Source organism: Meridianimarinicoccus roseus (assembly GCF_003172915.1).
In the GTDB taxonomy this organism is placed as follows: domain Bacteria; phylum Pseudomonadota; class Alphaproteobacteria; order Rhodobacterales; family Rhodobacteraceae; genus Meridianimarinicoccus; species Meridianimarinicoccus roseus.
This window is the reverse complement of the sequence record NZ_QGKU01000015.1, coordinates 1-55,590: the sequence shown is the minus strand read 5'-3', so window position 1 is coordinate 55,590 and position 55,590 is coordinate 1. Positions and strand designations below refer to the sequence as shown.

Annotated in this window: 57 protein-coding genes (1 of these 57 only partly in view); 18 read left to right on the top strand and 39 right to left on the bottom strand. The window is 67.5% G+C overall.

Annotated elements, in window-relative coordinates; genetic code table 11:
* The 3 genes from DKT77_RS03990 to DKT77_RS03980 form a co-directional block, all read right to left on the bottom strand.
* Positions 1-312, bottom strand: partial view of an excinuclease ABC subunit A gene (locus tag DKT77_RS03990; RefSeq protein ID WP_238547672.1) — the 5' portion only. 27 nt of this gene lie to the left of the window's left edge; 312 of the gene's 339 nt are visible here — the first part of the coding sequence; it begins with the start codon at positions 310-312; its stop codon lies off the left edge, out of view.
* A 116-nt stretch (positions 313-428) separates the two neighbouring features.
* Complete coding sequence (locus DKT77_RS03985; RefSeq protein ID WP_109810441.1) at positions 429-1,106, bottom strand: DUF1523 family protein; 678 nt, start codon at positions 1,104-1,106, stop codon at positions 429-431.
* 4 nt (positions 1,107-1,110) lie between these two features.
* Positions 1,111-1,374, bottom strand: a complete 264-nt coding sequence (locus tag DKT77_RS03980) for a hypothetical protein (RefSeq protein WP_109810440.1) — start codon at positions 1,372-1,374, stop codon at positions 1,111-1,113.
* Positions 1,375-1,479: 105 nt separating this feature from the next.
* Here DKT77_RS03980 and DKT77_RS03975 point away from each other — a divergent pair, with 105 nt between their 5' ends.
* Positions 1,480-2,475: a P1 family peptidase gene (locus DKT77_RS03975; RefSeq protein WP_420798289.1), complete on the top strand. Its 996-nt coding sequence runs from the start codon at positions 1,480-1,482 to the stop codon at positions 2,473-2,475.
* A gap of 5 nt (positions 2,476-2,480) precedes the next feature.
* On the opposite strand, the gene DKT77_RS03970 is transcribed toward DKT77_RS03975, so the two are convergent.
* Complete coding sequence (locus DKT77_RS03970) at positions 2,481-3,278, bottom strand: alpha/beta hydrolase (protein ID WP_109810439.1); 798 nt, start codon at positions 3,276-3,278, stop codon at positions 2,481-2,483.
* Between the two features lie 160 nt (positions 3,279-3,438).
* Here DKT77_RS03970 and DKT77_RS03965 point away from each other — a divergent pair, with 160 nt between their 5' ends.
* Positions 3,439-5,604: an esterase-like activity of phytase family protein gene (locus DKT77_RS03965; protein WP_109810438.1), complete on the top strand. Its 2,166-nt coding sequence runs from the start codon at positions 3,439-3,441 to the stop codon at positions 5,602-5,604.
* 69 nt (positions 5,605-5,673) lie between these two features.
* On the opposite strand, the gene DKT77_RS03960 is transcribed toward DKT77_RS03965, so the two are convergent.
* The 6 genes from DKT77_RS03960 to DKT77_RS03935 all read right to left on the bottom strand — a co-directional run bounded on the left by DKT77_RS03960 (position 5,674) and on the right by DKT77_RS03935 (position 12,628).
* A complete protein-coding gene (locus DKT77_RS03960; protein ID WP_109810437.1) occupies positions 5,674-7,062 on the bottom strand; it encodes a GntP family permease in 1,389 nt (462 codons plus the stop codon).
* A 137-nt stretch (positions 7,063-7,199) separates the two neighbouring features.
* On the bottom strand, positions 7,200-7,670 hold the full coding sequence (locus DKT77_RS03955; RefSeq protein WP_109810436.1) for an Hsp20 family protein: 471 nt from the start codon (positions 7,668-7,670) through the stop codon (positions 7,200-7,202).
* Between the two features lie 117 nt (positions 7,671-7,787).
* Entirely contained in the window at positions 7,788-8,543 is a 756-nt protein-coding gene (locus tag DKT77_RS03950; protein ID WP_238547671.1) for a trypsin-like serine peptidase, read from the bottom strand.
* A 94-nt stretch (positions 8,544-8,637) separates the two neighbouring features.
* Positions 8,638-9,930 carry a glycolate oxidase subunit GlcF gene (glcF, locus tag DKT77_RS03945; protein ID WP_109810434.1) on the bottom strand — a complete coding sequence of 431 codons (1,293 nt, stop codon included), beginning with the start codon at positions 9,928-9,930 and terminating at the stop codon, positions 8,638-8,640.
* Positions 9,931-9,939: 9 nt separating this feature from the next.
* Positions 9,940-11,067 (bottom strand): FAD-binding protein, encoded by a 1,128-nt coding sequence (locus tag DKT77_RS03940; RefSeq protein ID WP_109810532.1) that lies wholly within the window; start codon positions 11,065-11,067, stop codon positions 9,940-9,942.
* Positions 11,068-11,188: 121 nt separating this feature from the next.
* Positions 11,189-12,628, bottom strand: a complete 1,440-nt coding sequence (locus DKT77_RS03935) for an FAD-linked oxidase C-terminal domain-containing protein (protein ID WP_109810433.1) — start codon at positions 12,626-12,628, stop codon at positions 11,189-11,191.
* An 82-nt stretch (positions 12,629-12,710) separates the two neighbouring features.
* Between DKT77_RS03935 and DKT77_RS03930 the strand changes: the two genes are divergently transcribed.
* Both DKT77_RS03930 and DKT77_RS03925 read left to right on the top strand, forming a co-directional pair.
* Positions 12,711-13,409 (top strand): DUF599 domain-containing protein, encoded by a 699-nt coding sequence (locus DKT77_RS03930; protein ID WP_109810432.1) that lies wholly within the window; start codon positions 12,711-12,713, stop codon positions 13,407-13,409.
* Positions 13,410-13,461: 52 nt separating this feature from the next.
* Positions 13,462-13,839: a hypothetical protein gene (locus DKT77_RS03925; RefSeq protein WP_109810431.1), complete on the top strand. Its 378-nt coding sequence runs from the start codon at positions 13,462-13,464 to the stop codon at positions 13,837-13,839.
* Between the two features lie 82 nt (positions 13,840-13,921).
* Here DKT77_RS03925 and DKT77_RS03920 read toward each other — a convergent pair whose 3' ends face one another.
* Genes DKT77_RS03920 through DKT77_RS03905 form a run of 4 tightly spaced genes read right to left on the bottom strand, consistent with a single transcriptional unit; the run spans position 13,922 to position 20,752 of the window.
* Positions 13,922-16,009 carry a hypothetical protein gene (locus DKT77_RS03920; RefSeq protein ID WP_109810430.1) on the bottom strand — a complete coding sequence of 696 codons (2,088 nt, stop codon included), beginning with the start codon at positions 16,007-16,009 and terminating at the stop codon, positions 13,922-13,924.
* Positions 16,009-18,855: a DUF4159 domain-containing protein gene (locus DKT77_RS03915; RefSeq protein WP_109810429.1), complete on the bottom strand. Its 2,847-nt coding sequence runs from the start codon at positions 18,853-18,855 to the stop codon at positions 16,009-16,011. Before DKT77_RS03915 ends, DKT77_RS03920 begins: the two co-directional genes overlap by 1 nt.
* A complete protein-coding gene (locus DKT77_RS03910) occupies positions 18,855-19,748 on the bottom strand; it encodes a DUF58 domain-containing protein (protein WP_238547670.1) in 894 nt (297 codons plus the stop codon). Before DKT77_RS03910 ends, DKT77_RS03915 begins: the two co-directional genes overlap by 1 nt.
* Positions 19,745-20,752: an AAA family ATPase gene (locus tag DKT77_RS03905; RefSeq protein ID WP_109810428.1), complete on the bottom strand. Its 1,008-nt coding sequence runs from the start codon at positions 20,750-20,752 to the stop codon at positions 19,745-19,747. The genes DKT77_RS03910 and DKT77_RS03905 overlap by 4 nt, the downstream gene beginning before the upstream one ends.
* A 57-nt stretch (positions 20,753-20,809) precedes the next feature.
* Here DKT77_RS03905 and DKT77_RS03900 point away from each other — a divergent pair, with 57 nt between their 5' ends.
* The 3 genes from DKT77_RS03900 to DKT77_RS03890 all read left to right on the top strand — a co-directional run bounded on the left by DKT77_RS03900 (position 20,810) and on the right by DKT77_RS03890 (position 22,497).
* Positions 20,810-21,424, top strand: a complete 615-nt coding sequence (locus tag DKT77_RS03900; protein ID WP_238547669.1) for a DUF1285 domain-containing protein — start codon at positions 20,810-20,812, stop codon at positions 21,422-21,424.
* A gap of 44 nt (positions 21,425-21,468) precedes the next feature.
* Positions 21,469-22,173, top strand: a complete 705-nt coding sequence (trhA, locus tag DKT77_RS03895; RefSeq protein ID WP_109810427.1) for a PAQR family membrane homeostasis protein TrhA — start codon at positions 21,469-21,471, stop codon at positions 22,171-22,173.
* 90 nt (positions 22,174-22,263) lie between these two features.
* On the top strand, positions 22,264-22,497 hold the full coding sequence (locus DKT77_RS03890) for a DUF2798 domain-containing protein (protein WP_109810426.1): 234 nt from the start codon (positions 22,264-22,266) through the stop codon (positions 22,495-22,497).
* Positions 22,498-22,531: 34 nt separating this feature from the next.
* Here DKT77_RS03890 and DKT77_RS03885 read toward each other — a convergent pair whose 3' ends face one another.
* The 4 genes from DKT77_RS03885 to polA form a co-directional block, all read right to left on the bottom strand.
* The gene (locus DKT77_RS03885) at positions 22,532-22,951 is read right to left on the bottom strand and encodes a universal stress protein (RefSeq protein ID WP_109810425.1); all 420 of its coding nucleotides are present in this window, start codon (positions 22,949-22,951) and stop codon (positions 22,532-22,534) included.
* A gap of 97 nt (positions 22,952-23,048) precedes the next feature.
* Positions 23,049-23,909, bottom strand: coding sequence for a cation diffusion facilitator family transporter (locus DKT77_RS03880; RefSeq protein ID WP_338016058.1), 861 nt, complete (start codon positions 23,907-23,909; stop codon positions 23,049-23,051).
* Positions 23,910-24,214: 305 nt separating this feature from the next.
* The gene (locus DKT77_RS03875; protein WP_109810424.1) at positions 24,215-24,937 is read right to left on the bottom strand and encodes a hypothetical protein; all 723 of its coding nucleotides are present in this window, start codon (positions 24,935-24,937) and stop codon (positions 24,215-24,217) included.
* Between the two features lie 80 nt (positions 24,938-25,017).
* Positions 25,018-27,804 (bottom strand): DNA polymerase I, encoded by a 2,787-nt coding sequence (gene polA / locus DKT77_RS03870; RefSeq protein ID WP_109810423.1) that lies wholly within the window; start codon positions 27,802-27,804, stop codon positions 25,018-25,020.
* Positions 27,805-27,931: 127 nt separating this feature from the next.
* Here polA and DKT77_RS20640 point away from each other — a divergent pair, with 127 nt between their 5' ends.
* Positions 27,932-28,189: a hypothetical protein gene (locus DKT77_RS20640; protein ID WP_146204948.1), complete on the top strand. Its 258-nt coding sequence runs from the start codon at positions 27,932-27,934 to the stop codon at positions 28,187-28,189.
* A 117-nt stretch (positions 28,190-28,306) separates the two neighbouring features.
* Here the strand turns inward: DKT77_RS20640 and DKT77_RS20635 are convergent, their stop codons facing one another.
* Both DKT77_RS20635 and DKT77_RS03860 read right to left on the bottom strand, forming a co-directional pair.
* Positions 28,307-28,699 carry a hypothetical protein gene (locus tag DKT77_RS20635; protein WP_146204947.1) on the bottom strand — a complete coding sequence of 131 codons (393 nt, stop codon included), beginning with the start codon at positions 28,697-28,699 and terminating at the stop codon, positions 28,307-28,309.
* 40 nt (positions 28,700-28,739) lie between these two features.
* On the bottom strand, positions 28,740-28,931 hold the full coding sequence (locus tag DKT77_RS03860; protein WP_109810421.1) for a zinc-finger domain-containing protein: 192 nt from the start codon (positions 28,929-28,931) through the stop codon (positions 28,740-28,742).
* Positions 28,932-29,069: 138 nt separating this feature from the next.
* Between DKT77_RS03860 and DKT77_RS03855 the strand changes: the two genes are divergently transcribed.
* Positions 29,070-29,999, top strand: a complete 930-nt coding sequence (locus DKT77_RS03855) for an ABC transporter ATP-binding protein (protein ID WP_109810420.1) — start codon at positions 29,070-29,072, stop codon at positions 29,997-29,999.
* A gap of 21 nt (positions 30,000-30,020) precedes the next feature.
* Here DKT77_RS03855 and DKT77_RS03850 read toward each other — a convergent pair whose 3' ends face one another.
* The 5 genes from DKT77_RS03850 to DKT77_RS03830 all read right to left on the bottom strand — a co-directional run bounded on the left by DKT77_RS03850 (position 30,021) and on the right by DKT77_RS03830 (position 34,344).
* On the bottom strand, positions 30,021-30,443 hold the full coding sequence (locus DKT77_RS03850; protein ID WP_109810419.1) for a hypothetical protein: 423 nt from the start codon (positions 30,441-30,443) through the stop codon (positions 30,021-30,023).
* Positions 30,444-30,612: 169 nt separating this feature from the next.
* Positions 30,613-31,599 carry an NAD(P)H-quinone oxidoreductase gene (locus DKT77_RS03845; protein ID WP_109810418.1) on the bottom strand — a complete coding sequence of 329 codons (987 nt, stop codon included), beginning with the start codon at positions 31,597-31,599 and terminating at the stop codon, positions 30,613-30,615.
* Positions 31,600-31,638: 39 nt separating this feature from the next.
* Positions 31,639-32,238: a peptidoglycan-binding domain-containing protein gene (locus DKT77_RS03840; RefSeq protein WP_109810417.1), complete on the bottom strand. Its 600-nt coding sequence runs from the start codon at positions 32,236-32,238 to the stop codon at positions 31,639-31,641.
* Positions 32,235-33,554 (bottom strand): hypothetical protein, encoded by a 1,320-nt coding sequence (locus DKT77_RS03835; protein ID WP_146204946.1) that lies wholly within the window; start codon positions 33,552-33,554, stop codon positions 32,235-32,237. The genes DKT77_RS03840 and DKT77_RS03835 overlap by 4 nt, the downstream gene beginning before the upstream one ends.
* Before the next feature lie 85 nt (positions 33,555-33,639).
* A complete protein-coding gene (locus DKT77_RS03830; RefSeq protein WP_109810415.1) occupies positions 33,640-34,344 on the bottom strand; it encodes a COQ9 family protein in 705 nt (234 codons plus the stop codon).
* A 111-nt stretch (positions 34,345-34,455) separates the two neighbouring features.
* Between DKT77_RS03830 and rpsU the strand changes: the two genes are divergently transcribed.
* Positions 34,456-34,662, top strand: a complete 207-nt coding sequence (gene rpsU, locus DKT77_RS03825) for a 30S ribosomal protein S21 (protein WP_005614280.1) — start codon at positions 34,456-34,458, stop codon at positions 34,660-34,662.
* A gap of 225 nt (positions 34,663-34,887) precedes the next feature.
* Positions 34,888-35,589: a glutathione S-transferase family protein gene (locus DKT77_RS03820; protein ID WP_109810414.1), complete on the top strand. Its 702-nt coding sequence runs from the start codon at positions 34,888-34,890 to the stop codon at positions 35,587-35,589.
* Positions 35,590-36,567: 978 nt separating this feature from the next.
* Here the strand turns inward: DKT77_RS03820 and rplT are convergent.
* On the bottom strand, positions 36,568-36,933 hold the full coding sequence (gene rplT, locus DKT77_RS03810; RefSeq protein WP_109810412.1) for a 50S ribosomal protein L20: 366 nt from the start codon (positions 36,931-36,933) through the stop codon (positions 36,568-36,570).
* 12 nt (positions 36,934-36,945) lie between these two features.
* A complete protein-coding gene (gene rpmI / locus DKT77_RS03805) occupies positions 36,946-37,146 on the bottom strand; it encodes a 50S ribosomal protein L35 (protein WP_109810411.1) in 201 nt (66 codons plus the stop codon).
* A 237-nt stretch (positions 37,147-37,383) separates the two neighbouring features.
* On the opposite strand from rpmI, the gene DKT77_RS03800 reads away from it, so the two are divergent.
* Entirely contained in the window at positions 37,384-37,977 is a 594-nt protein-coding gene (locus DKT77_RS03800) for a HupE/UreJ family protein (RefSeq protein WP_109810410.1), read from the top strand.
* A 94-nt stretch (positions 37,978-38,071) separates the two neighbouring features.
* A complete protein-coding gene (locus DKT77_RS03795) occupies positions 38,072-38,611 on the top strand; it encodes a hypothetical protein (protein WP_109810409.1) in 540 nt (179 codons plus the stop codon).
* 37 nt (positions 38,612-38,648) lie between these two features.
* Here the strand turns inward: DKT77_RS03795 and pyk are convergent, their stop codons facing one another.
* Positions 38,649-40,094, bottom strand: coding sequence for a pyruvate kinase (gene pyk / locus DKT77_RS03790; protein ID WP_109810408.1), 1,446 nt, complete (start codon positions 40,092-40,094; stop codon positions 38,649-38,651).
* 198 nt (positions 40,095-40,292) lie between these two features.
* Positions 40,293-41,450, bottom strand: coding sequence for an MFS transporter (locus tag DKT77_RS03785; RefSeq protein WP_109810407.1), 1,158 nt, complete (start codon positions 41,448-41,450; stop codon positions 40,293-40,295).
* A gap of 99 nt (positions 41,451-41,549) precedes the next feature.
* On the opposite strand from DKT77_RS03785, the gene DKT77_RS03780 reads away from it, so the two are divergent.
* A complete protein-coding gene (locus DKT77_RS03780) occupies positions 41,550-41,846 on the top strand; it encodes a DUF1244 domain-containing protein (protein ID WP_109810406.1) in 297 nt (98 codons plus the stop codon).
* 94 nt (positions 41,847-41,940) lie between these two features.
* Here DKT77_RS03780 and DKT77_RS03775 read toward each other — a convergent pair whose 3' ends face one another.
* The 7 genes from DKT77_RS03775 to DKT77_RS03745 all read right to left on the bottom strand — a co-directional run bounded on the left by DKT77_RS03775 (position 41,941) and on the right by DKT77_RS03745 (position 48,359).
* The gene (locus tag DKT77_RS03775) at positions 41,941-42,444 is read right to left on the bottom strand and encodes a GNAT family N-acetyltransferase (RefSeq protein WP_109810405.1); all 504 of its coding nucleotides are present in this window, start codon (positions 42,442-42,444) and stop codon (positions 41,941-41,943) included.
* Between the two features lie 93 nt (positions 42,445-42,537).
* On the bottom strand, positions 42,538-44,343 hold the full coding sequence (gene cobJ, locus DKT77_RS03770; protein WP_109810404.1) for a precorrin-3B C(17)-methyltransferase: 1,806 nt from the start codon (positions 44,341-44,343) through the stop codon (positions 42,538-42,540).
* On the bottom strand, positions 44,334-45,044 hold the full coding sequence (cobI, locus tag DKT77_RS03765) for a precorrin-2 C(20)-methyltransferase (RefSeq protein WP_238547668.1): 711 nt from the start codon (positions 45,042-45,044) through the stop codon (positions 44,334-44,336). The genes cobJ and cobI overlap by 10 nt, the downstream gene beginning before the upstream one ends.
* Positions 45,041-46,243, bottom strand: coding sequence for a precorrin-6y C5,15-methyltransferase (decarboxylating) subunit CbiE (gene cbiE / locus DKT77_RS03760; RefSeq protein WP_109810402.1), 1,203 nt, complete (start codon positions 46,241-46,243; stop codon positions 45,041-45,043). The genes cobI and cbiE overlap by 4 nt, the downstream gene beginning before the upstream one ends.
* On the bottom strand, positions 46,240-46,878 hold the full coding sequence (locus tag DKT77_RS03755) for a precorrin-8X methylmutase (RefSeq protein WP_109810401.1): 639 nt from the start codon (positions 46,876-46,878) through the stop codon (positions 46,240-46,242). Before DKT77_RS03755 ends, cbiE begins: the two co-directional genes overlap by 4 nt.
* A gap of 109 nt (positions 46,879-46,987) precedes the next feature.
* Positions 46,988-48,109, bottom strand: coding sequence for a sirohydrochlorin chelatase (locus DKT77_RS03750; protein ID WP_109810528.1), 1,122 nt, complete (start codon positions 48,107-48,109; stop codon positions 46,988-46,990).
* A gap of 10 nt (positions 48,110-48,119) precedes the next feature.
* Complete coding sequence (locus tag DKT77_RS03745; RefSeq protein WP_109810400.1) at positions 48,120-48,359, bottom strand: DUF6732 family protein; 240 nt, start codon at positions 48,357-48,359, stop codon at positions 48,120-48,122.
* A 278-nt stretch (positions 48,360-48,637) separates the two neighbouring features.
* Between DKT77_RS03745 and DKT77_RS03740 the strand changes: the two genes are divergently transcribed.
* Positions 48,638-49,639 carry a glutathione S-transferase family protein gene (locus tag DKT77_RS03740; RefSeq protein WP_109810399.1) on the top strand — a complete coding sequence of 334 codons (1,002 nt, stop codon included), beginning with the start codon at positions 48,638-48,640 and terminating at the stop codon, positions 49,637-49,639.
* Here the strand turns inward: DKT77_RS03740 and DKT77_RS03735 are convergent.
* Entirely contained in the window at positions 49,621-49,983 is a 363-nt protein-coding gene (locus DKT77_RS03735; protein WP_109810398.1) for a response regulator, read from the bottom strand. The two genes, DKT77_RS03740 and DKT77_RS03735, sit on opposite strands and share 19 nt — an antisense overlap.
* 143 nt (positions 49,984-50,126) lie before the next feature.
* Between DKT77_RS03735 and DKT77_RS03730 the strand changes: the two genes are divergently transcribed.
* Genes DKT77_RS03730 through cbiB form a run of 3 tightly spaced genes read left to right on the top strand, consistent with a single transcriptional unit; the run spans position 50,127 to position 52,386 of the window.
* Positions 50,127-50,495, top strand: a complete 369-nt coding sequence (locus tag DKT77_RS03730) for a DUF1636 family protein (RefSeq protein WP_109810397.1) — start codon at positions 50,127-50,129, stop codon at positions 50,493-50,495.
* 2 nt (positions 50,496-50,497) lie between these two features.
* Complete coding sequence (locus DKT77_RS03725; protein ID WP_109810396.1) at positions 50,498-51,457, top strand: threonine-phosphate decarboxylase; 960 nt, start codon at positions 50,498-50,500, stop codon at positions 51,455-51,457.
* A complete protein-coding gene (gene cbiB, locus DKT77_RS03720; RefSeq protein ID WP_109810395.1) occupies positions 51,457-52,386 on the top strand; it encodes an adenosylcobinamide-phosphate synthase CbiB in 930 nt (309 codons plus the stop codon). Before DKT77_RS03725 ends, cbiB begins: the two co-directional genes overlap by 1 nt.
* Positions 52,387-52,402: 16 nt before the next feature.
* Here the strand turns inward: cbiB and glmS are convergent, their stop codons facing one another.
* Entirely contained in the window at positions 52,403-54,223 is a 1,821-nt protein-coding gene (glmS, locus tag DKT77_RS03715; RefSeq protein WP_109810047.1) for a glutamine--fructose-6-phosphate transaminase (isomerizing), read from the bottom strand.
* A 4-nt stretch (positions 54,224-54,227) separates the two neighbouring features.
* Entirely contained in the window at positions 54,228-55,541 is a 1,314-nt protein-coding gene (gene glmU, locus DKT77_RS03710; protein ID WP_109810048.1) for a bifunctional UDP-N-acetylglucosamine diphosphorylase/glucosamine-1-phosphate N-acetyltransferase GlmU, read from the bottom strand.
* Between the last annotated feature and the right edge of the window lie 49 nt (positions 55,542-55,590).

The window sequence follows — 55,590 nt, the reverse complement described above, 5'->3', positions numbered from 1 at the left end:
AAGAAGTTCAAGGATTTCGCGCGTCTCTCGGTCGATCCGGAACACCGTGTCGCCGATCCGGTAATAGCTTTCGCCGTTCCCGAGCCGCGGCAGGCCAAGGCGCGCCGGATCGTCAAGGCGGATGCCGTCCGGCGGTAGACGGTCACCGACGCGCAGCGCCTTGCGCACCTGCCCCGGCGGGGCGCAAGGCACCGCCTTCTTGGCCAGTCCGGGCGGGCAGCCCTCGGGCCCCGCGCCCATCGCGGGCAGCCCGGCGGCAAGGGCAAGCGCGGCGGCGGATGCCAGCACTGCGTGTCGGACAAGCGTAGTCAATGGCATGACGGGCCTTTCGGTCAGATTTCAGGCCGACATCCTGCCCGGTCCGGGCCAGATCCGCCACCAGAGCGGAAACTCGCGGCGGGTTTCCGCCAGTCGGCTGTTCGAAGGTGTCAGCCGAAGGTTTCGATCCACCATTCACGGAATTTCTGGCGTCGCCCGCGGAAGCGGTTGCGCGCGCCGTCCACCGCGCCGTCCATCGCCTCGTCCGCGTCCTCGAACCCCTCGGCCACGCGGGCAACGACGGGGTCCACCCGATTGCGCCAGAACCGCTTCAGCATGACCCGCACCAGCACGATCAAAACGACAAGGCCGCCCAGCACGATCATCTTGAACCACGGGATCACCCGGTGATCAGGCCCGTCCACGGCGGTCAGCTTCAGCACGTTGGGGTAGATCGAGAAAAGCTGGCTGCGCCAGCCGTAGAATTCCACCGACACCCATTGCGGGTTGCCCGTGGCCGAGATCAGGTCCGCCGCACGCGCCTGCACGTCGCTGGAATTGAACTTGAAATAGGGCGGCCAGCCCCAGCCGGTATCCTCGTTGCGCAGCACCAGAGGCTTGCCGCCTTCATACACCGCCGAGATGAACTTCACGTCACGGCTTCCGGTGGTCGCGTCGGCCGGTTCGGCCGATCCCCAGAACAGCCCGTTGCTGTTGGCCAGTTCGACCCGGCGCACTTCGCTTTCCACGATGCGCAGCGTCTGGTGGCGCGGCAGCGTGTAATGCAGGAAACCGCCCACGATCAGAACCACGAGGGCCCAGAAAATCCATTTCAAATAGGCCATCATGCCCTCACATCGTATTCGTCATGTAGATATGGACGGCAAGACCCGCCAGCGGAACACCGAATACCGCCGCCGCAAGCCGCCCGCGGATGCGCATAGCATAGGCCCGAACGCCGGCCTTCACAAACGCCTGCCGTTCGCGCGCGCTTGCGCCGGGCTGATACTCCTCGGACAGCCGTTCGCCATGCCGTGCGCACAGGAACGCCAGCAGGCTGGCATAGATCACAGCCAGCGGGATCAGCATGAGAATCATCAGCCGCAGAAACGCCATGCGCAGGTCCTTTCACCAATCAGATGTAGGGCGTGGACCGCGGCGGCGAAAGGCCCTTCGCGTGCGGGCTTGACCGTCGCGGCGCGCGCCCGCAGGCTGCGCGCCATGCAGATCACCACCGGGCCCCGAAACCTGATCACCGACGTGCCCGGCCTCGCGGTCGGCAACGCGGACGAGGCGGGGCTGAAGTCGGGTGTGACCGTGTTGACGGCGCAGGCACCCTTCACCGCGGCCGTGCACGTGATGGGCGGAGCGCCTGGCAGCGTGGAGACGGACCTCTTGGCCCCCGACAAGCTGGTCACGCAGGCCGATGCGCTGGTCCTGTCGGGCGGGTCGGCTTTCGGGCTTGCGGCGGCAGACGGCGTGCGGGCGGGGCTGCGCGCGCGCGGACGCGGCTTCGCGGTGGGTGACCAGAGGGTACCCATCGTACCCGGCGCGATCCTGTTCGACCTTCTGAACGGGGGCGCCAAGAACTGGGATGAAAATCCCTATCGCGCGCTCGGCGCAGCAGCGCTGGACGCGGCCGGACCGGATTTCGCGCTTGGCAGCGCGGGGGCAGGCGCGGGTGCGATGACCGGCACGCTCAAGGGTGGGCTCGGGTCGGCATCGCTGCGCGCCGGGCCGATCACGGTTGGGGCGCTGGTGGCCGTCAACGCGCTGGGGTCGGCGACGGTGGCCACGGGACCGCATTTCTGGGCCGCCCCGTTCGAGATGGACGGCGAATTTGGTGCGCGCGGGCCCTGCCCGGCCCCTCCGCCGCCCGCACTGCCGCGCCTTGCCGCAGGCCCGGGGCAGGCCACCACCATCGCCATCGTCGCTACCGATGCCACGCTCGACCAGGCGCAGGCGACCCGGCTTGCGGTCGCAGCGCATGACGGGCTGGCCCGTGCTCTGGTACCGGCGCACAGCCTGCTGGACGGCGATCTCGTGTTCGCAGCGGCGACCGGCGCGCAACCGCTGCCCGACCCGCTGGAGACCCCATTCCAGCTTGGCCACGCGGCAGCGATCTGCCTTGCGCGGGCCATCGCGCGCGCGGTCTTCCATGCCTGCCCCGCACCGGGCGACCCGAAACCTTGCTGGCAGGAACTGCACGGCGGCTAGGTCACTCAGCCCCCCAGCAGGTCGCCCAGTAGCGCGCTGCCGGGCATGCGCAGCGCATCGATCACATCGAAGTGGTGGCGCCCTTCGGCGATGCGCACCGGACAACCCCAGGCCGTGCCCAGCCAGCGCGCCTGGTCGAGGAAGGCAGGCCGTTCATCGCCGCCGACCCAGACCGTCGCCACGATCCCGGCGCGCGGGCGGCCCAGCACCGGGCTTTCCGCCGCCGCAGCCGAAGGATCGAGCCCAAGTTTCGCGTTCATCGAAGTGCGCAGCAGCGGGCGCAGGTCCGACAGGGGCGAGATCGGCACGACCCGGCGCAGCCGCTCCGCCACCGCCTGATCGAGCGGCGCATCCGCCATTGCCATGCGCGCCACCAGGTGCCCGCCCGCCGAATGGCCCGCCAGCACGACCGGCCCTGCGACCTGCGCCGCCGCCGCTGCCACCGCTCGGCCGATCTGCGCCGTGATCGCGGGAATACTTGCCTCGGGCGCCAACGTATAGGACGGCAGCGCGCAGGCCCAGCCAGCGGCGGTACACCCGGCTGCGAAATGCGACCAGTCCTCGCGCCCGAAACGCAGCCAGTAGCCGCCATGCACGAAGACTGCGAGCCCGGCTGGCCTCCCGGCCGGATAGAACAGGTCGAACCGCTCGCGCGCGGCTTTGCCATAGGGCAGGTTCAGCCGCGCGCGTCCCACCGCCGACTCCACCCCGCGCCAGTCCGCCGCCGCCTCGGCCCAGGCGTCGGGATAGGCGGCGGCGTCCGCGATATGGCCGCTGTTGTCGTAGGCGTCGTCCAGTTCCATTGCGTCGGTTCCCCTGTTCGTGCCGCGCGATGCTGCGCCGACAGGCCGCGCGCTGCAACCCGCCCGAACAACCCCGAATTCATCAAAGCGTCACGAAATCGTTGCACGCTTGTCTTGTGCCGCGCGCAGCTATCAGGCGCTTGTTCAACAGGAGCCTCGAATGAACCGCCTTGCCTGTTTCACCTCCGTGCTCGCGCTCACCGCCGGTGCAGCCGCCGCGCAGGAGATGCACTTCAACCGCATCGCATCCTTCCCCGTCGTGCAGAACATGGCCGAGGGCGAGGACACGTCGCGCACGACCTCGCCCGAGATCATCTCGGCCACCGCCGACGGCATGACGCTGGTCTATTCCGACAGCCCGCTGGGCGTGATCGGAATGATCGACATCACCGATCCCGCCGACCCGCAGCCAATGGGCAACGTGGACGTGTCCGGTGAACCGACCGCCGTGTCCGTTCTGGGCAACACGACCGCCTTCGTTGGCGTCAACACGTCGGAAAGCTATACCGCGCCGTCCGGGCGCCTTGCCGCCATCGACATCGCGTCGCGCAGCGAAGTGGCCTCCTGCGACCTGGGCGGCCAGCCCGACAGCACTGCGATCGCGCCCGACGGCAGCTTCATCACCGTCGCGATCGAAAACGAGCGTGACGAGGATCTCGGCGATGGCGGCCTGCCACAGATGCCGGCCGGTTTCGTCGCAATCATCCCGCTGACCGATGGCGCGATGGACTGCGACGGCATCATCCGCGCCGATGTGACCGGCCTTGCCGACACCGCGCCGGAAGACCCGGAACCCGAATTCGTGGACGTGAACGCCGAAGGCGAGATCGCGGTCACGCTGCAGGAAAACAACCACATCGTCGTTCTGTCTTCGGATGGCACCGTGCTGTCGCATTTTTCGGCAGGATCGGTCGATCTTGACGGGATCGACACGCAGGAGGAAGGCGCGCTGATCTTCGACGAAAGCGCAGAGGGCGTGCTGCGCGAACCCGACGGGCTGCAGTGGATCGATGACACGCATTTCGCCATCGCCAACGAAGGCGACTGGAAAGGCGGGTCGCGCGGCTGGACCATCTTCTCGCAGGACGGCAGCGTCGTCTACGAAAGCGGCACCGACTTCGAACATGCCGTGATCCAGATCGGCCACTATCCGGAAGAACGCTCCGGCAACAAGGGCGTGGAGCCCGAAGGCATGGAAGCGGCCACATTCGGCGGGACGCCCTTCGTGTTCCTGCTGGCCGAACGTGCGTCCGTGATCGGCGTCTACGACGTGACCGACCCGGCCGCGCCGCGCCTGCACCAGCTTCTGCCGTCGGGGATCTCGCCGGAAGGCGCCATCGCGATCCCGCAGCGCAACCTGCTGGCCACCGCGAATGAATTCGACGGCATCGAGGACGGTGCAGCGCGTGCGCATGTCATGATCTTCGAATACCAGGATGCACCCGCCGCCTATCCGCACCTGACAAGCGAAGGCATGGACACGCTGACCGGCTGGGGCGCGAATTCCGGCATGGTTGCAGGCGCGGACGGCATGATCTACGCCGTCAACGACAGCTTCTACGGGATGCAGCCGACGATCTTCGTGATCGATCCGGCACACACCCCGGCGCGCATCGTCAACGCGATCCCGGTCACCCGCGAAGGGGCCCCGGCGCAAAAGTTGGACATGGAGGGCATCGCGCTGGACGGCGAAGGCGGGTTTTGGGTCGCCTCGGAAGGGCGCACCGACCGCGTGGTTCCGCACGCGCTTTACCATATCGGCCCGGATGGCAGCATCGAGGACGAGATCGGCCTGCCCGCCGAACTGATGGCCGTCGAACGCCGCTTCGGCTTCGAAGGCGTCACGCTGGTCGATGGCACGCTGTGGATGGCCGTGCAGCGCGAATGGGGGGACGATCCCAAGAACCACGTAAAGCTCGTCTCCTACAACATCGAGAGCGGCGAATGGGGCGCGGTTCATTACCCCAAGGCGGAACCGGCGACCGGCTGGGTCGGCCTGTCCGAGATCACCTATCACGACGGGTTCTTCTACATCGTGGAACGCGACAACCAGCACGGCACCGCGGCTGTCACCAAGAAGGTCTATCGCGTCGCCGCCGACCAGATGCAGCCTGCAGACCTTGGCGGCACCCTGCCCGTGGTCGAAAAGGAAGAAGTCCGTGACCTGCTGGGCGATCTGACCTCGACCGGGGGGTACGTGCTCGACAAGGTCGAAGGCCTTGCCATCATGCCCGATGGTACCGCATGGATCTCCACCGACAATGACGGCGTGGACGACCATTCCGGCGAAACGATGTTCTTCAGCATCGGCAGCGTCGACGGCTGACCCGCGCATCGCGCACCAGCCAGTGAATGGCCCCCGCCGGGTACCACCGGCGGGGGCTTTTTCATGAAATCATACCGCGCCGAACAGGCTGCCCAGCACGATCACCGAGATCAGCGCCACGACCGGGATCAGCACCGCGACGACGAACAGGTCGGGATAGCTCTTGCGGTGCGTCAGCCCGGTGATCGCCAGCAGCGTGATGACCGCGCCGTTATGCGGCAGGCAGTCGAACCCGCCCGATGCGATGGCGGCGACCCGGTGCAGCAGTTCAGGGTTCAGATCGGCCTGCTCGGCCAGCGTGACATAGGTGCTGCCCAGAGATTCCAGCGCGATCGACAACCCGCCCGAGGCCGATCCGGTGATCCCCGCCAGCACGTTCACGGCAATGGCCAGCGACACCAGCGGCGTGTCCGGCATGATGCCGGTGACCGCATCACGGATCGTGGCGAAGGCGGCAAGGCTGGCGATCACCGTGCCGTATCCGACTTCGGACGCGGTGTTGAAGATCGGCAGGAACGACCCGGTGACGCCATCGGTCAGCGTTCGGTTCAGCTTGCCATCGAAGGCGCGCCAGTTGACCGCCACCAGCACGACATTGGCCGCGAACAGCGCCGCAATGATGGACCAGATGCCCCGCACGTCGTCCAGGGTGACCTCGCCGTATTCGGCCGTCGCAAGATACGAGGTGTCGAGCGCGGGAAGCACGAAACGCGAAAGCGCGAAGTTAAGTCCGATGACAACGACGATCGGCAGGAAGGCCAGCAACACGGCTGTGGGCGGCATCGCCGCAGGCAGGTCAGGGGCGTGGGCGTAGTCGTCGTCCTCTCCATAGCCATCACCGGCGGCCATCGCCCGGCGGATCCGCAGGTTCAGCCAGGCCGTGCCGCCTGTGAACATGATCGCTGCCGCAACAAGGCCCAGAAGCGGCGCGGCAAAGGCATCGGTCCCGAAAAAGGGCGCGGGAATGGCGTTCTGGATCGCGGGCGTGCCGGGCAGCGCCGTCATGGTGAAGGTGAACGATCCGAGCGCAATGGCCGCCGGGATGAACCGCTTGGGGTTGCCCGCCCGCGCAAACAGCGACGCCGCGATGGGATACACCGCGAAGGCCACCACGAACAACGAAACGCCACCATAGGTCAGTACGGCGCAGGCCAACACGACCGCCAGCGCGGCCTGCCCCTGCCCGACTCGCGAAACGATCCATTCAGCGATGATACGGGCGCTGCCCGACACCTCCATCAGCTTGCCGAAGATCGCGCCCAGCAGGAACAGCGGGAAAAACTTGATGACGTAGCCGCCAAGGGCCTCCATGAAGATCTGGGTATAGGTGGCCAGCAACGGGGCGCCGCCCGACAGCGCCGCTGCCAGAAGCGACAGCACCGGCGCGAGGATCAGCACGCTGACCCCGCGGTAGGCGAGATACATCAGAAGAAATAGCGAAATGACGATGCCTAGCATGGCGGTCTCCGTCCTCGATCAGGGTGATACCGCTATGAAAGCTTGCCAGCGCTCCTGCAACCAATGGGCGTACCGCGCACGCAAAAACCCGCGCAGTCGCCTGCGCGGGTCAATGTCGTGCCTGTCTGACGGCCGCGTCAGACGGTACGGGTTTCGCTGGTGTCCACGTCTACCGTGTTGCCAGTGCCGCCGCTGATCGCGATGCGGCGCGGCTTCAGGGCTTCGGGCACCTCGCGCACGAGGTCAATGTGCAGCATCCCGTCCGCGTGGCTTGCGGCGGTGACGCGCACGTGGTCAGCGAGGTGGAAGCGGCGCTCGAAAGCGCGCGTGGCGATGCCGCGGTGCAGGTAGACGCGCTGCCCGGTTTCGGGCGCCTTGCGGCCGGTCACGATCAAGGCGTGTTCCCGAACCTCGACGGTCAGTTCGTCCTCACCGAAGCCGGCGACGGCAATCGATATCCGCCAGCCGTCATCAGCCGTCTTCTCGATGTTATAGGGGGGATAGCTGGGGGTCTGCACGTCCGAGGCCAGAACGCGGTCCATAAGGTCGGCAACCTGGTCGAACCCGACCGTGGCACGATAGAGCGGGGCAAGATCGAAATTACGCATGGGTCATCCTCCATTGAGCGATAACAGACGCGGCTTCCGGACTGGACAGCCGCCTGGGAAAAGCCGGGCCCCGTCAGGCGACCCGGTAGGAGGCATGTGGGAAATGCACGCCGGGAATCAAGGGGCGGCGGGGCGACCTCCGATCGCCATGACCGGCAGCGCCGCTTCCACGGGCAGTGCTTCGCCGCCCATGCTGCGCGCGAGGCGCCCGATCTCGTGAACCGGCGCTTCCACCGCGAGGACCGCACCCACGGGCAGCGGCACGCGCCGTTCCGCCACGATCGACGAAGCGACGGCGACCGCGACCCACTGCCCGCCGATCCGCTGCAGCAGCGGTGCGCCCGACACGCCGGGAATGCCTTCGCAGGTGGTCAGCACCACAGATCCCTGCCGTTTGTCCAGACGGCATCCATGCTGTGCCGAAAGGATCTGAGCCCGGTCCAGCCCGTAAGACAGCAACGAGAAATGCGCTGCGGGATCGATCCCGCCCCGAACCAGCGGGATCGGCGCGATCTCGGACGGCATAGGGCGGGACAACTGCACAAGGCCCACGTCGCGCGCCACCAGCTTGCGCCCCGGCACGTAGCCCGGCATGACCACCAGCCGGGCCCCGCGCCCGTGCGCAGCATAGGTGCCGATCCGGAACCCCGGCAGGAAATGCACCTTGTCGGCGGAAACGGTGCGCCCCGTGCGGCGGTCCATCAGGCAATGGGCTGCGGTCAGCACCAGGTCCGGCGCGACAAGCGTTCCGGTGCAGAAACCCTGCCCCGTGATATTCAGCCGCCCCACCGCTGTCCATTCGGCCTGCTCATCGGCGCTCGCCATGGCGCGCGGCGTCGCAAAAGCAGGCAGACCCGCGCACAGCAGTGCCATGACAAGCCCGGCAATGCGGGCGCGCAAAAAGGCGATTCCGGGTCTCATCCCGTAAGTTATGGCACAGTAAAAGGCGGCTGTCCTCGGCCCCTGTTCAGTTTACCTTAACACCTTCCGGGCGCGGACCGCCGGTCGCCCAATCGATAAGCTGAACGGTGTGAATAACGGGCACTTCGGTGCCCGATCCGATCTGCATCATGCAGCCGATATTGCCGGCCGCGATCACGTCCGGCGCCGTGGCCTCAAGCGTCGCAACCTTGCGCTCGCGCAACTTGCCGCTGATCTCGGGCTGTAGCAGGTTGTAGGTTCCGGCCGATCCACAGCACAGATGCGGATCCTTGGGTTCGACAACGGTGAAACCCGCGCGTTTCAGCAGGTCCTTTGGCGCAGTCTTGATTTTCTGCCCATGCTGCAGCGAACAGGCGGCATGGTATCCGACCTTCAGCGGTGCCGGGGCCGACATGCCCGAAAGTTCAAGCGTGGCGAGGAACTCGGTCACGTCGCGGGCCAACGCGGACACTGTTGCGGCATCGTCGGCCAACTTATCGTTGCGCAGCATGTGGCCGTAATCCTTCACCGTCGTGCCGCAGCCCGAGGTGTTGATGATGATCGCATCCAGCCCGCCGGTCCGGGCTTCAGCCATCCAGGCGCGGATGTTGCGTTTGGCGGCCGCGTGGCTGTCGTGCTCCTTGCCCATGTGATGCACCAGAGCGCCACAGCAGCCCATGCCGCGCACGATCACGACTTCCACTCCGGCGCGGGTCAGCACCCGGATCGTGGCATCGTTGATTTCGGTGTTCAGGGCGCGTTGCGCACAGCCGGTCATCAGCGCGACCCGCGCGACGCGCCGCCCCTGCGCCGGGAAGGTCTGCGGGTCGTCGTTGCGGCTGACCGGCGGCACGTGCTTGGGGGCCATGTCCAACATCGCCCGCAGACGCGGATCCGGCAGCAGCCCCCGGAACGGACGCGCGATCTTGGCACCCAGCAGCGCCACGCGGAACCGCATCGGGTAGGGCAGGACGCGCGCCAGCACCCAGCGCAGCGCGCGGTCGTGCCAAGGCCGCGTATAGGTCTTTTCGATATAGGCGCGGGCCTCATCCACAAGGTGCATGTAGTGTACGCCCGAAGGGCATGTCGTCATGCAGGCGAGGCAGGACAGGCAGCGGTCGATATGCTTGACCGTCTTCGCGTCGGCGGGCCTGCCGCTTTCCAGCATTTCCTTGATCAGGTAGATGCGCCCGCGCGGGCTGTCCAACTCGTCGCCCAACACCTGATAGGTCGGGCAGGTCGCCGTGCAGAAGCCGCAATGCACGCAGGCGCGCAGAACCTCGTTCGCCCGCGCGATGCCAGGATCGGCCAGTTGGGCCGCGGTGAAATTGGTTTGCATGGGTGCGTCTCAGTCCATCAGGCCGGGGTTCAGGATGCCGCGCGGGTCGAAGCGGTGGCGCAGGTCCGCGCTCAGCCGCGCGACGGGAGCGGGTTCGGGCGGGAACGAGGGGATCCGCGTGCGCGTGGCCTCGGATGCCCGCACCAGGGTCGCATGTCCCTTGAAAGGGCCGATCTTCGCGCGCACGTCTTCCCCCTCGGGCACCAGCAGCCAGACCCTGCCGCCGCCCCAGTCGTATTGCGCGCGGGCGCCCGGCAGCCGCGCCACCAGCCCCGGCGCATCGCCCGGCACGGTGGACAGATGCCACACATCGCCGGGCGCGCCCGCGAAGCCGCGCACGTCGCGCAGATCGGCCCAGTCCGCAGCAGCGCGCGCGGGGTCCGCTTCCAATTCAAAGGAACCGAATTCGGCCAGCGCCGCGCGAAGTTGCCCCGCACGGTAGGACACCGACTGCTCGAACCCTTCTATCCGGATCATGGTCACGGGCGCACCATCCGCGCCCAGTTGCAGATGCGCCGCTCCGGTCACCTCGAACGGGGTGGCAAGCGCGGCGGTGAGCGCGCGTATGGCGGCCGCGTCGTCAAGGCCACCGCACCGCAGCACGGCGACCGTTTCGGGGCATGGCAGCAGCTTGAACGAAACCTCGGTCAGCACACCGAGCGTGCCCCAACTGCCCGCCATCAGCTTCACGAGATCGTATCCCGTAACGTTCTTCATCACCCGACCGCCATTGGACACCGCGCGCCCGGTGCCGTCCACGAAGCGCACCCCGATCAGGCTGTCCCGGCAGGCCCCGCGCAACATGCGCACCGGTCCGGAGGCATTGGCCGCCACCATCCCGCCCAGGGTCGGCGCGCCGTCCGTTCCCAGAAGCGCGCGGTGGTCCATCGGTTCGAACGGCAGGCGCTGATGCTCACCCGCGAGCGCGGCTTCGACCTCGGCCAGCGGTGTCCCTGCACCGGCCACCAGCGTCAGCGCCCCCGGCTCGTACAGCCGGATGCCCGACAGCCCGGCGGTGGACAGGACTTGCCCGGCCACGGGCCGACCCACAGGGCGCGTGCCGCCGCCGATTATCCGCAGCGGCCCTTCGGCCTGCGCCACGGCCGCGGCAAGCGCCGCCTCGTCCATCGGTCGCAGGTCTGCCGCCGGATCGGCGCGCAGTTTCACATCGGCCATCGCGGCCCCCTGATCTTCTGGTCGAAAGTTCCGGCACGGGTTCCGGAGGGAGGGCAGGCTACCGGCCCGTCCGGCCACCTGGTCATGCTGCCCGGTCCCGGCGCGCCGCACTGACCGACAGAGGAAACACCTTGGATGGATTCAGCAGCCAGCCCGGATCAAAAACGTCCTTGACCTGCATCTGCGCCTCCAGATCGGACGGGGCGAACTGCGTGCTCATCAGTTCACGCTTCTCCACGCCAACGCCATGCTCTCCGGTCAGGCATCCCCCGACCTCCACACACAGACGCAAGATATCCTCGCCCATGCCCTCCGCCAGCGCCAGATCGCCCTCCTTGTTCGCGTCGAACAGGATCAGCGGGTGCATGTTGCCGTCCCCGGCATGGAACACATTGGCCACGCCAAGCCCGTATTCCTGCGCCAATTCGCCGATCCGTCGCAGGACATGCGGCAGCGCGCTGACCGGGATCGTGCCATCGAGGCAAATATAGTCACCCATCTGCCCCATCGCGCCGAAGGCCGACTTGCGACCATGCCAGATCGCGGCGCTTTCCTCGGCCGACCGGCTTTCGCGCATCTCCACCGGGTCGTGCTGCGCGGCGATGGCCATGATCAGCCCCAACTGGTGATCTATCTCGGCCTCCGAGCCCTCGACCTCCACGATCAACAGCGCTTCGCAGATCGGGTAGCCGGCGCCGGTGAAATTCTCGCACGCGGTGATGCAAGGTCGGTCCATGAATTCGATCGCGACGGGCAGCACGCCCGCCTTGATGATGTCCGCAACACAGGCCCCCGCCACTTCGGCGCTGTCGAAGCCCATCAGCACGGGGCGCGCGCCCTCTGGCTTGGGCAGAATGCGCAGCGTCGCCTCGGTCACCACACCCAGCTGACCTTCGGAGCCGCAGACCAGCCCAAGCAGGTCAAGCCCGCCCGGATCGCAGAACGGCCCGCCCAGTTCGATCACCTCACCGTCCATAAGGACCATCGTGACGCCCAGCAGGTTGTTGGTGGTCACACCGTATTTCAGGCAATGCGCCCCGCCCGAATTCATCGCGATGTTGCCCGCGATGGCGCAGGCCAGTTGCGAGGACGGGTCTGGCGCGTAGAAGAAACCGCGTTCCTCCACCGCCTGCGTCACGCTCAGGTTCGTACGGCCCGACTGCACCCGGATGAAGCGGTTGTCATAGTCCGTTTCCAAAACGTCGTTGAGCCGCGCCACGCCCAGAACGATACTGTCGGCGGTGGGCAGGGCGCCGCCCGCAAGCGACGTTCCCGACCCGCGCGGGACGACCGGCACCCCAGCAGCATGACAGATCCGAAGCACGGCCGACACCTCTTCGGTGGTGCGCGGCAGCACCACCGCCAGCGGCGGGCAGGTATAGGCTGCCAGTCCGTCGCATTCATAGGCACGGGTTTCGGCAATATCGTCGATCACGGCGTCGCCCGGAAGGGCAGCGCGCAGGGACGCGACCAAAGCGGACTTGCCCGCGATCACTAGATCGTTCGGTTTCGGCATCTGCATCGCCACCCCTCCCAATTGGTAATTTGATATAACCAATTTTGACCTATGGCAAGCCTCCATTTACCGGGTTATTCACGCGCTTATGGATATCACCGCGCTGCCCAGCCTTCTGACCGCTCTCGACGTGATCGCCGTCGCGCTGCTGCTGGCGGCGTGGGTCGGAATGACAGCTCTGATCGAACGCACCGGCACACGCCGACCTTCGGTGTCGGTGCTCATGGCGGGATATCGGCGCGAATGGATGCGGCACACCATCAGCCGCCAGCCGCGGGTCTACGACGCGATGATCGTCACGTCGCTGCGGCAAGGAACGGCCTTCTTCGCCTCCACCTCGATGATCGCGCTTGGCGGCGGGCTGGCACTGATCGCCAACGTCGAACAATTGTCCGACGTGGCCTCGGAATTGACGCTGGACCAAACCCCGCAGGTCGTCTGGGAGGTGAAACTGATCCTCGTGCTGTTCCTTGTGGCCAACGCTTTCCTGAAATTCGTCTGGTCGCACCGGGTGTTCGGCTACTGTTCCGTCGTGATGGCTTCCGTGCCCAATGACGAGGACGACCCGATCGCGCTGCACCGTGTGGAACAGGCCGCAGATTTGAACATCACTGCGGCGCGGGCCTTCAACCGCGGGCTGCGGTCGGTCTATTTCGCGCTTGGCGCGCTGGCCTGGCTGCTTGGGGCTGTGCCGCTGCTGGCGGCGACGGCGATCACCGTGGCGGTGTTGTGGCGCCGGGAATTCGCCTCGGCGACGCGGGCGACGCTGATGAAATCCCACCCCTGACTGACGCGATCGTGTCTGGCCCGGCCAACCCGCGCGCGGCATGGTTCATCGCATGAAGAGCCATCGCCCTGCCCTCGTCCCCGCAGTCGCCATGCTGGCCGGTCTGCTGGCCGCCGCCGCGCATGCGGACGGGCCACAGATCGTCGATGCCACCGCTGCGCGTGACGGCAGCGCATGGCGCATCGCGGTCACGCTACGCCACCCGGACACCGGCTGGGACCACTACGCCGATGGCTGGGAAGTGCTGGGCCCGGACGGATCAAGGCTCGGGTTTCGCGAACTCTTCCATCCGCATGTCAACGAACAGCCCTTCACCCGCGCGCTTGGTGGGATCGATATTCCCGACGGTACGGCAGAGGTGACGATCCGCGCCCGATGCAACGTCGATGGCTGGGGCGAAGCCATGCATGTGCTTCACCTGACCGACTGACCGATCACCACAATCGGGAGCGCGTTCCGGAAAGGCCAGGCGATCCGCGCCGACGACTGGTCCGGCGACCGGGCATAAGCGTTCAGGCCGCAGACGACACGCGCCGCCGTCCCTCCCAAAGCCATGCGCCCACGATCAGCGCACCGACCAGCAGCAGCCACGCCCAGCCGGGCAACAGCGGCGTCACCGTGACATTAGCGGTCTGATAGGCGCCGCGAGGGGTCACACCGATCCAGCCGCGCCCGGCGGCGGGACGGCCCTCGCGCACCTGGCGCAGGTCCGGCGTGCCGTCCTCGACGCGCCGGATGCCGCCACCCGTAGGTGCGATCACCGGCTCGAGCGCATCGCCGCTGGCGATGGTCTGTTCGAATTCCTTCGGTGCGGACGGGCCAAGCGCCGCCACGGTCGTCCGGTCACCGTCAGCGATGCGGTAAAGCCCGACTTCCAGCCCGTCCAGCCGCGCTTCGAAGCGGCCCGGCGCGACCTCAAGAGGGGTCACGACGGTTTCGGTGCCGTCCGGCGCGGTCACGGTGAAGTCGCCCGCCCCCTCACCCAGCGTGCGGCGGGTGATCGTCATGGACTGCCCATCGCTGGTGGCGGTCAGCGCCTCTTCCTCCAGTTCCGGTTCCTTCATCATCCAGTGGGCAAGGCGGCGCAGCAGTTCGAGCTGCGGGCCGCCGCCTTCGAAGCCACGGTTCCAGAGCCACGCCTGGTCCGACGCCAGCAGAGCCACGCGCCCGTCTCCGATCCTATCCAGCAGCAGCAGCGGACGCTCGTCGGGACCGGACATGACCACTTCGGCGGTGTCGGTCGCGGTCACGTCGATCAGGCGAAACCAGCGGCCCCATTCGCCATCTGGCGCGCCCGCCGCGTACTCGGTGTCCAGCCCGGCCGTAACAGGATGCTTTCGCCCGAGATCGGTGATAGCGGGCCGGTAGCCCCGATCGATCACCTGTGCCGTCGGCTCGCCCGGCATGACCTGCGCCAGCGGAGAGCGGTAGAGGCTGGCCGCCGACGCGAAGTCCGGGCCTGCCGCGACCAGCACCGCACCACCGCCTTCCACGTATTGCCTTATGTTGTCGAGGTAGATCCCCGGCAGGATGCCGCGCCGCTTGTAGCGGTCAAAGATGATCAGGTCGAACTCGTCGATCTTTTCCAGGAACAACTCGCGCGTGGGAAAGGCGATCAGTGACAGTTCCGTCACCGGCACGCCGTCCTGCTTCTCCGGCGGGCGCAGGATGGTGAAATGCACCAGGTCCACGCTGCTGTCAGATTTGAGAAGGTTGCGCCAGGTCCGCTCGCCGGCATGCGGCTCGCCCGAGACCAGCAGCACGCGCAGCCTGTCGCGCACACCGTTGATGCGCACCACGGCCGAATTGTTGCGGTCGGTCAGCTCTCCCTCGGCGACCGGAACGGTGAACTGGATCACGTTAATCCCACCATGCGGCAGATCCACCGGCAATTGCAGGTCGCGCCCTACCGGCACCTCGACCTCGCGCGGCTCAGCCCCGTCCACGGAGTATTGCAAACGGGCGGTGCCGCCCTGCGCGGTCGGCACGTCGCCCTGATCCTCCAACCGCAGCGTCAGCGTGACCGGTTCTCCGAGGATCGCGTAAGCCGGGGCGCTTTTCACCAGCAGGCGTCGGTCCCAGTCGCCGGAGCGGCCGGTCAGCAGAAGGTGCAGCGGCGCGGGCAGGTCCGGCGCGGCGGCGATATCGTGCAACTGGCCGTCCGAAAGCAGGATCATGCCGGCGACGCGGGCGCGCGGCACATCTGCCAGCGCGCGGCCAAGCGCCTCCATGCCCAGCGTCCCGGCGTTGTCCGGAGCATCGCCCAGCGAAACGACGCGCAACTCGGTGTTGGACAATTGCGCGACCTCGGTTTCCAGCGCGGCGATCGCGGTCTCCGTCTGGTCCGGGCGGCCCGCAATACGCTGGCTCGCGCTTTCGTCGACCACCAGGATCACGATGTCGGAAAGCGCGTCCCGTTCCTCGCTTTGCAGCGACGGGTTGGCGAGCGCGGCCAGAACCACCGCAGCGGCCAACGCGCGCAGCCACCAGCCCGACAGCCCGCGCCACAGCGCGAAGCCGGTGGCCAAGACCATCAGCGCCGCAAGAATGGTAAGAAGAATCGGATCGATAAGCGGGGCATAGAGGATGTCGCGGGTCATCAGTTCCCCAGTCGGTCCAGAAGCGCCGGCACGTGTACCTGATCGGATTTGTAGTTGCCGGTCAGCACGTGCATGATCAGGTTGACGCCGAAGCGGAAGGCAAGCTCGCGCTGGCGGTCGCCGGCATAGCCCCGACCGATGGGAAACATGGCCCCACCCCGATTGTCGCTGGCCCAGGCTGCGGACCAGTCGTTGCCGCCGATCACCACGGGCGTCACCCCGTCGTTGAGATTGCGGAACGGCATGCCGTCCACCTGTTCGGCGTCCGGCGGAGCGGCCTCGACCCAGACCTCACGGCTTGTGTGACGACCGGGGAAGTCCTGCAACAAATAGAATGTGCGCGTCAGGACGTGGTCTTCGGGCACAGGCTCCAGCGGCGGGATATCGAGGGGGCGGGCCAACTGCTGCAGCTTGCGCCCGTTAGGCGTCTGCGCGCCGAGGCCGCCCAGATCCGCGTCGCGCGTATCGAACAGGATCATGCCGCCGCTGCGCAGGTAGCGATTCAGCCGGGCATAGGCCTCATCCGACGGAATCGGCTGATCGGTGGTGATCGGCCAATAGAGGAAAGGGAAGAAGGACAACTCGTCGGTTTCGAGGTTCACCCCGCGCGGCGCGGCCGGTTCGATGGAGGTGCGCGAGAACAGCACCTGCGACAGCCCGTCGAGCCCGGCCAGCGCGATTTCATCCAGCCGCGCGTTGCCGGTGATGACATGAGCGAGCACGACCTCGGACGTGGCGGCGACGGCATACTGCTCGTCGACCTGTTCCGCATCGCCGGGCTGCGCCGCGTCAGCGCCGGGCTGACCCGCCCCCTGCGCAAGAACAGGACCACCCGACCACGCCGCAAGCCCGGCGGACAGCGCGAGCGCGACGATGCCGGCGACGGCGCGCCCGGGGCGGGTGCGGCGGCCGCGCGGCGGGCGCGGCAGCTTGCCTGACAGGCCGAGCACGCCAAGGATGTCAGCCACGACCAGCAGCAGCGCAAGCGACAGCAGGATGCCGCCCAAAGGCGTTTCGCGTGACACGCCCAGCCCTTCGACCGGGATGCGGTCCGGCCATTGAGCCGACGCAAGCACCGTGTCCGGACCGGTCACATTGACCGCGAGCCGCCGCTCGCCGCCGACATAGAGGCCGGGCGGCATGTCCGGGCCGGGCGCGCCGGAGGCGATGCGGGTGCCCGGCACGCCAGGCAACGTGCCTGCCGGTGCGACGCGGCCGAAGCCGTCCATCGTTTCGACCGCCTGCCAGACGGTGCCCTCGAGATCGGCGGCATCGGGCTGCGCCGCGCGCGAGGACACGGCGAGCCGTTCAAGCATCTGCACAAAGAGACCCGACAGCGGCAGGCTGGACCATTCCGCATTGGCGGTGACGTGGAACAGCACGATCTGGCCTTCGCCCACGCGCATCCGCGTGACCAGCGGGGTGCCGTCGGTCAGTTCGGCTATGGTGCGTGCAGCCAGTTCCGGATCCGGCTGGGCCAGAACCTGTGCAGTGACCTGAACGTCGTTGCTAAGCGGCAGGCCGTAGAAGGGGCTGTCCTCGGCGAAGGGTTCCAAGGCCTTCGGGGCGCCCCAACTCATGGCTCCGCCGACGCTGCGACCGCCCGCCCGCAGACGCACCGGAAGCAGCGGATCATCCTCGCCCACTCCGGTGTCGGCGGCGGCAAGGCGCGGGCCAGCGAAGCGCAGGAGCAGGCCGCCCTCCTCGATCCATGACAGCAGTTCGGCCGGCTCGGCCACCCGCGCCACATCGGCCAGAACGATCACATCCGGCCGTGCGCGCAGCACATCGTCCAGCGACCCGCGCAGCAGGTCCGCCGTGGGCGCGAGCGCCTGTTCGAGGTAGTGCAAAGGTGACAGCAGCTGAAGCCCCTCGCGTTCCTCGCGCCCGGCGATCAGAGCGACCTCGCGGCGTCTCAGCGCATCGTCCGTCAGGCTCACCGCTCCAGCGGAGGCCACGCCCGCCATCTCGAACCGCGTGACGCGGTTGCGCATCTCGGGCGGCAGCGACAGTGACAGTTCGGCTTCCGTCTCGCCCGCCGCGAATTCGGCTTCGGCGCTGGCCAGCACGCGCTCCACCCCGGCAGGGTCCAGCCCGCGCGCCGCCAGCGTCACCGTCCGCGCCGCGTCGCCGCGGGTACGCAGCGCGGTCAGCGCGATCGCGCCATCTTCGAAAACCGGGGGCCGCAATGCCAGCGCGGCGCCGGGGCTTTCGAACACCCGCACCTCGCCCCGCGCCTCGAGCGCGTCAAGAAGTGCCGCGCGGCTGCCCCGCGCCAGCCCGTCGGACACCCAGAACGTCGCAAAGTCGCCTTCCAGCCCGGTCGCCCAGTTCTCCAACGCGCCGGGGTCGGGAGCCCAGGGTGCGGGCGCTAGGCTGGCAAGGCCGGGCAGAACGCTGTCCGCGCCACGGAAGACCGGAGGACCGGGCGGCAGATCGGTGCTGGCGAGAACCGCGACAGGACGACCCGCGCGCCCGGCATCCTCCACCGCCTTTTCCACCCGCGCCATCCGTGCGGACCAGTCGGCGGCATCGGCCCATGTCGCGTCCAGCATCACCAGAAGCGGGCCGCGCCCGCCTTCACGCGGCTGCGGGTTCAGCACCGGACCAGCGAAGGCGAGGATCAGCGCCGCAACCGCCACCATCCGCAGCAACAGCAGCCACCACGGCGTCTTGTCGCTTTGCGTCTCGTCGTCGCGCAGGCCTAGCAGCAGCGCGACGCCCGGGAAGCGCCGCCGCGTCGGAGCGGGCGGAACCACGCGCAACAGAAGCCAGAGCACCGGAAGCGCCGACAACGCCAGCAGCAGCCACGGCGCGGTGAACCCTATGGCCCCAAGCGAGAGCATCAGCGCCGCCGCTCCAGCGCGCCGTAGAGCCACAGCAGCGCAGCTTGCGCCCCGCTGCCGGTGTGATGGCACAGCACCTGCCAGCCGGTCAGCCGCGCAAGATCGTCGAGCCGCGCCTTCCGTTCCGCCAACCGGTCAAGGTAGCGGCGTCGAAGCCCGCCCGCTTCCAGCGTCTCGTGACGCAGGCCGCCGCCCATGCTTTCGAAAACGGTGCGCCCGTCGAAGGGAAACGCCTCTTCGGCCGGATCGAGCACCTGCAGCAGCGCGCCCTTCACGCCCATATCGGCCGCTTCGGTCAGGGCCTGTTCGACCTCGACCAGCGGACCCATGAAGTCGGATACGAACAACGCGCGGGACTTCGGCACGATGCCACGAATGTCGGGCGCGCCGAAATCCTCGCGCGCGGCATTGTCGGTCAGCAGGCCCTGTGCGATGCGCAGCAATTGCACGTCGCCACGCCGGGGCGGCACGGTCTGGCCTGTCAGTCCGACCCGTTCACCGCCGCGCAGCAGAAGGATCGCCACCGCCATAGACAGCAGACGACCGCGATCCGCCTTGGACGGCAGTCCGGGGCTGGCGAAGTCCATCGACTGCGCGCCATCGACCCAGATCGACACGGTCTGCGCAGCCTGCCATTCCTTTTCGCGGATGAAATGCGTGTCCGACCGGGCCGAGCGGCGCCAGTCGATCAGCCGCGCCTCGTCACTGGCCATGGCGGGGCGATACTGCCAGAACTCTTCGCCCATGCCGGGGCGGCGGCGCCCGTGTTCGCCCAACAGCATGGTGGAAGCGAGGTGTTCGGCATCCGCCAGCAGCGCCGGAAGCGGCGCAGCCAGCGCCTCGCCGCCCGCGCGCAGGGTGCCACGGTCAAAGGAGCTTGGCGTGGGGCTCACGCCGCCGCCTCGGTCCGGGTCGTGTGCGCGGCAATCTGTTCAATCAAGGGCCGCAGTCCTTCGCCGCGCGCGCGCGCGGCGAAGGTCAACTGCATCCGGTGGACCAAGACCGGCACGGCCATACGCGCCACATCCTCGGCGGTGGGCACCAGACGCCCCTCCAGCAGCGCCTGTGCGCGCACCGTCAGCATCAGAGCCTGCGCCGCGCGCGGTCCCGGCCCCCAAGCCACCGACTCCCGCACGAGTGCTGGCGCCGCCGAATCCTCGGGGCGGCAGGCGCGGACAAGATCGAGGATGGTTTCCACAACCGCCTCGCCCACCGGCATCCGGCGCAATAAAAGCTGGGCCGCCAGCAGGCTCGGTCCGTCGAAAACCTGGTGCGAAACCGCTTCCTCCACCCCGGTGGTGGCCAGAAGGATGTCGCGTTCGGTGTCGCGGTCCGGATTCAGAACATCGATCTGTACGAGGAACCGGTCAAGCTGAGCCTCGGGGAGCGGATATGTGCCTTCCTGTTCGATCGGGTTCTGCGTCGCCAGAACATGAAACGGCGGATCAAGAGCATGGGGTTGACCGGCGATGGTCACCGATTTCTCCTGCATCGCCTGCAGAAGCGCGGACTGGGTGCGCGGGCTGGCGCGGTTGATCTCGTCCGCCATCAGAAGCTGAGTGAAGACCGGACCTTGGATGAAGCGGAAGCTGCGCCGTCCATCCTCGCCCGTTTCCAGAACCTCGGAGCCGAGAATGTCGGCAGGCATCAGGTCGGGTGTGAACTGAATCCGGGCACTGTTGATCCCCATCACGGTGCTCAGAGTTTCAATCAGGCGGGTCTTGCCCAGCCCAGGCAGGCCGATCAACAGACCATGGCCGCCGCAAAGGAGGGCCGCGAGGGTCAGATCAACAACCCGTTCCTGACCGATGAAGCGCTGCGTGATGCTCTGTTTCGCGGCCGCAAGCTGTTCGCCCAGTGCTTCGATTTCTCTCACGAGGTCGCTGTCTTCGGCCATGACAAATTCTCCGCTGCCCTTATATCCTCATCAAGGCACATATCCCGCACGACTCAAATGGCAAAATTTGCAAAAGACGTGGCAGCACAAAACATCGTGAAACCCTCTCCAGACGACCTTGTCGCCTCCGCCCGGGCCGCAACGAAGAAGGGCCCGCCGCCGGTGCACCTGTGGAACCCGCCATTCTGCGGCGACATAGATATGGAAATCCGCCGCGACGGGACATGGTTCTACATGGGCACGCCGATTGGCCGCCCGGCGCTGGTGCGGCTTTTTTCATCCATTCTGAAACTGGAGGACGGGCGATATTTCCTCGTGACCCCGGTCGAGAAAGTGGGCATCCGCGTGCAGGACGCACCGTTCGTCGCCATCGACATCAGTGCGCAGACGCGGGATGGCGGGCAGGTGCTGGTCTTCACGACACAGGTCGGCGACACGGTGGATGCCGGACCTGACCACCCGATCCGCGTGGTGCGCGACCCGGAAAGCGGCGAGCCGTCGCCCTATGTCATGGTGCGCGCCGGGCTGGAGGCGCTTATCGACCGCAAGAGCTTCTACCGGCTGGTCGAGATGGGCGAGACCGCCCCGCATGATGGCATGGACTGGTTCGGCGTCCGATCCGCAGGAACGTTCTTCCCGATCATCCCGGCGGCCGAGCTTCCCGCCGACTGACGCCCCCGGTTTCGAATCCGGCACAAAACGCCTATCATCGGCGAATGACACACAGCTTCTTCCCGCAGGACTCGCAAGCGGCACCCGTTCCGTCCGTGCCCAGCCGCGCCGAGACTCTAGGCGATGCCGCCGTCCACCTTGTCGGGCTCGCCGCCGCTCTGGTGGCGGTGCCAGTGCTGGTGACGCTTGCGGCGCAGTGGCACGGCAACGTCACCGCACTGCTGGCGACCGGAATCTACGGCGCGACGCTGATCGCCATGCTGGTCTGCTCGGCGCTGTATCACCACATGCCGCGCCCAGACTGGAAGCCGTGGCTTCTGCGACTCGACCATTCGGCGATTTACCTGAAGATTGCTGGAACCTACACGCCCTTCGCGCTGCTTTCGGGTGGCGCCGGCGGAGGGCTTGTTGCCGGGCTCTGGGGCGCGGCGGTGGCGGGATGCGGGCTGCATGTCTTCGCGCTCGGTCGCGCGCGTTGGCCGGGATTCGCGCTCTATCTCGGCATGGGCTGGGCCGGGCTCGTGCTGGGCTGGTCGCTTTTTGCCACCCTCTCGCCCGCGGTGCTGGCGCTGATCGTCGCTGGGGGCGTGATCTACACGATCGGCACCGCGTTTTTCCTGTGGGAGAACCTGCCCTTCCACACAGCGATCTGGCATGGGTTCGTACTGCTGGCCAGTGTGCTGTTCTTCGTCGCAGTCACGTTGCACCTGTCGGACACCGCGCTCGGAACGGCGGTGCCCGTGCTGTGATCCGCCGCGCCTGACACAGGCCGTTGGGGCTGGGCAAAGCCCGGCAGGGCGGTCTAAAGGGGCGGCGCAGACCAAAGGTGTTAGACTCCCATGATCAATCCCCGCTATTCCAACCTTCTGTTCAGCCTGCTGCTGAGCGGGATGATGTCCTTTCTCGTCTCGGGCATCTCGACCCTGCGCACCGTGCCGCTCGATCCCGATTTCGTGGGTGTCTGGATGGCATCGTGGATTTCCAGCTGGGCCGTGGCCTTCCCGGCGGTAATCGTGGTGGCACCGCTGGCGCGCCGGATGGTCGCGCGGTTGACGGCCACTTCCGGCAAGTGACGGCGCGCGCGGCCAGTCAGTGCCGCCAGCGGCGTCAGTCCGGTTCACGCACCACGTAGACGGAACAGGGCGCGTGCGAGACGACATGGCTGGCCGTGGTGCCCAGCAGGTAGTCCGAGATGCGCGGGTTGGCCGAAGACATTACGATCAGGTCGATGTCAGACTTCAACGCAAACTTCACGATCTGCCGATGCGCCGCGCCTTTGAGCACGCGGGTCTGGACCCGCACGGCGCCGGGTGGGTTCGCGGCAAGAAACTCGCGCAGCTTCTGGCCCCAGTATTTCTCGCTGTCGTAAATGTTCAGGTTGCGCTCCATCTCGGGGGCGACGGTGACGACCCACAGGTCCGCGTCATGCATCGCCGCCTCGGCAAGGGCGGTGGCGTAGGCGCCCGTGGTGTCCGCCGCGTGGCGCAGGTTCACGGGACACAGGATCGTCTTGACGGTGCCGGGCATGGTTGGGCTCCTTTCATTGCATGGCGCGTGATCGGCGGACTTGGCCGAATGGACAGGGCATGGCGCGGGGCGGGCAAGCCATGGCGGCCGAACGGTGTCAACCCGCCCCGCTGCCGATCAGCGCGGGGTTTGCACATCCGGCTTCCGCGCGTTCGGTCTCCAGTGTGACTTGCCCCAGCCGGAACTCGCGGGCCAGGAGCGCACGCACGGCGCGGCGCGCCTCGGCCTCGTCGGTCGCTCCGTGCAGCACGAGATGCGCCTGAAGCGTGAACCGACGCTCGTCGATCTGCCAAAGGTAGATGTTGTGTACACCGGCCACGCCCGCCACGCCGCGCACGGCGCGGGCAACCTCGTGCGGGTCCACCCCGGGCGGCACCCCCAGCATAAGGATGCGGATCACCGGGCCGATATCGGTCAGCGCGTGCCAAAGGATGTAGCCCGAAATGCCCAGCGTCAGCAGCGGATCGACCAGCCGCCAGTCGAACAGCATGACCAGCACACCGCCCAGGATCACCGCGACCGAGGTGCCGGCATCGGCCATGTTGTGCAGGAAGGCCGCGCGGATATTCAGGCTGTCCTTTGACATGCTGTAGGTCAACATCGCCGTCAGCACGTCCACGGCCAGCGCCAGACCGGCGACAGCGATCACGATCCAGCCGGTGATTTGCGTAGGATCAAGAAGCCGCCAGACCGCCTCGTAGGCGAGGTAGAGCGAGATCAGAATCAGCGTGGTGTAATTCACCAGCGCGGCCACCGTTTCGGCGCGGCCGTAGCCGAAGGTCATCGTGGCATCGCTGGGCCGCCGTGCGATGCGCCGCGCCACCAACGCGATCACCAGCGTCATCGCATCGCTGAGGTTGTGGATCGCATCGGCAATCAGCGCGATTGATCCGGACACGATCCCACCGGCAATCTGTCCCGCTGTCAGCAGTACGTTCGCCGCCACCGCCCAAGCCACCCGACGGTCCCCGCCGTTTTCCAGCAGGTGCAGGTGGTGCGAATGGCCTTTATGATGATGGTGCCCGTGTCCGCGCGACATGCACATACACCAACGCGATCGCGCCGCTTGCGTCAAGTCGGCGTAGCGGCGCGTGGGTCGTACGGATCAGGCCGACAGCGGCAGGACGAAGAGGGCGGCGGCCAGAACGGCAATCGCGACGGTGTGGATCAGGTGCAACAACATGTCGACGTCTCTGGTTAGGGCAAGGAACGGGCCGCGCTGACCTGCGCAGCCTGTCAGACGTAAGCACCCTGCCCCGCGCTTCAAGATGGCGGACACGCTGCCGCACCCGCACGGGCCACACGCCGGGAGAACCCGGCAAGCCCCAAGGCTCCGGCCAGAAGCAGTCCAGCCGCCGGAAGCGGCACGGCAGACGGTGCGGGAAGCTCCGACAATGACCGGACGGTCGTCCCGAAACTATCGATCTCGATCCCAACGGTGCCCGATCCGCCAAACGAGAAGGTCGGCGCATCGGTCGCAAGCAGGATCGTCTCGAGGCTGACTTGGGTGTCGCGCGGGTCGAAGTATTCCACCGTCACGGTATCCCCATCGGCCGAGCGTGAAATCGCCGGGACATAGGGAAAGGAGTCGAAGTTCCATCCAAGGTCGATCGTATACCCGGCGAAGCCCGAGACGGTGAACACCCGTGCGCCATTGATCCCGGCCCCGCTGTTGTCGATGGACGAGAAATCATAGGCGAACACGGTGCGGCCCGTGGCGGACCGATGGACCGTGACCATGATCGTGCCGGTAACATCGTAGAGTCCGGGGATCACTGGCCCCGGACCGACGACACCGTCCCGAACTTCGGTCGCGGAGCGGGTCACGACATCGAGCACAGTCCCGAAGAAGGCCGGATCGCCGTCGGCCACCTCTCCCAAGTCGAAATAGTCCGACGACGACAGGGTTTCCCCCGGTATCAGGCTCAGCGCCGACGCAGGACCCGCGGCCAGCAGGACCAGGGCAAAAAGGCTTCTCACAAACATGACTACATCCCGTTCTCAAGGTTTCCTTAACCGAGGTTACCACGGAGAAAGACGAAACCAAAGTACGAGCTGTCGCTGCGTCAGTGCGCTTCGCTCCAGTTCGCACCGGAACCGGCATCCACGGTCAGCGGCACGGTCAAGTCTACCGCCGGCATGGCCGCGCCTTCCATGATCTCGCGAACGCGCTCGGTCACGGCATCGACGGCGCCTTCCTCCACCTCGAACAGCAATTCGTCATGGACCTGGAGAAGCATCGTGGCAGGCAGGTCCGCGATCGCGTCCGGCATACGGATCATCGCGCGGCGGATCACGTCGGCCGCCGTGCCCTGAATCGGCGCATTGATCGCGGCGCGCTTTGCGAACCCGGCGCGCGGCCCGCTGGCCGAAATCTCGGGCGTGTGGATCTTTCGCCCGAAAAGCGTCTGCACGAAGCCGTGTTCCTTGGCGAAGGCGGTGGTGTCAGCCATGTAATCCTTGATGCCCGGGAAGCGTTCGAAATACCGGTCGATGAAACCCTGCGCCTCGGCCCGCGGAATGCGCAGGTTCCGCGCCAGCCCGAAGCCCGAAATGCCGTAGATCACCCCGAAGTTGATCGCCTTGGCCTGTCGGCGCACATCCGGCGTCATCTGGTCCAACGGCACGCCGAACATCTCGGACGCGGTGGCGGCGTGAATGTCCTGCCCGTCGCGGAAGGCCTCCTTCAGCGCGTCGATCCCGGCGATATGGGCCAGGATGCGAAGCTCGATCTGGCTATAGTCGAGTGCCAGAAGCACCTTGCCTTCCTCGGCCACGAAGGCCTGCCGTATACGCCGCCCCTCTTCGGACCGGATCGGGATGTTCTGCAGGTTCGGATCTGTCGATGCGAGCCGCCCCGTCGCCGCACCGGCGATCATGTAACTGGTATGTACCCGCCCGGTATCGGGGTTGATGTGGTCCTGAAGCGCGTCCGTATAGGTGGATTTCAGCTTGCTGAGTTGCCGCCAGTCGAGCACGCGCGCCGGAAGGTCGTGTTCGGTCGCCAGATCCTCCAGCACGTCTGCACCGGTGGCATAGGCGCCGGTCTTGCCCTTCTTCCCGCCCTCAAGACCCATCTTGTCGAACAGGATCTCGCCCAGCTGCTTGGGGCTGCCGACGTTGAAGCTTTCGCCCGCCAGTTCGTGAATCTCGGCCTCCAGCCCAGCCATCTTCTGCGCGAATGCGGCGGACATGCGGCTCAGCGTGTCGCGGTCCACCTTGATGCCCGCGCGTTCCATCGCCGACAGCACCGGCACCAGCGGGCGTTCCATCGTCTCGTAAACGGTCGTGACCTTCGCACGGTGCAGGTTCGGCTTGAGCGAATGCCATAGCCGCAGCGTGATGTCGGCATCCTCGGCCGCATAGGGCGCGGCCTTTTCGATCGGTACGCGGTCGAATGTGATGGCTGACTTGCCGGTGCCCAGCAGCGGCTTGATCGGGATCGGCGTGTGATCGAGATACCGTTCGCTCAGCGTGTCCATGCCGTGCCCGTGCAGACCCGCGTGCTGGGCATAGGAAATCAGCATCGTGTCGTCGATCGGTGCCACATCGATCCCCTGCCGTGCCAGCACCTTGGCATCGTATTTCATGTTCTGGCCGATCTTCAGGATCGACGGATCCTCGAACACCGGCTTGAGCATGGCGATGCAGGTGTCCGGATCCATCTGCCCCTCGGCCAGCGCATCGGATCCGAACAGGTCGTCGCGGTCGGCGGCCTTGTGGCGCAGCGGGATATAGCAGGCCCGGCCCAATTCTACCGCAAGGCTGATACCCACAAGATCCACCCGCATATCGTCAAGCCCGGTCGTTTCGGTATCCAGCGCGACCCAGCCCCGCTCCATGATCCGGTCGATCCAGACCGAAAGCGCCTCCGCGTCGCGCACGACCTCGTAGGCCTCCGGATCGAACGGGATGTCATCTGCCACCGTTTCGGGCGCGGCGGGTTCGGGCACTGCGGGCGGGGCGACGCCCATCCGTTCGCTCACGCGCTTGGTGATGGTGCGGAACTCCATCTCGGTCAGGAACTTCAGCAGCGTCTCCGGGTCCGGATCGCGCACTTCCAGATCGTCGAGCGTGAAGGTCAGCGGCGTGTCGCAGTCCAGCGTGACCAGCCGTTTGGACAGACGGATCTGGTCGGCATTGTCGATCAGCGTTTGGCGCCGCTTGGGCTGCTTGATCTCGCCCGCGCGCTCCAGCAGCGTCTCAAGATCGCCGTATTCGTTGATCAAGAGCGCAGCGGTCTTCAGCCCTATTCCCGGCGCGCCCGGCACGTTGTCCACGCTGTCGCCGGCAAGCGCCTGTACATCGATCACCCGGTCCGGGCCTACGCCGAACTTGGCCTCCACCCCTTCGGCGTCGATGCGCAGGTTTTTCATGGCATCCAGCATCTCCACACCGCCGCCGACCAGCTGCATCAGGTCCTTGTCAGAACTGATGATCGTGACCCTGCCGCCCGCCTCGCGCGCCTGCCGCGCCAGCGTGGCGATGATGTCGTCGGCCTCGAAGCCCTCCATCTCCTCGCAGGCGACGTTGAATGCGCGGGTCGCCTCCCGCGTCAGGGGGATCTGCGGGCGCAGATCCTCCGGCATCTCGGGCCGGTTGCCCTTGTACTTGTCATACAGGTCGTTGCGGAAGGTATGGCTTCCCTTGTCGAAGATCACCGCGGCATGCGTCGGCGCATCCGGCCCGGTATTCTCTTCGATGTAGCGCAGCAGCATGTTGCAAAAGCCCGACACGGCGCCCACCGGCAACCCGTCGGACTTGCGCGTCAATGGAGGCAGGGCGTGGTAGGCCCGGAAGATGAAGGCCGACCCGTCGATCAGATGAAGATGATGCCCCTTGCCGAATGCCATGGTCCGCCCCCTTGCGCTTTAGGCCGACAGGTATCCCGCTGCGCGTACGGGGTCCAGCACACGACGCAGCGGAGCCGCGGCATCCGGGCAAAATATTTCCAACTGCCCCACCCGCATTGACCGGGTGGTGATACCGGTGCGCCCTTCAGCACTTTGCATAGCTCCAGAGAGGCATCATGAGTTTTTTTCATTCGCGCCCGTCGCCACGTTGGTTGGCGCAACGGCAACGCTGGCCGCGCCGGTCAACGGCACAGGCAATGTCATTCCCGACGTTATCTTTGGATCGGGCAATGCCAACGGCAGCTTCAACGGCGAGACACGCAACACTATCGAGGTCGGCCTGCGCTGCAAGCAGCGGTATCCTGCGGCGAACGTGTTCAACTAAGACGGCATCGACACCTGCACCTTTGAATCGCCGACGCTGACCACGAACCCGGCGAACCGGTCCGTATTCAACTTCGATTGGTCGGTCACCCTGGACCCCACCGGCAGCAGCGGACTTTCAATTTCGGGTTTCGACCACCTGCTGTCCTTCGATCTCGACCCGACCGCAGGGGTCACCTTCCAGTCGATCAACCCGTTCATCGGTGCCGTCAGTGGCCCGAACGGCCTTACAATCTATGGAGACCATGCATTCGGCAATCTCGGTTTCGGCTTCTCGGCCGATCCGGACCTGCCCGGCAGCTAAGCGTTCAAGTTCGAAGTCTTCGGGAAGGACAAGACCAACCTGCTCGCCGCGTCCAGCCTCTCGGGGAACGCGATACCGACGGCCCCGATCCCCGTGCCCGCTGCACTGCCACTGCTGGCGACCACACTGGCCGGTTTCGGCTTGCTCGTTGCTCCGCGTGCGCCGCCGGACCTGATCACCTTCCTTGACGATGAAAAGCCCCGCCATTTTTTGCCGGGGCTTTTCCGTTCCATGCGCCGGGCTGTGTCTAAGCGTCCGGGTCCACCTTGTCGGCGAAGCTGCGATGCACAATCTTCTTGTCGCAGTACTGGCATTCCACCCAGCCGGTGCCGCGCGGAATGGTGTACCAGACGCGCGGATGACCCAGCGCGCCTTCGCCGCCGTCACAGGCCACGCGCCAGGCATCGACGATCTCGGTCTCGGGGGGGGCGATGGGCATTGGCATCCTTTCCTGATGGCTCGCTGTCCGGCAGTCCGGTTGCCGCCGCGCCCGCGGCGGCTTAGATCGGGCACACAATACTGAACCGCTGCGTCGCGGCAAGCCCGCCGGGGGCGCGCAGCAAGCACGAGGGCCAAGATGTCACAGAACGCGATCGAACTCGAAGGCGTGCGCAAGACCTATGCCGGGCACGGCAAGTCCGCACCGAAAGAGGCGCTCAAGGGCATCGACCTGTCGATTCCCGCGGGCTCCATTTTCGGCCTGCTCGGCCCGAACGGTGCGGGCAAATCCACACTGATCAACATTCTTGCCGGCCTCGTGGTGAAGACCGGCGGCAAGGTGCGGATCTGGGGCTTCGACCAGGATGTGAACCCGCGCCAGTCGCGCGCCGCGATCGGAGTGATGCCGCAGGAACTGAACCTCGACCCGTTCTTCTCGCCCCGTGGCGCGCTGGAGGTGCAGGCGGGGCTTTACGGCGTGCCCAAAGCGGAACGGCGCACCGACGAGATCCTCGAGATGATAGGCCTTGCCGACAAGGCAGACGCTTATGCCCGTTCGCTGTCGGGCGGGATGCGGCGGCGGCTGCTGCTCGGCAAGGCGCTGGTGCATCGCCCGCAGATACTTGTGCTGGACGAACCGACCGCCGGTGTGGACATCGAGCTACGTCAGATGCTGTGGCGGAACGTGCGCAAGCTGAACGACGAAGGGATGACGATCATCCTGACCACCCACTACCTCGAAGAGGCCGAGCAGATGTGCGACGAGATCGCCATCATCAACCACGGCGATATGATCGTGCGCGATACGACCTCGGCGCTGCTCGGGCGGCTCGACGCCAAGACGCTGGTGATAACCCCCGAAGACGAACCTGCCGCCCTGCCGCAGATCGGCGGCGTGAAGGTCACCCAGCGGCCGGGCGGAAAGATCGCCTTTGATTTCAACCGCAGCGACATCACGCCCGGCGCCATTCTGGAGGCGGTGCGCGATGCTGGTATTTCGCTGCGGGACGTCGCGACCGAGGAACCTGATTTGGAGGACGTGTTCCTCGCTCTGACGCATTCGGATTGATCTTGGCGGCGGGCCGGCCGTCTAGTTGCGTCCGCTGCCGGTGTGTTCGCGCACCGGCACAGCGTCGATGATGGCGTCCTCATCCCAGTCGATGATCGTGGCGGTGTGGCGCCGCTCCGCGCTCAGGTCGGCGTCCCAGACCGCGACGTGGCCATCGCGCGTGCGCGGCCAGGAAACCTGCGCCGCCCGATATTCGCGCCACGCGCCGTAAAGCACGGCAAGCACCACGCAGCTCAGCGATCCGGCCCATCCCAGCAACAGCGCGGCCACGGCACTCAGCCCGAACAGAAGCGCGACCAACGTAAAGCCCGCCAGAAAAGCGAAGCCCAGAACCACAATGGCGACCGCACCGCCACCTTCAGACACATCATCCCAGCCCTGGTCCAGCGTGGCGGACAACCGGGCGGCGTCGGGGCGGGTCTTCGCTGCGCGCAATGGGGACATGCCGTGTGCCTTTCATGCTGACCAAACCGACTGTTGCCCTGCACACTACAGCAACGGCCCGGGCGCGAAACACATTAGCGAAAGCACCCTTAACACGTAAAAGTTGTATCAAGTCAGGTCGGTTGCGACCGGGAGCAGGGCCATGCGTGGCCCCGGCCCAGACCCCGTGTCAGGGGGCCACGTCCAGCACGATCTTGCCGATATGGCGGCTCGATTCCATCAGCGCATGGGCGTCGGCTGCGCGCTCCAGCGGAAAGGCGCTGTCTATCACCGGTTCAAGGCGACCCGCTTTCACCATCGGCCAGACCTCTGCCTCCAGCGCCTGCGCGATGCGGGCCTTGGCGGCATCCGATTGCGGGCGCAGGGTCGATCCGGTGATCGTCAGACGGCGCAGCATGACCTGCGCGAAGTTCAATTCCGCCTTGGGACTTTCCAGGAAGGCGATCTGCACCAGCCGCCCATCATCGGCCAGTGCCTTGACGTTGCGCGCGATATAGCTGCCTCCGACCATGTCGAGGATCACGTCCGCCCCGCCCTCGGCGCGCAGCACCTCCACGAAATCGGCTTCTCGGTAGTTGATGGCCCGCTCCGCACCCAGTTTCTCGCAGACCGCGCATTTCTCGGCGCTGCCGGCGGTGGCGAAGACGCGCGCGCCAAGTGCGGCGGCGATCTGGATCGCCGTCGTGCCGATGCCCGACGATCCGCCATGCACGAGGAACCGTTCGCCTCCGGTCAGCCCGCCGCGCATCACGACATTGGACCAGACGGTGAAGCACGTTTCTGGCAGGCAGGCTGCCGCGCGCAAATCCAGACCTTCGGGGATCGGGAGGGCATGGGCGGCGGGCGTGGTGACATACTCGGCATAGCCGCCGCCGGGCAGCAGCGCACAGACCCTGTCGCCAACCGAAAAGCGGCTGACCGCCGCGCCCACGGCCACGACCTCGCCCGCGGCTTCCAGACCGGGCAGGTCGGACGCGCCCGGCGGCGCCTTGTACGCCCCGGCGCGCTGCAGTGCATCGGGGCGGTTCACCCCGGCGAAGGCGACCCGGATCAGGATGTCATCGGCGCCCGGCACCGGCACGGGGCGCTCCACCGGGACCAGCACCTCCGGCCCGCCGGGCTGCGATATTTCGACTGCGCGCATCATCTTGTCCATGCCGTCATAACACCGCGTCGGGGAAGTCGGCGCAAGCCGTTACTTCAGCAGCCGCGCCAGCGTTGCCTGGTCCGGCAGGCCCGTCGGCTCCAGCCCCTGCGCTGTCTGGTAGGCGGTCAGAGCCGCGATCAGCCCGGCCTCGTCAGACGCAGCGGCGAACCCGGCCCCCACCAAACCGTCGCGGACCTGCGTCAGCACGGGCCGATACACCAGCACGACGGCACTGCCGTTGCGCACCGCGACCAGTTCGGCCTCTTCGGTCAGCGCCCGTGGGGTGAGATAGGCGACCAGTTCCTGCGCGCCCCGCTCCACGATCGCGTCCGGGTTCGACGTGCAATACTGCTCCATCAAACCCATAAGCAGGGCGGGCGTCTGCCACGCGGTCAGATCGAACACGCCCGGCATCAAGCGGTGATGGGCCGTCATGTATCCGGTCAGCCATGCCGCCCCGAGCCGCCTTTCTTCACCGCCCGGAGCCCAGGCCACGAAATCTGCGCAGGAGGCACGGCCCGGTCCTTCGACGACATAGGGCCGGGTCTCATGCTGCTGCGCCTGTGCCGGGGATGCGGGGGTCGTCGCCGCCACGGCAACGGCAACGGCCACCGGAAGCGCCGCCCGGCCGATGCAGCGCCGGATCACGCGGCGCGCCGACCGCGCCGCGATACCAGTCCCAGCCCGCCCAGACCGGCCAACAACAGCGCTACGGCAGGTGGCAGAGGCACCGCCGCGTCCGTATCCACGACAATTGCGGTCTGGAGCATGTTTGACCCTGCTCCGGTACCGTTGAACAGGAACCCGGCGACAAACGTCGTGGCGTCGAGCGGATCGATCATCAGGGCCTCGCTGATGCCGATGATGTCGAACGTGGTGACGTTGCCGTATCCTTCGGCGACGAAATCGACCATGTCTCCGGGCAGAACATTGAAGGTCGTTCCATCCGGCAGAACCAGCGTGTAGCCGTCCGGATCGTTCACGGCCCCAAGCGTAGGCGCTTGGAACGCAGCTACCGTGCCGCCGCCGACCAGTTCGTAAGTGTAGCCGACCGCGATCTCGGGATCGATGAAGACTAAGTTCGTCCCGGCGGACGCCACGTCGAAGCTAAAGGCAGGTGAACTCCCCGGTCCTGCGGACACGGAGTCGGGCAGCAGCGGCGACTGCTCACTCGAACCATCTGCGGCCCCGAACCCGGAGAAACGAAGCGGATAGGCACCGGCGTCGTTCGATATCAGCGACTCGAAAAGCTCGTCGCCGTTCGAGTCGCTGAGAACCTCCCTGTTCTCGATGGCAGAGACGACGATGTCGTTGAAATTCGGTATGCTACCCGCCGCGGTTTCGAACCAGTTGTCGGCGCCGCCAAGGAACAGGATGATCCCATCCGTTTCGATATGAGCCTGCGGCGCTTCTTCCGCGACGATCCCGATGACGTCAAGCCGCTCTCCCCCGACGCCGACCACGAGGTCGTTCAGAGCGTAAACAGCCGTGCTGATCGTCACGCCGCTGCCGACATCTGTTCCGTTCGCCCGGGCACGGAAGCTGGATACCGCCGCAGTGCGCCCGAGGAACTGTGCGTCGTCCTGATCCGTCGCGATGCGCCCCGTGTCGATACCAGTCAGGAAGTCGGCATTGAATGTCCAGGTACCCGTCACATCGGCGGAACTTATGACGTTGTAGTCGCCGGGGAACGGAATCTGCGTCGGCGACGTCGGTATCTGGGACGGGTCCCACACATCGGCCTCCTGGGTCAGGATGCGAACATGTTCGTCGAAGAAGATGTAGGGATCGGCAAGGAACGGGTTCGGGTCCCTGTATCCGGGATGGCCCCTCAGCGTCAGGATATCCTGCGTGACGGCCTGCGTCGTCGTCACCTGAAAGATGGATGCCGCTCCGGCCTGCCCGGCCGCAAGAGCGCCGCCGACAAGTCCCGCGGCGACGCAGCCGACCCAAAACCTTTTCACCTGGCATTCTCCCTTGAAAAAAATCATACTTGATAAAGGTTAACCGCTGGGTCTGCGCGGGTCAAATGCGGCAGGTCGGAAGAAGTCAACGCGGCCCCTGCCACGATCCCGGCATATCGGTGCGCGGTCCCCGGTCCGGGGCCTTGACCCAGGCCAGCGCCTGTTCGGCCCCCGAGACCAGCGGCTTCAGCAGGGCGTTCTCGCGGGCCTGCGACTTCGCCTTCTCGATCCGCATAACGTCGTCGACGCGCCGGTCGAGGAATGCCCAAGTGCGCGCGTTGTCGTCGCTGTCGTCGCCCAGCCAGTAGAGCACCGTGGCCGAATAGACCCCGGCCAGGGTCGCGCGTTTGGTGTACCAGTTATAATCACGCGCCGTGTCGCCCAGCGTGTCCCAGATCCTGTCCACCGTGCCCCAGACCAGCCGCGCGCCGTCTCCGGCATACATCGGCAGCGCGAATAGCGTGCTGCCGCGTCGCACCAGTTCCTTGTCCTCCACGGCCTCCAGCCGGAACCGCACGGCGGCGGCCACGCGGTCACGGAACCGCATCTCACCCATTTCGGCGGCATGGATGCGGCGCACCATCTCGGCGTCGCCCGCCCGGTGATAGGCGACCGCAAGGTCTACCGCCCCGCGCGGGCAGACGGCATCGGCCACCGCCATCTCGACCCCCGCGTCGGCAACGGCCATGCGGAAAGCCTTCTGCGACCAGCCATCAAAGGGAACATGCGGCGTGATCGCCTCCAGTAACCGGGCGGTCACGCCATCGGGCGAAGAAGGTGCATCGGTCATCGTCTCTCCTGTCATGGTTCGGCATCCGTCTGGACAAACTAGCGGGGCTTTGCTATGTCGCCACTTCCTGCAATTACATGCAACTTTAACCTAGAAAGGTGGTGACACCACATGCAGGTCAGTGTCCGCGACAATAATGTCGATCAGGCGCTTCGTGCGTTGAAGAAAAAGCTCCAGCGCGAAGGCGTGTTTCGGGAAATGAAGCTCAAGCAGCATTTCGAGAAGCCGTCCGAGAAGAAGGCGCGCGAGAAGGCGGAGGCGATTCGCCGTGCCCGCAAGCTCGCACGCAAGAAGGCGCAGCGCGAAGGGCTTCTCTGAAGCATCGGCATCGCAGACCGACGGCACGTGTCGTCCTACACGAAACCCCCGCGGCAACAGTCCGGGGGTTTTTTGCTGCCCGGCAGTCACAGTCACAGTCACAGTGACGCGATGTTGCGCGCATCCCCGAACACGGCCATCACGATCCGCGCACAGGTGAGGGGGTTTCGGCGGCACAAGGTCCGGCCTAGGTATGAGCAATCACTCAAATTCGCCGGAGTATCCATGACCGACCTCAGCCCCTTCCCGATCACCGCGCGCTGGCCCGCGCAGCACCCCGACCGCATCCAGCTATATTCCTACCCCACGCCCAACGGCGTGAAGATCTCAATCGCGCTGGAGGAGCTTGGTTTGCCCTACGAAGCGCACAAGGTCACGCTGTCGGACGCCGACGTGAAGTCCGACGCCTTTCTGTCGCTGAATCCGAACAACAAGATCCCCGCGATCATCGACCCCGACGGGCCGGACGGAGCGCCGCTGCCGCTGTTCGAGAGCGGCGCGATCCTCGTCTACCTCGCCGAGAAGACCGGCAAGCTGATGGGCGAGACCCCGGCGCAGAAGTACGAAGTGTTGCAATGGCTGATGTTCCAGATGGGCGGCGTCGGTCCGATGTTCGGACAGTTGGGCTTTTTCCACGCCTTCAAGGGTTCCGAGATCGAAGACCCACGCCCGCGTGACCGCTACATCACCGAGGCGCGCCGCCTGCTGTCGGTTATCGAGAAGCGGCTGGACGGGCGCGACTGGATCGCTGGCGAGTTTTCCATCGCCGATATCGCGCTGGCCCCGTGGCTCGCCACGATCGAAAAGTTCTACAAAGCAGGCGAAGTGACCGGCATCCGCAATCTGCCCAATGTGCAGGCCTATATCGAACGGTTCGAGGCTCGCCCCGCCGTGCAGAAGGGTTGGAACACACCGGCCCGCGACTGACCCGGCCCGTCGCGCGCTTTCTTCCCCACGCGGCTAGCTGCCCCAGGTCGCTCGGGCAACTCGGCGCACCTTAAGTCGCTGACTATCGTGCTCCGATGTGACTCAACCATGCGGGTTACCATGGGCGCCGATCAGACGACCGACCGCCTGCTAGCCGTGATGCTGGCTTACGAAGGCCACTCGCGTACCGCCGACGGTGTTATCCTTCGCGACTGGCCGCCACAGTCATCGCGTTGGGCGCACGGGTGGCGGAATGCCTTACGACGACCTGATCTTCCAGATCGGGTCGGTCAGCAAGGTGTTCACGGCCATCCTGCGGTGCCTGTTGACGTAGGAAGGCAAAGTCGATCCACGTGCGCTCCTGCGCGACCGCTCCGGCGAATTGGCCGATGTTCCGGGCTGGATCACACCCGAAAGCTTGACGTTGCACACCTGCGGCCTTCCGAACATTTACATGCCCCTATGAAAAGCCCTGCTGAACCAGGGTCCCGAGGGCCCGTATGAGATATTTACGCGCCGATCTGGTGGCGTGGGTGCGGCACCTCGCAGGCAAGGCGATCCGTTTAAGGCGTCGCCACACCCGTTCGAAATTCGGGAGCGGACTTCTGCGGGACGCCATGGCGATGCACGAAGGCAAGCCGTTCGTCGATCTGCTTGGCGAAAAGGTCATCGCCCCGCTTGGGCTGACGGACAGGATCGTGCGGATTGATCAGGGCCAACGCAGCCGCGTCGCCCAGCCACGCAATACGCAAAGAAAAGCCGTTTCACGCTTGGACTCAATGGCTTGGCGGGGGCGGGATGCCTGGCGCTCCACCTCGGGCGGTTCTCGGCTCGCGTCATTCCGCCCAACGCTCCGTGATACTGCCGAGCGGCACCTTTTCAGGATCACTGTCCCCCGCATCCGGATCGCCCGCTTCACAAACGCAAACCGCCGCCCGGATCGCTCCGGGCGGCGGTTTTTCAAATTCCGCGAAAAGCTCAGGCCGGAAGTGCGGCACGGGCCTTTTCGACGATCGCGTTGAACGCGGCGGGCTCATTCACGGCGAGATCGGCCAGAACCTTGCGGTCCACTTCGATCCCGGCCAGCGTCAGGCCGTTAATGAAACGCGAATAGGTCATCGTCACGTCGAACTCGCGGACGCCGGCGTTGATCCGCTGGATCCACAGCGCGCGGAAATTGCGCTTGCGGGTCTTGCGGTCGCGGGTGGCGTATTGGTTCGCCTTGTCCACCGCCTGCGCGGCGACCTTGAACGTGTTCTTGCGACGGCCGTAATAGCCCTTCGCGGAATCGGTGATCTTCTTGTGACGGGCGTGGGTGACCGTGCCCCCTTTGGTGCGCGACATGGGTGAACCTCCTTAGCGGGCGTAGGGCATGTAGGACTTGACGATCTTCTCGTCCGGCTTCGACAGGATCGTGGTCCCGCGCGCCGTGCGGATGAACTTCGTCGTCCGTTTGATCATGCCGTGACGCTTGCCAGCCTGGCCAGCCACGACGCGGCCCGAGGCCGTCACCTTGAAGCGCTTTTTCGCGCTCGACTTCGTTTTCATCTTGGGCATTTCCTGCTCCTTTCGAACGGGCGGTTTTCACGCGACTCGGCATGCCACTCGTGGCCGGTCGCGCGGTCGATTGAGCGCGCCGTATAGCCGGGCGGAAGGACGCGTGCAACCATCAAGTTTTCCGGGCCCGCGCGCCGCTTTCGGACTGGGCCGATCCCGCGCGCTCCGCTAGGCTTTACCCGATCCCGGCGCCCTCGCTGCCCGGCACAGCATCAGCCAGAAGGACCCGCATTCACCATGACCCGCACGACCCTCGCAGCGCCGCTTTGCGCCCTTGCCCTGACCGCACTCGCCGCCCCAGCTCTCGCCCATAGTGAACTTGCAGGCGACAGCGGGTTCGTTTCCGGCCTGTTGCACCCCGTGCTTGGGCTGGATCACGTGGTCGCGATGGTCGCGGTCGGTCTTTGGGGTGCGTTCCTGGGCGCGCCTGCATTGTGGTTGCTGCCGGTGGTGTTTCCGCTGGTGATGGCGATGGGCGGCGCGCTTGGGGTGCTGGGCGTGCCGCTGCCCGCCGTCGAGGCAGGGATCGCCGCCTCCGCCATCGTCCTCGGCGCGATGGTGGCACTGGCGCTGCGCCCGCCGCTCTGGGTGGCCGCAGCACTGGTGGGCGCCTTCGCGGTGTTCCACGGTCATGCCCACGGCACCGAACTGCCCGAAGCGGCTGGCCCGATCGGCTATTCGCTGGGCTTCGTCATCGCAACCGGCGCGCTGCACCTCGCCGGTATCACGCTGGGGATGCTGACGCGCTGGCCGGGCGGGCGCGTCGCCGTGCGGGTCGGCGGCGGGCTGGTCGCCGCGACGGGCGCCGCCTTCCTGTTCGGACTTGCCTGACCGCGACCGGCCTTCCGGGGGCAGGCAGACGGCAAGCGCACTCCTCGGGCTTGCCCTCTTGGCCGGGGCTGGGCCTGCAGCGGCGCACGCACCTGTGCCGGGGCTCGACGGGGTATATGCCGGGTTCGCGGTGCCGCTGGCCGAACCTGCGATCGGGATGCTGGCGGTCGCGCTCGGGCTGCTGATCGGCCGCGATCTGCCGCACCGTGTGACGCAAGGGGCGCCGCTTTATCTGGCAGGGCTGGCTGCGGGGCTGCTGGCGGCCCGTCCACTGACCGCTGTGGTGCCGACCGAACCCGCCCTGCTGGCGCTTGCGGCGCTGGCCGGAGCGTTGTCCGCACTGACCGGCGACCGCGCAACGCCGCTCGCGCTTGGGCTGCTGCCGATGATCGGACTGGGCATGGGCGCGGCCTGCCTGCCTGATCCCGGCCCGGCGGCCGCGATGCTCGGCACCGGGCTGGGTGCGCTTGCGGGGGCGCATATCGTGCTGCTGCCACTCTGCGGTGCTGCGGACATGGCGTTCGAACGGCTGCCACGGGGACCGGTGGACATCGGCCTTCGCATCGCGGCAAGCTGGCTGGCCGCGTTGGCGCTGCTCATGCTGGCGCTGGTACTTGCGGGCCCCGTCGGCTGACGCGGCCCCGTCAGCCGACGATCAACGCCCGCGCGGTTCAGGCTGGTTCCGCGCTGAAGATCAACCGTTCCTCGCAGGGCGCGACGCGCAGGATGTTCGTCGTGCCCGACGTGTTGAAGGGCACGCCCGCGGTGACCACGATGAAATCCTCGGGGCCGGCAATGTCCATCGCGCGGGCGGCACGCGCCGCGCTGACCACCGCCATCTTGAAACGCTCTACCTCCTCGGTCACTGCGCAGTTCACGCCCCAGGACAGGCTGAGACGCCGCGCGGTGCGGGTGAACGGCGTCAGCGCGATGATCGGCACCGCGGGCCGCTCCCGCGCGACCAGCGACGCGGTCGTGCCCGAATGGGTGAAGCAGCAGATCGCCTTCACGCCCGACGCCTCGGCCAGCTCCCGCGTGGCGGCGACGATGCCGTCAGCGATGGAGGTCCGCTCCACCTCGCGCGAGGATTCGATGATGTTGCGGTAGTTCGGGTCGCGTTCCACTTCCTCGGCCACATTGTTCATCGTCTTAACCGCCTCGACCGGGAACGACCCCGCCGCCGATTCGGCCGACAGCATGATCGCATCAGCCCCCTCGTAGATCGCTGTCGCGACATCCGACACCTCGGCGCGGGTCGGCATCGGGCTGTCGATCATGCTTTCCAGCATCTGCGTCGCCACGATCACCGGCTTGGCGGCCTTACGGCACTTGCGGATCAGCTGCTTCTGGATCGGCGGCACGTTCTGCACCGGCAGTTCCACGCCCAGATCGCCACGCGCCACCATGATGCCGTCCGACGCGCCCAGGATCTCGTCGAAGGCGGCCACGGCGGCCGGCTTCTCGATCTTCGACAGGATCGCCGCGCGCCCCTGCGCCAGATCCCGCGCCTCGGTCACGTCGGCCACGCGCTGCACGAAAGACAGCGCCAGCCAGTCCACGCCAAGCTCGCACACGAATTCAAGGTCGCGCCGGTCCTTGTCCGAAAGCGCCGCCAACGGCAGCACCACGTCGGGCACGTTCACGCCCTTGCGGTTGGAAATCTCGCCGCCCGCGATCACCTTGCAATCCGCGAAATCGGGACCGCACTTGTCGACCTTGACCCGGATCTTGCCATCGTTGACCAGAAGCGTCGCACCCGGCTCCAGCGCCGCAAAAATCTCGGGATGAGGCAGGTTCACGCGGGTCGCGTCACCCTCCGCCGGGTCGAGGTCGAAGCGGAACGCCTGCCCCACCTTCAGCGTCTCGGTCCCGCTGGCGAACACGCCGCAGCGCAGTTTTGGCCCCTGAAGGTCGGCCAGGATGGCGATTGGACGGCCGTAGTCCTTCTCGATCTTGCGGATGATGGCATGGCGCGCGGCGATCTCGGAATGGTCCCCGTGGCTCATGTTCAGGCGGAATACGTCCGCGCCCGCCTCGAACAGCGCGCTGATCATCTCGTAATCGTCGGATGCCGGGCCCAGCGTGGCCACGATCTTGATGCTTCTGTTCCGGTGCATGGAAGTCTCCTTGACTGCCTGTTCGGTCGGACCGGCGGCGGGGACCCCTGCCCCGCGTGCCATGCGCTCCGCCGATAGCGATAACATACTGCTGCGGGGTTTGGCCCATTTTTGCCTCTGCGTCCACCTCGGATCCCGGTTTCACACCTTGTCCCGCAAAGATGTGACACGCGTTCGACAGTGTGGGCCGCCCTGCCATCAGGCGGCGGCGCGTCCCGCTCGTTGCAGACCGCGCAGCACCAGCGCCAGCGGCACGGCGGTCAGCAACAGGCCCGCCACCGACGCGAAAGCCGCGCGCAGGCCAAACGCCTCGCTCGTATGACCCATCAGCGCGGGCGCGAAGAACAGCCCCGCAAAACCGATCACCGCCACCCGCGAGATGACCTGCGTCCGCTGGTGCGGCGCGACCAGCCGACCCGCCAGCGCAAGGCCCATCGGCGCGATCACCGACACGCCCAGCCCCAGCACGCCGAACCCCAGATAGGCGACCGCCGGATTCGGGGCCGCGGCCACGACCAGCGCGCCCGAAGCGGACAGGCAGGCGGCGGCAATGATGACCTGCCATTCGCGCAGACGCTCGGCCACAAGCTGACCCGAGAAGCGGCCCACCGCCATGGTCAGCCCCAACATCGCAGGGCCAAGCGCGCCCTCCGCCGCGCTGCCGCCCAGCGTGCGCTCGACATGCAGCGCCGACCAGGCCTCCACCGTCGCCTCCGACATGAAGGCGACCAGCGTCACCGCACCGCACAGCGCGACCGGCCACAGCGGCGAAGGCGCGGCCGACGCTCCGGGGTCCGGCACCGATGCAAGCGGCGCCATGCGCAGGCTCGCCGCGATGCAGGCCAGCACCAGCGCGCCCACGCCGAAGATCGTCAGCGGCCCAAGCCCCGCCTCGCGCGCCAGCCCGGTGGCCAGCGCCCCGGCTGCATAGCCCAGCGAAAAACTGCCGTGGCTCGCGTTCATCAGCGACCGGCCGCTGACCTCCTCCAGCTCGCTCACCCGCGCGTTCATCAGAACGTCCAGCAGGCCGGAACAGGTGCCCATCACCAGCATCGCCGCGAAGAAGGCCAGCGGTGCGGGCGCAGCCCCCGGCAGCAGCATCGCCGCCGCCAGCGCGACCAGCGCCGCTTGCATCCCGCGCGCGCCCAGCAGGCGGTCGGCGCGCGGCGCCAGCCACATCGCCGTCATCAGCCCGCAGGCCGACCCCAGCAGCAACGTGCCGAAGCGCCCGTCCGACACCGCAAGCCCGGCCTTCAGAACCGGCACCTGCGCGGCGAAACAGCCCCAGAAGATGCCCAGCGCGAAGAACGCTCGGGCCGGGACACGGGCGAGGGAAAGGGCAGAAAGCACGGACATGCCGCCTTCTGCACACTGGCCCGCCCGCCCGCAAGCCCCCTGTTCGCGGCCCGGCGCAGACCATATATCAAGGAGCGACACTGACAGGAGGGACACGCCATGGACGACCAGACCCGGACCGAACTCGAAGCCGCCGCTTTCCGCCGCCTGCGCGACCATCTTGCCGAGCGGGCCGACGTGCAGAACATCGACATGATGAACCTCGCCGGGTTCTGCCGGAACTGCCTGAGCCGCTGGTATCAGGAAGCGGCAAACGAACGCGGCATCGAGATGGACAAGGAAACCGCCCGCACGGCGTTCTACGGGATGCCCTATGCGGACTGGAAGGCGCAGCACCAGCTTGAGGCGACCGCCGAGCAGCAGGCCGCGTTCGAGGTTGCCCACAAAGCGCACTGACGCGCGGATCGGCACCAAGCTGCCGACCATGCAGGGCACCTGCGGCGGTCCGCACGCAGCCGCACCCCGCGGTGCGCCGCCCCCGCCGGGGCGGCTAGCGCCGGAAGTGCCGGAACACGAGGTCATCCGGGTCCGGGCGCGGCGCGTCCGGATCCTGCACGGCCCCTAGCCGCTCCGCCAGTCTCACCGAGCGCGCGTTGTCCGGATCGACATAGCTGACCAGCGTGTCAAGTCGGCGCACATCGCGCGTCCAGTCCCGCAGCGCGGAGGCGGCCTCGAAAGCGATACCGCGCGCCTCGGCCTGCGGATAGACGAACCAGCCCAGTTCGCGTTCCGGAAACAGCGGCCCGGCATTGACCCCGACCTGCCCAAGACAGTCCCCGGTCGCGCGGTCGTCGATCATCAGCGCCCCGGTGCCGAACAGATCCCATTGCGCATGATCCGCGCAGAACATGCCCCATGCGGCGGTATCATCGAATGGGCCACCCATGTGCCGCGCGCGCGGCGAGGCCATCAGTGCGCGAAAGCAGGGCCAGTCCGCCGCGCGCATCGCCCTGAGCGTCAGCCGCGCTGTCGTCAGCACAGGAATGTCGGCCATGCTCCTCCCGTCCCTGCGTTGGTTTCGTCTTGTCGCGGCTTGCCCTGAACGCATGCACCGCGCCCGACCCGTAAAGGCCCTCCTGCACGGCTGCTATGCGTCCGGCGCGGCCAGTTTCCTGGCATAGCCGCGCGGCGTGAACATGCGCGGCCCGTCGCCCGTGGCCACCAGCCGCGACTGGCTGGACCCGACCAGCACAACCGTCAGCATATCCACCTCGTCCACCTCCAGCGCATCGAGGCGGCGGTATTTCAGCGCTTCCTCGGGTCGGCCAAGCGAGCTTGCAAGCAGGACCGGCGTGTCCGCCGGGCGGTATTTCAGCAAGATATCGCGCGCGTCGGCCAGCAGGGTCCGGCGGCGCTTGCTGACCGGGTTGTAGAAGGCAATCACGAAATCTCCCTCCGCAGCCGCCTGTAAACGCTTGAGAATATCCTCGCGCGGAGTCAACAGATCCGACAGCGAAATGGCGCAGAAATCATGTCCCAGCGGCGCGCCGGCGCGGGCGGCGGCGCCTTGCAGCGCGGACACGCCCGGCGCGCTCACGATCTCCACGCGGCGGGCAGCGTCGCTCACCCCACCCGGTCCGTCGCCACGCGCCACAAGTTCATAGACCAGCGCGCCCATGGCATAGATGCCCGCGTCGCCGGAACAGATGATCGCGATGTCGCGCCCCTTGGCGGCTTCCTCCAGCGCGTGGCGGCAGCGGTCCTCTTCGCCGCCCAGCGGAAACTCCGCCCGCGGCTTGCCCGCCGCGATCGCCCCCAACAGATTGATATACAATCCGTATCCCACAAGCTCCTCGGCCTGCGCAACCATCCGGCTGGCTTCCGGCGTGCGCCATTGCGCGTCGCCCGGACCTATCCCCACCAGCGCCACCCGGCCCCGCCCGCGGCCCGGCAGCGGTCCGTCCAGCACGTCCGGCGCGCGGGCCAGCGCGCAGGTGGCATTGGCGGTCTTGGTCTTGGCGACCCTCAGCGCACCATCCGGCCCCGCCACCGCGAGCGCCGCGCCTTCGGACACGCCATGGCAGCCGACCTCGGCGAAGACGACCTCGGACGGTGTGGCCAGCCGCGGGGCGAGCGCTTCAAGTTCGGTGGCGGTGAACAGCCGCAGCGGCACACCCAGCCGCGCCGCCAGCGCGTTAACCGCCGGCTCGTCCGCCTTCAGATCCAGCGTCGCCACCGCCGCCACCGCGCCCGGCGCGATGCCCGCATCCGCCAGCACCCGCGCGGCCAGATCCCGCAGTTCGGCCGCATCACAGCCGCGCGCGCAGCCGACGCCAAGCACATGCCGCCGCGGGTGATACACCAGCCGCGCGGGGCCGCCGTCCAGCGGGGCCTCGGTCACGGCGATCTCGATCTCGGCGTCCGGCTTCTGCGGCAAATCGAACAGCGCCTCGCCTATCAGGCGCGCACCGCCGCCGGCCAGCAGGGCCGCCATGGCGGTCTTGGCGTCCTCGGGGTTGGCCAGAAGGTAGCCGGGCGGAGGCGCGTCCAGCGCCACGCCGAGCGCCACGTCGCCCGCCGTGGTCACCGCCGCCGCGCCGCCAAGCGCCCCGGCGATGTCGCGCGCAAGCCGGTTCGCGCCGCGATGCCCGCCCAGCAACGGCACCACCACCGCGCCGTCATCGGACACCGCCACCACCGGCGGTTCGGCACGCTTGTCGGACAGCAGCGGGGCCACCGCTCGGATAAGGATGCCACTGGCGCAGACCCCGACAACCGGCACACCGGCGGCGAACAGGTCGCGCACATGGTCCAGCGCGTCGTTGAAGGCGACATCGGGCGCGTCCACGCGGTCGACGCGGCCATGCAGCGCCGCACCAAGGTGGTCGGCAACGCGGCGCGCGACCCGCGCACCGGCGCGGTTGATGCACAGCACAACAGGTTTCACAGCCACGGATCGGCCCCTTTCGTCACGAGGATCATCGAGAAATACGGTGCCGCATTCGGCGCTTCGGCCAGCGGCATCACCCGCTGTGACGGCAGGCTGGCGCGTTCCACGTAGACGGCCGCGTCCAGCAGCCCCTCGCGGGCCAGCAGCGCGCGCAGTCGCGGCAGGTGGCGGCCCACCTTCATCAGCACCAGCGTGTCGGCGGACCGGATACGCGCCGCCAGCGCGTCATCGTCCAGCGGGCCGGGCAGCACGGTCATCGCCTCGTTGCGCGCGGCAAGCGGCAGACCGGCCAGCGCAGCGCAGGCGGTGACCGAAGTCACACCGGGCACGACCTGCACCCGGAAGCGCGGAGCCAGCCGGGCGTGAAGGTACATGAAGGAGCCGTAGAAGAACGGATCGCCCTCGCACAGCGTGACCACGTCCTGCCCCGCCTCCAGCGCCTCGGCGATCCGGGCCGCACCTGCGTCATAGGCGGCCTGCGCCGGAGCACGGTCCGTTGTCATGGGCAGGTCGATCAAGATCTCCCGCGCGCCGGGTGGGATCATGTCCGCCGCGATGGACCGCGCCAGACTGTCCCCGCCCGCCAGCGCCGGATAAGCGATGACCGTCGCGCCCTCGATCAGACGCGCGGCGCGACGGGTGACGAGATCAGGGTCGCCGGGCCCAAGCCCGACGCCGAACAGCGTGCCTGCCTGTGGGATCATCTCTTGAGCAGGCTCCATTGCGTGACCGGCATCATTGGGCCCCAGCCGGTCATACCGCCGACCGGGCGCGCGCGGGCGACCGACAGTCGGGTCAACTCGCCGCCCAGCCGGTCATGCAGTGCCAGCAGCACCGCTTCGCTTTGAAGCGTGACGGCATTGGCCACGAGACGCCCCAGCGGCTTGAGCGCGCCCAAAGCGGCATCGGCCGCAGCGTGCGACAGACCCCCGCCGAGGAATACGGCGTCGGGCGCGGGAAGGCCGCCAAAGGCCTCAGGCGCGCGCCCGAGCACCATGTCGAACCCCGGCACCCCGAGTGAGAGCGCGTTTTCCATCGCCATGTCGCGTCGGTCCTCGCGCGGGTCGATGCCAATGGCGCGCGCATCGCAGGCCGCGCGCATCCACTCGATCCCGATGGACCCGCAGCCCGCCCCCACGTCCCACAGCAGCGCCCCGCGCTGCGGCATCAGCTTGGCCAGCGTAACCGCCCGCACCTCGCGCTTGGTGATCTTGCCGTCATGGTGGAACAGGTCGTCCGGCAGGCCCGGCGCGCGGCTGATGATCTGCGCGCCGCTGTCGCCCACGCATTCCACAGCAAGCACGTGGAAGGCTGGCACCTCGCGCCGCCAGCCCGAGGCAAGCCCGCTGATGCGGCTTTCGGACTGCCCGCCCAGATGCGCCAGAACTGTCAGCACGGACGGGCCATAGCCGCGATCGGTCAGCAGCCGCGCGATCTGAGTCGGCGCTTCGGGCCCGGACGTCAGCACCAGCAGCCGTGTGCCCGGCGCGACGAAGGGCAGAATGCGTTCCGGCGCGCGGCCATGCACCGTAAGCGTCTCGACATCGGCCAGCGGCCAGCCCAATCGCGCACAGGCCAGCTGGAAGGCGGACAACTGCGGATGGTACCGGATCTCGGCCGGGTCCAGTTCCTGACCGATCCGCGCACCGACGGAAAACCACAACGGATCGCCCGTCGCCAGCACCGCAACCGGCCGGCCGCGCAGCCCCCGCAGTCGGCCGATCAGCGCGTCAAAGGGTGACGGCCAGGACACCCGCTCGCCCGGCAGCGCGGGGCAGAGCGCGTGCAGCCGCGGCGAGGCGACGACAACCTCGGCGGCGTTGAGCCGGGCGCGCGCGGCGGGCAGCAGGCTGTCGAGCCCGTCATCGCCCATCCCGATGATGTCCAGCCAGGGTGCGGTCACCGCGGCTCTCCGGGCAGGCCGGCCGCCAGCGCGTTCACCGCCGCCGAGGCCATCGCCGATCCGCCGCGCCGCCCGCGCAAAGCGATGAAGCCCGCACCGCGCGGCCGCGCCGCCAGCTCGGCCTTGGATTCCGCCGCGCCGACGAAGCCGACCGGAAAACCGAGGATCAGCGCAGGCGGCGGCGCCCCGCCCTCGATCGCTTCGAGAAGATGGAACAGCGCGGTGGGCGCATTGCCGATAGCCACGACGCTGCCTGCCAGCCGGTCGCGCCATAACTCCACAGCCGCCGCGGACCGGGTGGTGCCCAGATCGGCGGCCAGCGCGGGCACGCGCTGATCGTTCAGGGTCACGATCACCTCGTTCCCGGCGGGCAGCGCGCGGCGGATCACCCCGGCGGCGACCATTTCGCAGTCGCACAGCACAGGAGCCCCCGCAGCCAGCGCGGCGCGCCCCGCCTCGGCCGCGCCGGGCGAGGATGCCAGCCGGTCGGCCACGTCGATCATCCCGCAGGCGTGGATCAGCCTGATCGCGACCGCCTGCATCGCCGCATCGAACCGGTCCAGCCGCGCCTCGGCCCGCACGGTGGCGAAGCTCTGCGCATAGATCGCGGCCGGATCCTTTTCATAAGGGCGCATCACAGTCCGCTTCCCCCGATCGGCGCGGTTGGTCCGGCCTCGCGAAGATCCCCACCGGATGTTGCGGCGCGCGCCGCACGCGCGGCGGCCAGACGCGGCGAACCGGTCGTCACGCCTTGCGCCTGCGTGCGCTTTCCGGCCCGTGCGGGTGGTCGGCGTGGGGATAGGGGGCGTGGTGATGGTGCCCGTGGCCATGCCCGTGGTCGTGGCTGTGCCCGTGGTCATCCCCGTGGTGGTGGCCATGCGGGTGATGATCATGGACATGCGCGGCATCCAGACGGCATTCGCCGGTGCAAAATGTGTCGCACAGCGCGCAATCGGCCACGTTCGATCCCGGCGCGCTGGCGCCCTGGCCTTCGACATGGTGGTGGTGGCTTTCCTGCACTGCACCGACCTCGGCCTCGAAGCCCAGCACCTGCGTGCGGTACTTGCACATCGCGCAGTTCGGCGGCGGTACCTCGCCGACCTGTTCGGTCACCCGTTCCGCGAATGTCTCAAGCACCTTGGGATGATCGCCAAGATACCCCGCCTTAACAAAATCCAGATCCGGATGCGCCGCCGCCACGCGATCGGTGAAACCGTAGATCCGGTCAATCAGGATGCCCGAGAACAGGAAGTAGGGGAACACGACGACCCGCTTGTAGCCCAGCTTTGCCACATGCGTCAGGCACGGTTCGACCAGCGGGAAGGTCACGCCGGAATAGCCGACCTCGCACCAGCCGAAGCCCATGCCCTCCCAAAGCATCCGCGCGATCTTTGATACGTTGCCATTGGCATCGGGGTCCGAAGCGCCGCGCCCGATCACGACAAGGCAGGTGTCATGCCGCGCGACCGGCCCGCCAACGGCATCGGCCTGCGCCAGCGCAGCCTCGATCCGGGCAGCAGCGGCGGCGATCATTTTCGGATCGACGCCAAGTTCGCGGCCGTAGCGCACCTCGATCCCGTGTGTGGCGGCATAGGTGTTCAGCACCGTAGGAATATCGTTCTTGGCGTGCATCGCCGCGAACAGCATGCCCGGTACCGCGAGGATCCGTTCGCACCCCGCTTCGCGCAACCGGTCCAGCCCGTCGCGGATCACCGGGTTGGCGAATTCGAGATAACCATAGTCGCACAACCAGTCCGCTGGCAGGTAATCCGGCAGTTTCGTGGCCAGTTGGGCGAACTCGTCCACGGCGGATTGGCTGCGCGACCCGTGACCGCAGATCATTACGCCAGTGCGGGGCTGGGGCATTTCCATCGGTTCAACCTTCCTGCGGCTCGCGGGTATCGTCGCAGTTGCCCTCGGCCTTGGGCCGCGCTTCGCCGCCGGTCTTGCGCCGTCCCTTCAGCGCGCCCCAGATGCCAACCGCGATGGCCGCCCCGATCGCCGCGCCCGCAACCCAGTGGTCATGCCCAGCCAGACCGGCAAGATGGCCGGGATGCGCCTGCGCGGGCGCAGCGGCCACGCCAAGCATGGGAAGTGTCACAATGAGGTATCGCATTTGTCCGCTCCGGTCGGTTCATGGCCGGAGCATGCTGCGGGCCGGTCGTGCCGTCCCTGACGATGCGGCCGCGATCCCCCTGCTTGGGTCGGACCGCTGCGCCGCCAACCTCTCCGGCCGAATGGCGTCGTCTCGGTCGGTATATCAAGCACGCCCTCCCATGCAATCGCCTTTCGGCACCCGCGCGGATGTGCGCAGGCGCAGGGCGGATGCGCCCCCATAGGGCAGGCATCGCGCCACGCGTCGGCCTATATCTTGCGCAACACAAGGAGGATGACATGGGCAAGCTGGTCAACGGCGAATGGAAAGACACCTGGTACGACACGAGTGAAACCGGCGGCGCGTTCCAGCGCGACACATCGAAGTTCCGCAGCTGGGTGACCGCCGATGGCGAGCCCGGGCCAGATGGTGCGGACGGGTTCAAGGCGGAAAGCGGGCGCTATCACCTCTATGTCAGCTTCGCCTGTCCCTGGGCGCATCGCGCGCTGATCTTCCGCACTCTGAAAGGGCTTGAGCAGCATATCGACGTTTCGGTGGTGCACCCCGACATGCTGGGCGACGGCTGGACCTTCGACACCAATTTCGACGGGGCTACCGGAGACCGGCAAGGTGGGCGGCGTTTCCTGCGTGACCTCTACACCGGCGTGAACCCGGACGTGTCGGGCCGCGTCACGGTTCCGGTGCTCTACGACACCGCGACCAACACCATCGTGTCGAACGAAAGCGCCGAAATCATCCGCATGTTCAACAGCGCCTTCGACGGCCTCACCGGCAACACGGACGACTACTGGCCGAAGCCGCTGCGCGGCCGGATCGAAGAGGTGAACGCACGGGTATACGACACGCTGAACAACGGGGTTTACAAGGCCGGGTTTGCCACGACGCAGGATGCCTACGAGGACGCAGTGGTGCCACTGTTCGACACCCTCGACTGGCTGGAGGATTTGCTAGGCCAAAACCGCTATCTGGCAGGCGACACTCTCACCGAAGCGGACTGGCGCTTGTTCACGACGCTTATCCGCTTCGACGCCGTGTATCACGGGCATTTCAAATGCAACCGTCGGCGGATTGTGGATTACCCGAACCTGTGGGCCTACACGCGCGAACTCTATCAGGTGCCGGGTATCGCGGACACAGTACGGTTCGACCATTTCATGCGGCACTACCACTACAGCCACGAGACGATCAATCCGCACCGCATCGTTCCGGTTGGCCCCGCGCTCGACCTCGATGCGCCACACGGGCGGGACAAGCCGCGCGATCAGATGGGCGCGGCGTAGTGCTCGACCATCGCGGCGATATCCTCGGGCGGGGTGGCGACCGGAACATAGGCGCAGGCATTCACGACATGGTTGAAGATCGATCCGTCCGAAAAGAAGCTGGCGGCGGTCACGAACAGAATGCGCACGTTGGGCGCACGGTAACTTGCATAGTCGGCGACGGCGAAAGCGCTTCCATCGGTCAGCAAGACATTGAGAATGACAACCGCAATGCCGCCGTCGCGCAGGGCGGACACGGCCCCCGCCTGGTCATGCGCAACGCGGACAGTCCTGCCTTGTCGTTCGACATGACGCCGCCAAAGAGCGGCGAGTTGCGGGTTGCTTTCGACGATCAGTAAAGTCATTCAAATATCCAGTGGATCCCAAGCCGGGAGTCATGTGGCCGAGATCTATGCGGAAAAAGACTTAACAAGTGATTAAGACTGATGACGAACCGGTTAACAGAACCGCGAGCGGACGTGAGCGCGACCAGCCGGAGGACGCGGGCATGATCACCTGGATCACCGTATGCGACACCTGCAAACGCGACACCTGGACCGAGGGCACCGCGCTGACCGACGGCGAGTCGCTGGCTGCGCTGGTCGAACGGGCGGCTCAGGACGTGACCGGGGTCGAGGTGCGGCGCCACAGTTGCCTCATGGGCTGCACGTCGGCCTGCAACGTGACTGTTCAGGCTCGCGGCAAACTGGCTTACACCCTGGGCCGTTTCGAACCCCACTCCCTCGCCGCCGAAGCGATTGTCGGCTACGCAGCTTTGCACGCCGACAGCGCGACCGGGCAGGTGCCCTATCGCAGCTGGCCCGCCGGGGTGAAAGGCCATTTCGTGACCCGGCACCCGCCCCTGCCCGACACTTGACCATGATCGGCGGCGCACGCGACCACGGCGGCGGGCTGGATGCGGCGGCGGCGCGGCATGGCGGCGCGCGGGCCGACTGGCTGGACCTGTCCACCGGGATCAATCCGGTGCCCTACCCGGTGGCGGACGTTCTGGCATGTCTTGCGCCCGACGCCTGGACGGCGCTGCCCGACGGAGCTGCCCAGGATGCGCTGACCGAGGCCGCGCGCGCGCACTGGCTCGTGCCGCGCGGCGCCGCCCTGCTGGCCGCGCCCGGCGCCTCCGCCCTGATCGCGCGCATCCCCGCGCTGTGCCCGCCGGGTCGGGTCGTGATACCCGGCCCGACCTACAACGAACACGCCGCCGCCTTCGCGGCGCAGGGCTGGCACGTGGCCCAGCAAGGAACTGGCGGTGCACGGGTCGCGGTAAACCCGAACAATCCCGACGGCCGAACGTGGCGCGCGGAAGAATTGACCGGCACGGGCGCGGCGCTGACAGTGATCGACGAAAGCTTCTGCGACATCTCCCCCGAAGCCAGCCTGATCGCGCTGGCGGACCGGCCCGGCGTCATCGTGCTGAAAAGCTTCGGCAAGTTTTGGGGGCTTGCCGGACTTCGGCTGGGCTTCGCCATCGGCGATCCGGCGTTGCTGGCGCGACTGGCCGAAAGCCTCGGCCCGTGGCCCGTGTCGGGCCCGGCTCTGGCGATCGGCGCCGCGGCGCTGCGCGATGCCACATGGGCCGACCGCACCCGCGAGCGGCTGCGCATCGACGCGGCCCGGCTTGACGCGATCATGGCCGCTGCGGGCACAGGACCGGGGCGCGGCACGCGACTTTTCCGGCTTTACGACACGGATGATGCAGCCGCCTGGCAGAAGCGACTCGCAGGTCGGCGGATCTGGTCGCGGGTGTTTCCCTACTCGCCGCGCTGGCTGCGGCTGGGCATGCCCGGGCCGGACGGCTGGACCCGACTGGAGGGGCTTTGATGGAACTTCACGCCGCCGCGCTGCTGGCCGCGCTGCTGCTGGACGCGGCCCTTGGCGAGCCGGACGCGCTGTGGTCGCGCCTGCCGCACCCCGCCGTGCTGATGGGCCGGGCGGTGGCCTTTTGCGAGCGGCGTTTCAATACCGGCACCCATCGCCGGGCGCGCGGCGTGGCGGTGATGGCCGGGCTCTGCGCCGGGGCTTGGGCGATTGGCACGGCCATCGCCGATCTGCCGCTTATCGGCTGGGCGCTGGAGATTGCCCTTGGCGCGGTGCTCCTGGCCCAGAAAAGCCTTGTGGATCATGTCCGCGACGTGGCGCGCGGGTTGCGCGCGTCGCCCGAGGAAGGCCGCCGAATGGTGGCGCGGATCGTCGGGCGCGACACCGCCTCGATGGATGAGCCTGCGATCAGCCGCGCGGCGATCGAAAGCGCGGCCGAGAATTTCTCGGACGGGGTGGTGGCCCCGGCGCTGTTCTTCCTTCTGGCCGGGCTGCCGGGCATCCTGCTTTACAAGATCGTCAACACCGCCGACAGCATGATCGGCTATCGCACCCCTGCGCTGGAGGAGTTCGGTTTTTTTGCTGCGCGTTTGGATGATGTTCTGAACTGGTTTCCTTCGCGTCTGAGTGCGCTGGTTCTGAGTGCGGGGTTCCGGCGCGGGCCCGACATGGCCGCGCTGCGGCGCGATGCCGGGCTGCACCGGTCGCCGAATGCCGGCTGGCCCGAGGCGGCGATGGCACAGGGGCTGGGCGTGGCGCTGTCGGGTCCGCGCAGCTATGACGGGCGGATGCGGGACTTTCCCTTCGTCTGGCCGCGGGGCGCGCGCAGCCCCGGCCCGGCCGAGATCGACCGCGCCGCCGACGCGCTGTGGCGGGGCTGGAAGGTGCTGGCCGCCGCCGTGCTGCTGCTGGCCGTGCCCGCTCTGTTCTGAGCGCGGCGCCGGCCGGTCACTCCACCGTGACGGATTTCGCGAGATTGCGGGGCTGGTCCACGTCCGTGCCCTTGGCCACCGCCGTGTGATAGGCCAGAAGCTGCACCGGCACGGCATAGGCGATGGGCGCGAAGACCGGGTCCACCTGCGGCATCCGCAGCCATTTCCAGACCCCGTCGCTGGCGCGTTCCAGCCCCGGCCCGTCCGAGACCAGCAGCACCTTGCCGCCGCGCGCCATCACCTCCTGCATGTTCGACACGGTCTTGTCGAACAGCCGGTCCATCGGTGCCAGCACCACGACCGGCACGTTGGGATCGATCAGCGCGATGGGGCCGTGCTTCAGCTCGCCGCTGGCATAGCCCTCGGCATGGATGTAGCTGATTTCCTTCAGCTTCAGCGCGCCTTCCAGCGCCATCGGGAACAGCGCGCCGCGCCCCAGGAACAGCACGTCCTGCGCTTCGGCAAGCTCGGCCGCGATGCCCGCGATGTCCGAGGCCAGCGACAGCGCCTGGTTGACCGCGCCCGGCACCGCGCGCAGCGCCGCCATCACCTGCGCCATCCGGTCCTCCGTCAGCGTGCCGCGATCGGCCGCCGCGCGCACCGCCATCGCCGCCAGAACGGTCAACTGGCAGGTGAACGCCTTGGTGGAGGCCACGCCGATCTCCACCCCCGCGCGGGTCGGCAGGACCACGTCGCTTTCCCGCGCGATGGAGCTTTCGGGCACGTTCACCACCGAGGCGACCTTCACCCCCTGCCCGGCGACATGGCGCAGCGCGGCCAGGGTGTCGGCCGTCTCGCCCGACTGGCTGACGAACACCGCGAGGCTGCCCTCGGGCATCGGCGGTTCGCGGTAGCGGAACTCGGACGCGATATCGACCTCGACCGGCAGGCGGGCCAGCTGCTCGAACCAGTATTTCGCGGTCAGGCAGGCGTAGTAGGCCGTCCCGCAGGCCACCATCGTGATGCGCGACACGGCGGAGAAATCCAGCCCCTCGGGCAGGGTCACGCCCGGCGTGCCCTCGCGCAGGTATTCGGCCAGCGTGTCCCCGATGGCCAGCGGCTGTTCGCCGATCTCCTTGGCCATGAAGTACTTGTGGCCACCCTTGTCCACGAAGCTGGTGTCGGGCGCGAGGGTGCGCATCTCGCGCGCCACCGGGGTTCCGGCGGTATCCGTGATCTCGACGCCGTCGCGCGTCAGCACGGCGAAATCCCCTTCCTCGAGATAGGTCAGCCGGTTGGTCAGCGGCGCCAGCGCGATCGCGTCCGAGCCGACGAACATCTCGCCCTCGCCATGCCCGATCGCCAGCGGCGAGCCGCGCCGCGCCGCGACGATCAGGTCGGGATGCCCGTCGAACAGGAAGCACAGCGCGAACGCCCCGTCGAGCCGGTCCACCGTGCGCCGCGCGGCGGCGACCGGATCGAGGCCCTGCGCCATGTGGTGCTGCGCCAGGAGCGCGACGGTTTCGGTGTCGGTGTCGGTGCTCGAGGTCAGGCCGACCGCCGCGAGTTCGGCCCGCAGGTCGCGGAAGTTCTCGATGATGCCGTTGTGCACGACCGCCACCGGCCCGGCCCGGTGCGGGTGCGCGTTGCCCACCGTGGGCGCGCCATGCGTCGCCCAGCGGGTGTGGCCGATGCCGATCTTGCCGGGCAGCGGATCGTGCACCAGAAGGTCCGACAGTTCGACCAGCTTGCCCGCGGCGCGGCGGCGGTCCAGCCGGCTGTCCTGCAGCGTGGCGATGCCCGCGCTGTCATAGCCGCGGTATTCCATGCGCCGCAGCGCCTCGACCAGCATGGGGGCGACTTCGTGCTGCCCCAGAACGCCCACGATTCCGCACATGTCCCTACTCCGCCTTGCGGGCCAGGCCCGCCTTGATTGCCAGCAGCCGCGCGCGCAGCTTCACCGCCAGGCCCGGCTTGTTCTGCTGGCGCGCCCGTGCCAGCGCCAGCGCCTCGGCCGGCACGTCCGCGGTGATGACCGACCCGGACGCGGTCATCGCCCGGTCGCCCACGCTGACCGGCGCGACCAGCATCGTGTTCGAGCCGATGAAGGCCTCCGTCCCGACCACGGTCCGGTGCTTGAGAACGCCGTCATAGTTGCAGGTGATCGTGCCCGCGCCGATATTCGTGCCCGCGCCGATCTCGGCATCGCCGACATAGGACAGGTGGTTGACCTTCACCCCGTCTCCCAGCGCGGCGTTCTTGGTTTCCACGAAATTGCCGATCCGCGCGCCCGCGCCCAGCCTCGTGCCGGGCCGCAGCCGGGCATAGGGGCCGGCCACCGCGCCCGCGCCCACCTGTGCCCCTTCGAGATGCGAGAACGCCCGGATGCGCGCGCCCTCCGCCACCCGCACGCCGGGCCCGAACACCACGTTGGGTTCCACCACCACGTCGCGGCCGAACACGGTATCGGCGGCAAGGAACACGGTGTCCGGCGCGACCAGCGTGACGCCCGCCGCCATCACCTCGGCCCGGCGCCGGGCCTGGAACACCGCCTCGGCCCCGGCCAGTTCGGCGCGGGTGTTGATGCCCAGCGTCTCGGCCTCGTCGCAGGTGACCGCGCCGCAGCGCAGGCCGCGCGCATTGGCGATCTGCACGATGTCGGTCAGGTAGTACTCGCCCGCCGCGTTGTCGTTGCCGACCGCCGCCACCAGGTCGAACAGCGTGGCGGCGCGCGCCATGACGACGCCCGAATTGCACAGCCGCACGGCGCGCTCCGTCTCGGTCGCGTCCTTGAATTCCACGATCCGGTCCAGCCGGTCGCCATCGGTGATCAGGCGACCGTAGCGGCCCGGCTCCCGCGCCTCGAACCCCAGCACGACCACGTCGTTTCCGGCCGCGCGCGCCTCGGCCATGCGGCGCAGGGTCTGCGGGGCGATGAAGGGGGTGTCGCCGTACAGCACGACCGCGTCGCCGCCGAAATCCGCGAGCGCCGGACGGGCCTGCGCGACGGCATGGCCGGTCCCGAGTTGCCGGTCCTGGCGCACCGTGACCGCGCCCGGCGCGATGGCGCCGACCGCCGCTTCGACCCGCGCCGCGCCGTGGCCCGTCACCACGACCACCCGCTCGGGATCAAGCGCCGCCCCGGCACCAAGCGCATGCGCCAGAAGCGGCTGCGCCCCAACCTCGTGCAGAACCTTCGGAAGACCCGACAACATCCGGCTCCCCTGCCCCGCAGCAAGAACGATCAATGCCGTCCCTAGTGTC

Bases quoted from the DNA above. Each gene is read 5' to 3' on its own strand.
- DKT77_RS03820 (WP_109810414.1), top strand. From the start codon at position 34,888: ATGACCGACCTCAGCCCCTTCCCGATCACCGCGCGCTGGCCCGCGCAG.
- DKT77_RS03750 (WP_109810528.1), bottom strand. From the start codon at position 48,109: ATGCCCCAGCCCCGCACTGGCGTAATGATCTGCGGTCACGGGTCGCGC.
- DKT77_RS03935 (WP_109810433.1), bottom strand. From the start codon at position 12,628: ATGCAGATGCCGAAACCGAACGATCTAGTGATCGCGGGCAAGTCCGCT.
- DKT77_RS03985 (WP_109810441.1), bottom strand. From the start codon at position 1,106: ATGATGGCCTATTTGAAATGGATTTTCTGGGCCCTCGTGGTTCTGATC.
- DKT77_RS03730 (WP_109810397.1), top strand. From the start codon at position 50,127: ATGATCACCTGGATCACCGTATGCGACACCTGCAAACGCGACACCTGG.
- glmS (WP_109810047.1), bottom strand. From the start codon at position 54,223: ATGTGCGGAATCGTGGGCGTTCTGGGGCAGCACGAAGTCGCCCCCATG.
- DKT77_RS03915 (WP_109810429.1), bottom strand. From the start codon at position 18,855: ATGCTCTCGCTTGGGGCCATAGGGTTCACCGCGCCGTGGCTGCTGCTG.
- DKT77_RS03950 (WP_238547671.1), bottom strand. From the start codon at position 8,543: ATGGCACTGCTGTGCGCGGGTCTGCCTGCTTTTGCGACGCCGCGCGCC.
- DKT77_RS03905 (WP_109810428.1), bottom strand. From the start codon at position 20,752: ATGGCCGAAGACAGCGACCTCGTGAGAGAAATCGAAGCACTGGGCGAA.
- rplT (WP_109810412.1), bottom strand. From the start codon at position 36,933: ATGTCGCGCACCAAAGGGGGCACGGTCACCCACGCCCGTCACAAGAAG.
- DKT77_RS03855 (WP_109810420.1), top strand. From the start codon at position 29,070: ATGTCACAGAACGCGATCGAACTCGAAGGCGTGCGCAAGACCTATGCC.
- DKT77_RS03885 (WP_109810425.1), bottom strand. From the start codon at position 22,951: ATGCCCGGCACCGTCAAGACGATCCTGTGTCCCGTGAACCTGCGCCAC.
- DKT77_RS03980 (WP_109810440.1), bottom strand. From the start codon at position 1,374: ATGGCGTTTCTGCGGCTGATGATTCTCATGCTGATCCCGCTGGCTGTG.
- DKT77_RS03735 (WP_109810398.1), bottom strand. From the start codon at position 49,983: ATGACTTTACTGATCGTCGAAAGCAACCCGCAACTCGCCGCTCTTTGG.
- glcF (WP_109810434.1), bottom strand. From the start codon at position 9,930: ATGCAAACCAATTTCACCGCGGCCCAACTGGCCGATCCTGGCATCGCG.
- pyk (WP_109810408.1), bottom strand. From the start codon at position 40,094: ATGCACCGGAACAGAAGCATCAAGATCGTGGCCACGCTGGGCCCGGCA.
- polA (WP_109810423.1), bottom strand. From the start codon at position 27,804: ATGGCATTCGGCAAGGGGCATCATCTTCATCTGATCGACGGGTCGGCC.
- cobI (WP_238547668.1), bottom strand. From the start codon at position 45,044: ATGATCCCACAGGCAGGCACGCTGTTCGGCGTCGGGCTTGGGCCCGGC.
- DKT77_RS03930 (WP_109810432.1), top strand. From the start codon at position 12,711: ATGGATATCACCGCGCTGCCCAGCCTTCTGACCGCTCTCGACGTGATC.
- DKT77_RS03780 (WP_109810406.1), top strand. From the start codon at position 41,550: ATGGACGACCAGACCCGGACCGAACTCGAAGCCGCCGCTTTCCGCCGC.
- DKT77_RS03960 (WP_109810437.1), bottom strand. From the start codon at position 7,062: ATGCTAGGCATCGTCATTTCGCTATTTCTTCTGATGTATCTCGCCTAC.
- DKT77_RS03845 (WP_109810418.1), bottom strand. From the start codon at position 31,599: ATGGACAAGATGATGCGCGCAGTCGAAATATCGCAGCCCGGCGGGCCG.
- DKT77_RS03740 (WP_109810399.1), top strand. From the start codon at position 48,638: ATGGGCAAGCTGGTCAACGGCGAATGGAAAGACACCTGGTACGACACG.
- glmU (WP_109810048.1), bottom strand. From the start codon at position 55,541: ATGTTGTCGGGTCTTCCGAAGGTTCTGCACGAGGTTGGGGCGCAGCCG.
- DKT77_RS03860 (WP_109810421.1), bottom strand. From the start codon at position 28,931: ATGCCCATCGCCCCCCCCGAGACCGAGATCGTCGATGCCTGGCGCGTG.
- DKT77_RS03800 (WP_109810410.1), top strand. From the start codon at position 37,384: ATGACCCGCACGACCCTCGCAGCGCCGCTTTGCGCCCTTGCCCTGACC.
- DKT77_RS03775 (WP_109810405.1), bottom strand. From the start codon at position 42,444: ATGGCCGACATTCCTGTGCTGACGACAGCGCGGCTGACGCTCAGGGCG.
- DKT77_RS03920 (WP_109810430.1), bottom strand. From the start codon at position 16,009: ATGACCCGCGACATCCTCTATGCCCCGCTTATCGATCCGATTCTTCTT.
- DKT77_RS03975 (WP_420798289.1), top strand. From the start codon at position 1,480: ATGCAGATCACCACCGGGCCCCGAAACCTGATCACCGACGTGCCCGGC.
- DKT77_RS03875 (WP_109810424.1), bottom strand. From the start codon at position 24,937: ATGTTTGTGAGAAGCCTTTTTGCCCTGGTCCTGCTGGCCGCGGGTCCT.
- DKT77_RS03955 (WP_109810436.1), bottom strand. From the start codon at position 7,670: ATGCGTAATTTCGATCTTGCCCCGCTCTATCGTGCCACGGTCGGGTTC.
- DKT77_RS20635 (WP_146204947.1), bottom strand. From the start codon at position 28,699: ATGGCGGGGCTTTTCATCGTCAAGGAAGGTGATCAGGTCCGGCGGCGC.
- DKT77_RS03850 (WP_109810419.1), bottom strand. From the start codon at position 30,443: ATGTCCCCATTGCGCGCAGCGAAGACCCGCCCCGACGCCGCCCGGTTG.
- DKT77_RS03745 (WP_109810400.1), bottom strand. From the start codon at position 48,359: ATGCGATACCTCATTGTGACACTTCCCATGCTTGGCGTGGCCGCTGCG.
- rpmI (WP_109810411.1), bottom strand. From the start codon at position 37,146: ATGCCCAAGATGAAAACGAAGTCGAGCGCGAAAAAGCGCTTCAAGGTG.
- DKT77_RS03925 (WP_109810431.1), top strand. From the start codon at position 13,462: ATGAAGAGCCATCGCCCTGCCCTCGTCCCCGCAGTCGCCATGCTGGCC.
- DKT77_RS03900 (WP_238547669.1), top strand. From the start codon at position 20,810: ATGGCAAAATTTGCAAAAGACGTGGCAGCACAAAACATCGTGAAACCC.
- DKT77_RS03785 (WP_109810407.1), bottom strand. From the start codon at position 41,450: ATGTCCGTGCTTTCTGCCCTTTCCCTCGCCCGTGTCCCGGCCCGAGCG.
- DKT77_RS03965 (WP_109810438.1), top strand. From the start codon at position 3,439: ATGAACCGCCTTGCCTGTTTCACCTCCGTGCTCGCGCTCACCGCCGGT.
- cbiB (WP_109810395.1), top strand. From the start codon at position 51,457: ATGGAACTTCACGCCGCCGCGCTGCTGGCCGCGCTGCTGCTGGACGCG.
- trhA (WP_109810427.1), top strand. From the start codon at position 21,469: ATGACACACAGCTTCTTCCCGCAGGACTCGCAAGCGGCACCCGTTCCG.
- DKT77_RS03830 (WP_109810415.1), bottom strand. From the start codon at position 34,344: ATGACCGATGCACCTTCTTCGCCCGATGGCGTGACCGCCCGGTTACTG.
- DKT77_RS03890 (WP_109810426.1), top strand. From the start codon at position 22,264: ATGATCAATCCCCGCTATTCCAACCTTCTGTTCAGCCTGCTGCTGAGC.
- DKT77_RS03725 (WP_109810396.1), top strand. From the start codon at position 50,498: ATGATCGGCGGCGCACGCGACCACGGCGGCGGGCTGGATGCGGCGGCG.
- DKT77_RS03970 (WP_109810439.1), bottom strand. From the start codon at position 3,278: ATGGAACTGGACGACGCCTACGACAACAGCGGCCATATCGCGGACGCC.
- rpsU (WP_005614280.1), top strand. From the start codon at position 34,456: ATGCAGGTCAGTGTCCGCGACAATAATGTCGATCAGGCGCTTCGTGCG.
- DKT77_RS03755 (WP_109810401.1), bottom strand. From the start codon at position 46,878: ATGCGCCCTTATGAAAAGGATCCGGCCGCGATCTATGCGCAGAGCTTC.